The 40,529-nt window shown below is 59.3% G+C and carries 34 protein-coding genes; 13 read left to right on the forward strand and 21 right to left on the reverse strand.

Annotated elements, in window-relative coordinates; genetic code table 11:
* Both CE491_RS28410 and CE491_RS28415 read left to right on the forward strand, forming a co-directional pair.
* A partial coding sequence (locus tag CE491_RS28410; RefSeq protein ID WP_199885284.1) for a cytochrome d ubiquinol oxidase subunit II occupies positions 1-542 on the forward strand: 542 nt, incomplete at its 5' end.
* Positions 543-601: 59 nt separating this feature from the next.
* The gene (locus tag CE491_RS28415) at positions 602-784 is read left to right on the forward strand and encodes a DUF2474 domain-containing protein (protein ID WP_110951641.1); all 183 of its coding nucleotides are present in this window, start codon (positions 602-604) and stop codon (positions 782-784) included.
* Between the two features lie 153 nt (positions 785-937).
* On the opposite strand, the gene CE491_RS28420 is transcribed toward CE491_RS28415, so the two are convergent.
* Positions 938-2,062, reverse strand: coding sequence for a methyltransferase (locus CE491_RS28420; RefSeq protein ID WP_110951642.1), 1,125 nt, complete (start codon positions 2,060-2,062; stop codon positions 938-940).
* A 154-nt stretch (positions 2,063-2,216) separates the two neighbouring features.
* Positions 2,217-2,450, reverse strand: a complete 234-nt coding sequence (locus CE491_RS28425) for a helix-turn-helix domain-containing protein (protein ID WP_234407709.1) — start codon at positions 2,448-2,450, stop codon at positions 2,217-2,219.
* A 368-nt stretch (positions 2,451-2,818) separates the two neighbouring features.
* Here CE491_RS28425 and CE491_RS28430 point away from each other — a divergent pair, with 368 nt between their 5' ends.
* Positions 2,819-3,595 (forward strand): ferredoxin--NADP reductase, encoded by a 777-nt coding sequence (locus tag CE491_RS28430; protein ID WP_110951644.1) that lies wholly within the window; start codon positions 2,819-2,821, stop codon positions 3,593-3,595.
* Positions 3,596-3,764: 169 nt separating this feature from the next.
* On the opposite strand, the gene mscL is transcribed toward CE491_RS28430, so the two are convergent.
* Positions 3,765-4,214: a large-conductance mechanosensitive channel protein MscL gene (mscL, locus tag CE491_RS28435; RefSeq protein WP_110951645.1), complete on the reverse strand. Its 450-nt coding sequence runs from the start codon at positions 4,212-4,214 to the stop codon at positions 3,765-3,767.
* Positions 4,215-4,411: 197 nt separating this feature from the next.
* Between mscL and radA the strand changes: the two genes are divergently transcribed.
* Positions 4,412-5,782 carry a DNA repair protein RadA gene (gene radA / locus CE491_RS28440; protein ID WP_110951646.1) on the forward strand — a complete coding sequence of 457 codons (1,371 nt, stop codon included), beginning with the start codon at positions 4,412-4,414 and terminating at the stop codon, positions 5,780-5,782.
* Positions 5,783-5,945: 163 nt separating this feature from the next.
* Here radA and CE491_RS28445 read toward each other — a convergent pair whose 3' ends face one another.
* A complete protein-coding gene (locus tag CE491_RS28445) occupies positions 5,946-6,314 on the reverse strand; it encodes a PilZ domain-containing protein (protein WP_110951647.1) in 369 nt (122 codons plus the stop codon).
* A gap of 182 nt (positions 6,315-6,496) precedes the next feature.
* On the opposite strand from CE491_RS28445, the gene CE491_RS28450 reads away from it, so the two are divergent.
* The 3 genes from CE491_RS28450 (at position 6,497) to yjiA (ending at position 9,970) form a co-directional block, all read left to right on the forward strand.
* On the forward strand, positions 6,497-8,566 hold the full coding sequence (locus CE491_RS28450) for a carbon starvation CstA family protein (RefSeq protein WP_110951648.1): 2,070 nt from the start codon (positions 6,497-6,499) through the stop codon (positions 8,564-8,566).
* A 26-nt stretch (positions 8,567-8,592) separates the two neighbouring features.
* Positions 8,593-8,790 carry a YbdD/YjiX family protein gene (locus CE491_RS28455; RefSeq protein ID WP_110951649.1) on the forward strand — a complete coding sequence of 66 codons (198 nt, stop codon included), beginning with the start codon at positions 8,593-8,595 and terminating at the stop codon, positions 8,788-8,790.
* 202 nt (positions 8,791-8,992) lie between these two features.
* The gene (gene yjiA, locus CE491_RS28460; RefSeq protein ID WP_110951650.1) at positions 8,993-9,970 is read left to right on the forward strand and encodes a GTPase; all 978 of its coding nucleotides are present in this window, start codon (positions 8,993-8,995) and stop codon (positions 9,968-9,970) included.
* 203 nt (positions 9,971-10,173) lie between these two features.
* Here the strand turns inward: yjiA and glyA are convergent, their stop codons facing one another.
* Positions 10,174-11,427 (reverse strand): serine hydroxymethyltransferase, encoded by a 1,254-nt coding sequence (glyA, locus tag CE491_RS28465; protein ID WP_110951651.1) that lies wholly within the window; start codon positions 11,425-11,427, stop codon positions 10,174-10,176.
* 239 nt (positions 11,428-11,666) lie between these two features.
* Complete coding sequence (locus CE491_RS28470; protein ID WP_110951652.1) at positions 11,667-15,488, reverse strand: EAL domain-containing protein; 3,822 nt, start codon at positions 15,486-15,488, stop codon at positions 11,667-11,669.
* 558 nt (positions 15,489-16,046) lie between these two features.
* Here CE491_RS28470 and ettA point away from each other — a divergent pair.
* Positions 16,047-17,711, forward strand: a complete 1,665-nt coding sequence (ettA, locus tag CE491_RS28475) for an energy-dependent translational throttle protein EttA (RefSeq protein WP_110951653.1) — start codon at positions 16,047-16,049, stop codon at positions 17,709-17,711.
* A 65-nt stretch (positions 17,712-17,776) separates the two neighbouring features.
* On the opposite strand, the gene CE491_RS28480 is transcribed toward ettA, so the two are convergent.
* A complete protein-coding gene (locus CE491_RS28480) occupies positions 17,777-18,274 on the reverse strand; it encodes a GreA/GreB family elongation factor (RefSeq protein ID WP_110951654.1) in 498 nt (165 codons plus the stop codon).
* Between the two features lie 85 nt (positions 18,275-18,359).
* On the reverse strand, positions 18,360-18,719 hold the full coding sequence (locus CE491_RS28485; protein WP_110951655.1) for a hypothetical protein: 360 nt from the start codon (positions 18,717-18,719) through the stop codon (positions 18,360-18,362).
* A 247-nt stretch (positions 18,720-18,966) separates the two neighbouring features.
* Between CE491_RS28485 and CE491_RS28490 the strand changes: the two genes are divergently transcribed.
* Both CE491_RS28490 and CE491_RS28495 read left to right on the forward strand, forming a co-directional pair.
* Positions 18,967-20,175 carry a multidrug effflux MFS transporter gene (locus tag CE491_RS28490; RefSeq protein ID WP_110951656.1) on the forward strand — a complete coding sequence of 403 codons (1,209 nt, stop codon included), beginning with the start codon at positions 18,967-18,969 and terminating at the stop codon, positions 20,173-20,175.
* 671 nt (positions 20,176-20,846) lie between these two features.
* Positions 20,847-21,539 carry an ArsR/SmtB family transcription factor gene (locus CE491_RS28495; RefSeq protein ID WP_110951657.1) on the forward strand — a complete coding sequence of 231 codons (693 nt, stop codon included), beginning with the start codon at positions 20,847-20,849 and terminating at the stop codon, positions 21,537-21,539.
* Between the two features lie 183 nt (positions 21,540-21,722).
* On the opposite strand, the gene CE491_RS28500 is transcribed toward CE491_RS28495, so the two are convergent.
* The 3 genes from CE491_RS28500 to CE491_RS28510 all read right to left on the reverse strand — a co-directional run bounded on the left by CE491_RS28500 (position 21,723) and on the right by CE491_RS28510 (position 24,957).
* Positions 21,723-22,676, reverse strand: a complete 954-nt coding sequence (locus CE491_RS28500) for an adenosine deaminase (RefSeq protein WP_110951658.1) — start codon at positions 22,674-22,676, stop codon at positions 21,723-21,725.
* Positions 22,677-22,755: 79 nt separating this feature from the next.
* Positions 22,756-23,724: a 2-oxoglutarate and iron-dependent oxygenase domain-containing protein gene (locus CE491_RS28505; RefSeq protein ID WP_110951659.1), complete on the reverse strand. Its 969-nt coding sequence runs from the start codon at positions 23,722-23,724 to the stop codon at positions 22,756-22,758.
* A gap of 135 nt (positions 23,725-23,859) precedes the next feature.
* The gene (locus tag CE491_RS28510; protein ID WP_110951660.1) at positions 23,860-24,957 is read right to left on the reverse strand and encodes a BMP family ABC transporter substrate-binding protein; all 1,098 of its coding nucleotides are present in this window, start codon (positions 24,955-24,957) and stop codon (positions 23,860-23,862) included.
* 348 nt (positions 24,958-25,305) lie between these two features.
* Between CE491_RS28510 and CE491_RS28515 the strand changes: the two genes are divergently transcribed.
* Entirely contained in the window at positions 25,306-26,397 is a 1,092-nt protein-coding gene (locus CE491_RS28515) for a calcium:proton antiporter (RefSeq protein ID WP_110951661.1), read from the forward strand.
* A gap of 105 nt (positions 26,398-26,502) precedes the next feature.
* Here CE491_RS28515 and CE491_RS28520 read toward each other — a convergent pair whose 3' ends face one another.
* From CE491_RS28520 to CE491_RS28560, 9 genes are all read right to left on the reverse strand, one after another.
* Entirely contained in the window at positions 26,503-27,858 is a 1,356-nt protein-coding gene (locus CE491_RS28520; RefSeq protein ID WP_110951662.1) for an 8-oxoguanine deaminase, read from the reverse strand.
* A gap of 277 nt (positions 27,859-28,135) precedes the next feature.
* Complete coding sequence (locus CE491_RS28525) at positions 28,136-28,822, reverse strand: SDR family oxidoreductase (RefSeq protein ID WP_110951663.1); 687 nt, start codon at positions 28,820-28,822, stop codon at positions 28,136-28,138.
* Between the two features lie 105 nt (positions 28,823-28,927).
* Entirely contained in the window at positions 28,928-29,854 is a 927-nt protein-coding gene (locus tag CE491_RS28530) for an ABC transporter permease (RefSeq protein ID WP_110951664.1), read from the reverse strand.
* On the reverse strand, positions 29,854-30,954 hold the full coding sequence (locus CE491_RS28535; RefSeq protein WP_110951665.1) for an ABC transporter permease: 1,101 nt from the start codon (positions 30,952-30,954) through the stop codon (positions 29,854-29,856). Before CE491_RS28535 ends, CE491_RS28530 begins: the two co-directional genes overlap by 1 nt.
* Positions 30,955-30,989: 35 nt before the next feature.
* Positions 30,990-32,549: an ABC transporter ATP-binding protein gene (locus CE491_RS28540; RefSeq protein ID WP_110951666.1), complete on the reverse strand. Its 1,560-nt coding sequence runs from the start codon at positions 32,547-32,549 to the stop codon at positions 30,990-30,992.
* A gap of 583 nt (positions 32,550-33,132) precedes the next feature.
* On the reverse strand, positions 33,133-33,723 hold the full coding sequence (locus CE491_RS28545; RefSeq protein ID WP_110951667.1) for an IMPACT family protein: 591 nt from the start codon (positions 33,721-33,723) through the stop codon (positions 33,133-33,135).
* A gap of 29 nt (positions 33,724-33,752) precedes the next feature.
* Positions 33,753-34,418, reverse strand: coding sequence for a TetR/AcrR family transcriptional regulator (locus CE491_RS28550; protein ID WP_110951945.1), 666 nt, complete (start codon positions 34,416-34,418; stop codon positions 33,753-33,755).
* Between the two features lie 84 nt (positions 34,419-34,502).
* A complete protein-coding gene (locus CE491_RS28555; RefSeq protein ID WP_110951668.1) occupies positions 34,503-35,888 on the reverse strand; it encodes a uracil-xanthine permease family protein in 1,386 nt (461 codons plus the stop codon).
* A gap of 293 nt (positions 35,889-36,181) precedes the next feature.
* Complete coding sequence (locus CE491_RS28560; RefSeq protein WP_110951669.1) at positions 36,182-37,102, reverse strand: LysR family transcriptional regulator; 921 nt, start codon at positions 37,100-37,102, stop codon at positions 36,182-36,184.
* A gap of 147 nt (positions 37,103-37,249) precedes the next feature.
* Here CE491_RS28560 and CE491_RS28565 point away from each other — a divergent pair, with 147 nt between their 5' ends.
* Complete coding sequence (locus tag CE491_RS28565; RefSeq protein ID WP_110951670.1) at positions 37,250-38,596, forward strand: aspartate aminotransferase family protein; 1,347 nt, start codon at positions 37,250-37,252, stop codon at positions 38,594-38,596.
* Between the two features lie 67 nt (positions 38,597-38,663).
* Positions 38,664-40,157: a CoA-acylating methylmalonate-semialdehyde dehydrogenase gene (locus CE491_RS28570; RefSeq protein ID WP_110951671.1), complete on the forward strand. Its 1,494-nt coding sequence runs from the start codon at positions 38,664-38,666 to the stop codon at positions 40,155-40,157.
* Between the two features lie 88 nt (positions 40,158-40,245).
* Here the strand turns inward: CE491_RS28570 and CE491_RS30925 are convergent.
* Positions 40,246-40,529: hypothetical protein (locus CE491_RS30925; protein WP_234407702.1), on the reverse strand; the 284-nt coding region annotated here is incomplete at its 5' end.

Below are 40,529 nucleotides of genomic sequence, written 5' to 3' on the forward strand. Positions count from 1 at the left end.
TGACGCCGTTTTCGCTGTTCTGCGGTCTGGCACTGATCGTGGCCTATGCGCTGCTCGGCTGCACTTGGCTGATCATGAAAACCGAAGGTGATTTGCAGAAAGCCATGCACAACCTGGCGCGGCCCCTGGCGCTCGCCATCCTGGTGGTGATGGGCATCGTCAGCCTGTGGACACCGCTGGCGCATCAGGACATCGCCGACCGCTGGTTCAGCATGCCGAACCTGTTCTGGTTCATGCCAGTGCCGGCGCTGGTGCTGCTGACCCTGTACGGACTGTTCAAGGCCGTTGAACGCAACGCGCATTACACGCCGTTCCTGCTGACGCTGGTGCTGATCTTCCTTGGCTACAGCGGCCTGGGCATCAGCCTGTGGCCGAACATCGTGCCACCGTCGATCTCGATCTGGGATGCCGCATCGCCGCCACAGAGCCAGGGCTTCATTCTGGTTGGCACGCTGTTCATCATTCCGCTCATCCTCGGGTACACCTTCTGGAGCTACTACGTGTTCCGCGGCAAGGTCACCCACGAGGACGGTTACCACTAGTGAGGGTGGTCCCGGTGCCACCTGGCGACGGGACTGATAGTCCAGAGGAGGGTTTGGCGATGTCCGGCAAAGAGTCTTTTCCCGAACGACCTGCGCGCGAGCAGGACCCGGCGCAGAACAAGCCGCTATGGCAGCGTCTGGGCTGGCTGGTGATCATATGGACGGGCAGCGTGTTGGCGCTGTGTGTCGTTGCCACCTTGCTGAGGATGTTCATGACCGCGGCGGGGATGAAGACACATTGAGTAGCATCCCGCACGACTTCGGCTGCATCACATCATCCGGCGGGAGTGAGCTTGCTCCCGAAGACTGACTTCCAGACTTCACATCTACTCAGGATGCGCTGGCCCCTTCGTAAGCACGCTCATTCCCACAGATGACATCTCGCGCCGGAGGATCTACTTTCTGGCCTTGAGAATGACGAACTTCGGCGTCGCCGCCACTTGCTCAACTCCGCGAAACAGCCGCGCCAGTTTGCTGTGATACCCCAGGTGGCGATTACCCACGATGTACAGCGCTCCACCGGTCACCAACGCCGAGCGCGCCTGCTGGAACATACGCCAGGCCAGAAAATCCCCCACCACTTGCTGCTGATGAAACGGCGGGTTGCACAGCACTACGTCCAGCGAATCAGCCTCTTGACCGGCCAAGCCGTCACCGGCGCGAATCTCCACTTCGCGATCGCCTAACGCCAGCTGCCAGTTCTGCTGCGCAGACTGCACGGCCATAAACGACTCATCCACCAGTGTGTACTGGGCCTGTGGGTTGTCCAGCGCGCTGGCGATCGCCAACACGCCGTTACCGCAGCCCAGGTCCGCGACCCGCGCCAAGCCGAGGTTTTTCGGCAGGTAGGGCAGAAATGCCCGGGTGCCGATGTCCAGGCCGTCGCGGCAAAACACGTTGGCGTGGTTGACCAGCTCGATCTTCGGTTCGTCCAGGGTGTAGCGCGTCGGGAAGGGCGAGGGCCGAAAGTCTTTGGTTTCGGGCGTGCAGAACAGCAACCGGGCCTTCTTGACCGCCAGCGAAGCCTGCACTGGCCCGATGTATTCCTCCATCAGTTCGCCTGCCGAACGCGGCAAATGCTTGATCATGCCTGCAGCAACCACCCGCGCTCCCGGCGCCAGTTGACCTTGTAAGCGGATCAACTGCTCTTCCAGCAACGCCAGGGTTTTCGGGACGCGGATCAACACCCAGTCGAAAGGCCCGTTGAGCGGTTCACTGGCCGGGATTACCGTCACGGCGTCATAGGTCTGCCGGTTGCGCACCAGATTCTTTTCCAGCGCCTGAACGCCGAGGAACGAATCGGTACTGCTGAACACCGCCGCGTGGGGCGCCAGGCTGGTGGCCAGTGCGCCGAAACTGTCGTTGAGGATCAGCACCCGTGTGTGCAGGGCCAGGCCGTGCTCGGCGACGTGATTGAGCAGGTACTGGTCAGCGGCATCGAACGCCTGCAACGGTTCATCCGACTGCTCCGGCTGGCGAATCAGGTCGAGCTGGGCGAAAGGCGTGATAAACAGGGGCATGAGCTGGGATATTCCATTCGTTGGCGACGCGATCCGTGGTTCGGCGCCTGTAAAGACAGCACCCTCGCGACCGGACCGCGAAACCGGCGATTTTACGTGTTTTTTTGATCGCTTCGCACCCAGGGTTTTCGTCGGCATTTGCCAGACTTCGGATTTAAAGCGCGTATGGCTGAAACACGCCATGCAGGGCCGCCTGTACTACTGCCGATGTTTTGTTGCTGACGCCCATCTTGCGAATCGCATTGCTGATGTGGAAATTCACCGTGCGTATTTTAACGTTCAGAATCATCGCCACCTCCCCGGCGGTCTTGCCCTCGGCCGACCATTTGAGGACTTCTATCTCCCTGAATGTCAGGCCACTGTGGACCAGGGAAACGGCTCTGCTCATCTGTAGCAAGTCCAGTCTCAAGTGTTCCATTGCAAGCCTCCATGGCTAATCCAGATTCAGTACCGTTTTGATTGAAGTCTAGGAAAGGAATTCTCTGGCGTTTTGCCGGACCATGGCGGCTACCGACGAGCGGACCGGCGCATGGCTGGAAGGCGAATTGCCAAGGTGCCTGTAATCAATCGGTTAGGGCTGCGTCACCTGCGTGGCCTTAACCGGTCGCGATAACCCCAATCGCGAAATGCTCTAAAAAAGATTGCATCTCGCTTAACCACGCCGGTGGGATATCACTACAAACCCGCGGTGTTTATCGGCGTCGGTTTGCGGGAAACTGTATGCACTTCAATGAGTGACAGGAGCCAGGAGCGCCCATGACCGCCAGTGCAGAGAAATTCACCCGGCAAACGCTGCTCGATGTGACGCCGTTGACCCCGAGCCTGTTCACCTTGCGCACTACGCGCGACCCGGGGTTTCGCTTCACGGCGGGGCAGTTCGCCCGGCTGGGAGTGACCAAGGCTGATGGCAGCACGGTGTGGCGCGCGTATTCGGTGGTGTCATCGCCGTTCGATGAGTTTCTCGAGTTTTTTTCCATTGTGGTGCCGGGCGGGGAGTTCACCAGCGAGCTGAGCCGTTTGCGCGTGGGCGACACGCTGATGATCGAGAAACAGGCAGTCGGCTACCTGACCCTCGACCGTTTTACCGACGGCCGCGACCTGTGGATGCTGTCGACGGGCACCGGTGTGGCGCCGTTTCTGTCGATCCTGCAGAACTTCGAAGTGTGGGAAAAATTCGAGCGCATCATCCTGGTGTACAGCGTGCGTGAGGCGAAGGAGCTGGCCTATCAGGAACTGATCGCTGAACTGACGCAACGCGACTATCTGGCCGAGTACGCCCACAAATTCCAGTTCATCGCCACCGTGACCCGTGAAGAGCACCCGGGGGCATTGCATGGCCGGATCACCACGCTGATCGAGAACGGCGAGCTGGAGAAGGCCGCGGGGGTCGAGCTGTCGCCCGAGCATTCGCGAGTGATGCTCTGTGGTAATCCCGAGATGATCGACGACACCCGCGCACTGCTGAAAACCCGCGACATGCGCCTGGCCCTGGCCCGCAAGCCGGGACAGGTGGCGGTGGAGAATTATTGGTAGGGATTACCAGAGGGCACTGCGCATTTGCAGGGTGATTACAAAACCTGTGGGAGTGAGCGTGCTCACGAAGGCTTTGTTTCATCCGTTGGAGATCTATTGAATGTACCGGTCCCTTCGTGAGCACGCTCACTCCCACAGGGTTCAGCATCAGATGAAAGATCGTGCGGTATCAAACCAACCGATCAGGATTCACAGGCAACGGCGCGGCCGGTTTGCTGTTCTGCTCTTTCAACAGATCACGAATCTCGGTCAGCAGGGTTTCCTGCGGGCTGGGTGCGGGTGGAGCGGAAGGCGCCTTGGCTTCTTCGCGCTTCAGACGGTTGATCGCCTTGACGCCCATGAAGATCGCGAATGCCACAATGATGAAGTCGACAACGGTCTGGATGAACTTGCCGTAGGCCAGCACCACTGCCGGAGCATCTCCCACTGGCCCGCGCAAGGTGACCGCCAGGTCACTGAAATCCACGCCGCCAATCAGCAGGCCCAGGGGCGGCATGATTACATCGCCGACGAACGACGAAACGATCTTGCCGAATGCCGCGCCAATGATGATACCGACGGCCATGTCGACCACGTTTCCTTTGACGGCAAAGGCTTTGAACTCGCTTAGTACGCTCATGGTGTATTCCTTTGTTACAGATGAGGGTGGTGAATGCAGTGTATGCCAGCTACACGCATCCCGCGCAATCCATGCAATCGACCGGCTTTAGCCCGGTTAGTTTTATGAAATCATTCACAAACGTGTCTGCGCCGGCCATCCCGCGCCAGCGTTTCAGGCATGGGGTATGATTGCCCCTTTTTTGCGGCGGGGGTTCCATGGCCAAGGCCAAACGCATGTATGGCTGCACCGAGTGCGGCGCGACCTTTCCCAAATGGGCCGGGCAATGCGGCGAATGCGGCGCATGGAACACTCTGGTCGAGACGGTCATCGAAAGCGGCGGTGCAGCGGCGCCCAGTGGCCGTGCGGGCTGGACCGGGCAGCAGGCGCAGATCAAGACCCTGGCCGAAGTCAGCGTCGAAGAAATCCCGCGCTTCTCCACCAATTCCGCCGAGTTGGACCGCGTGCTCGGTGGTGGTCTGGTGGACGGCTCCGTGGTGTTGATCGGCGGCGATCCGGGTATCGGCAAATCGACCATTCTCTTGCAGACCCTGTGCGCCATCGCCGAGCGCATGCCGGCCCTGTACGTGACCGGCGAGGAATCGCAGCAACAGGTCGCCATGCGCGCGCGCCGTCTGGGGCTGCCCCAGGACAAACTGCGAGTGATGACCGAAACGTGCATCGAAAGCATCATCGCCACGGCTCGGGCCGAACAGCCGAAAGTCATGGTGATCGACTCGATTCAAACGATTTTCACCGAGCAACTGCAATCGGCTCCTGGCGGCGTGTCTCAGGTGCGCGAGAGTGCGGCGCTGCTGGTGCGCTACGCCAAACAGAGCGGCACGGCGATTTTTCTGGTCGGCCACGTGACCAAGGAGGGCGCGCTGGCCGGCCCACGCGTCCTCGAACACATGGTCGATACCGTGTTGTATTTCGAGGGCGAGTCGGATGGCCGCCTACGTTTGCTACGCGCGGTGAAGAACCGTTTCGGCGCGGTCAATGAACTGGGCGTGTTCGGCATGACCGACAAAGGTCTGAAAGAAGTCTCCAACCCTTCGGCGATCTTTCTGACACGCGCGCAGGAAGCTGTCGCAGGCAGCGTGGTCATGGCCACGTGGGAAGGCACCCGGCCAATGCTGGTCGAAGTGCAAGCGCTGGTGGACGACAGCCATCTGTCCAACCCGCGCCGCGTGACCTTGGGCCTGGATCAAAATCGGCTGGCGATGCTGCTGGCGGTCCTGCACCGTCATGGCGGAATTCCGACCCATGATCAGGATGTGTTCCTCAACGTGGTCGGCGGGGTCAAGGTGCTGGAAACCGCATCGGACCTGGCATTGATGGCGGCTGTCATGTCGAGCCTGCGCAATCGGGCGTTGCCGGGAGATTTGCTGGTGTTCGGGGAAGTGGGGTTGTCCGGCGAAGTGCGCCCTGTGCCGAGCGGCCAGGAGCGCTTGAAGGAAGCGGCCAAACACGGCTTCAAGCGCGCCATCGTGCCCAAGGGCAACGCGCCGAAAGAGTCGCCCGCGGGGTTGACGGTGATCGCCGTGACTCGACTGGATCAGGCGCTGGATGCGTTGTTTGAGGAATAGGCGAGGGAATTGACGCTCATTTCTTGGCTGGCCCGGAACCTGTGGGAGCGAGCTTGCTCGCGAAGAGGTCAGTACATCCGACACATCTCCAAGTGTGGAACGATAGTCTTCGTGAGCAGACTCGCTCCCACAGGTCCGGGCCGTATGAGGGGCGCATTTGATCTCAAACCTCAATCAACGCCGCCAATTCCCGCTCCAGCTCATCATGGTCGGCCAGGTTCAGCTCGACCAGCCGCCGCAGGTGGGTCACTGAATCCAGGCCAATGTGTTCACAGACGAAACCCAGATGATTGTGAGCGTCATGGGTCAGCCTCACCTCCATGCGCACATCGATATCGACATTCAAATGAATGTCGACGATGAAAGACTCATCAGGGTCGCCCTGCCACGGGTCGGGCCGCTCGATCAGCAACCCTTTCAACGACACATCGATCAACTGCACCGGCCAGCTCTTGGCGCCCTGGGTCAGTTCGGTCCTGGCATCGAACGAGATACGTTTAAAACGACGACGGTCTTCGTGGGAATCTGTCATGACGCGACTTCTCCTTGGCTCCGGCAGCCAGGGCCTGGTCAACCAGGACCCCGAGTGAGCTACAGCTGCTGTGACTATAGGCCAAATCCCGGGCTAGACCATTGTGGGGGGTGGCCTTTCGCTCCAGCAGCGCTAAACTCTGTCAGCTGCTCAATACACGTCCACTCTGCTGGAAATAAAAAATGAAAAACAATAATAGTCTGCTGCGCCATGTGCCCTGGCTGATAGTTGCGATTCTTGGGGCCTGGGCCCTGGGAGTGGTTGCATTGCGTCGGGGAGAAGCAATCAACGCACTCTGGATTGTGGTTGCCGCGGTCGCCATCTATCTGGTCGCTTATCGCTACTACAGTCTGTTCATCGCCAGTCGCGTCATGCAACTGGACCCGACCCGGGCAACGCCTGCGGTGTTGAACAACGATGGTCTGGACTACGTGCCGACCAACAAACACATTCTTTTCGGCCACCATTTCGCGGCCATCGCAGGCGCAGGCCCTCTGGTCGGTCCGGTACTGGCCGCGCAAATGGGCTACCTGCCCGGCACTCTTTGGCTGATCGCCGGGGTCGTGCTGGCAGGCGCGGTGCAGGACTTCATGATCCTGTTCCTCTCCACCCGCCGTAACGGCCGGTCGTTGGGCGACATGGTCCGTGAGGAAATGGGCCGCATCCCTGGCACCATTGCCTTGTTCGGCTGCTTCCTGATCATGATTATCATCCTCGCGGTGCTGGCGCTGATCGTGGTCAAGGCCCTGGCTGAAAGCCCATGGGGCATGTTCACGGTCATGGCGACGATCCCGATCGCGATGTTCATGGGCATCTACATGCGCTTCATTCGTCCGGGCCGCATCGGCGAGATCTCGGTGGTGGGCGTGGTGCTGTTGCTGCTGTCGATCTGGCTCGGTGGCCAAGTGGCAGCCAGCGCTGAATGGGCGCCATTGTTCACCTTCACCGGCGTGCAGATCAGCTGGATGCTGGTGGGCTACGGCTTCGTCGCGGCCATGCTGCCGGTGTGGCTGGTGCTCGCACCGCGTGACTACCTGTCGACCTTTCTGAAAATCGGCACCATCGTCGCCTTGGCGATCGGCATTCTGATTCTGGCGCCTGAGCTGAAAATGCCGGCCCTGACCCAGTTCACCGACGGCACCGGCCCGGTCTGGAAAGGCACATTGTTCCCGTTCCTGTTCATCACCATCGCCTGTGGCGCGGTGTCCGGCTTCCATGCGCTGATCTCTTCAGGCACCACGCCCAAGCTGTTGGACAACGAAGTCAACGCCCGTTACATCGGTTACGGCGGCATGCTGATGGAGTCCTTCGTGGCGATCATGGCGATGGTTGCCGCTTCGGTCATTGATCCAGGCGTGTATTTCGCCATGAACAGCCCGGCGGCGATCGTCGGCGCTGATGTCAACTCAGTCGCGCAGATGGTCAGCAGTTGGGGCTTCGTGATCACTCCGGATCAACTGACCGCCGTGGCCAAGGATATCGGCGAAAACACCGTACTGGCTCGCGCCGGTGGTGCGCCGACGTTGGCGGTGGGTATCGCGCAGATCCTGCATCAGGCCTTCCCCGGCCAAAACACGATGACGTTCTGGTACCACTTCGCGATCCTGTTCGAAGCGCTGTTCATCCTGACAGCGGTTGATGCCGGTACCCGTGCCGGACGCTTCATGCTGCAGGACCTGCTCGGCAGTTTCGTGCCTTCGCTCAGACGCACCGAGTCCTGGACGGCCAACGCCATCGGCACTGGCGGTTGCGTGGCGTTGTGGGGTTATCTGCTGTATCAAGGCGTGATCGATCCGCTGGGCGGCATCAACACCCTGTGGCCGCTGTTCGGGATCTCCAACCAGATGCTGGCGGGTATCGCGCTGATGCTGGCGACAGTGGTGCTGATCAAAATGAAACGCCAACAATACGCCTGGGTCACGATTCTCCCGGCGTCATGGCTGTTGATCTGCACCGTGACTGCTGGCTTCATCAAGTTGTTCGACCCAAGCCCTGCGGTTGGCTTCCTGGCCCTGGCCAAGAAATACAGCGCTGCGGCAGATGCCGGTCAGGTGCTGGCCCCGGCCAAGACGATGGATCAAATGCAGCACGTGATCTTCAACGCGTACACCAATGCGGCGCTGACCGCGCTGTTCCTGTTCGTGGTGCTGAGCATCCTGTTCTACGCGATCAAGGTCGGTCGCGCGGCGTGGGTCAAGAAAGAGCGTACCGACAAGGAAGCGCCATTCCAGGCCTTCCCGAAAACCCATTGAGTGCGCTGTGAGGCGAGGAGCTGCATATGTTCAATGACCTGAGTCGTCTGGGTAAGTATTTGGGTCAGGCTGCGCGTCTGATGGTGGGCATGCCGGACTACGACAACTATGTCGAGCATATGCAGAACACCCACCCGGACAAGCCAGTGATGTCGTATGAGGCGTTCTTTCGAGAACGCCAGGATGCGCGTTACGGCGGCAAGAGTGGGCCCAAGTGCTGTTGATGGCTTAGGCTGTCGCCTTCGTTTGACCTGACGCGCCACGCTTGTCGTGGCGCGTTTTTATTTGCGAGGGCCGTTGTAGGAGTGCGCTTGCCCGCGATTGCGATCTGTCTGTGACTCGTTTGTTGCAGATCTATCGCAATCGCGGGCAAGCGCACTCCTTGAGCGGTACATCGTCAGCAAAAATATTAAAGCAGGAGTAGGCATGACCGTATCGCAACCCATTCCCGTCACCGTCCTGAGTGGTTTTCTCGGCGCGGGCAAGACCACGTTGCTGCGTCATCTGCTCAAGGCAGAGCACGGCTTGAAAATCGCTGTGATCGAAAACGAATTCAGTGACGCCGGGGTCGACACGCAGTTACTTGGCGATGAGCCGGTGCAGGTGATGACACTGTCCAACGGCTGCGTGTGCTGCACTATCCACACCGACCTGACCAAGGCACTGGTCCTGCTGCTGGAGCGATTGGACAGCGGCGAGATCGCCTTTGATCGTCTGGTGATCGAGTGCACCGGCCTTGCCGATCCTGCGCCGGTGGCTCAAACCTTTTTCATCGACGAGGAACTGCGCGAACGCTACATCCTCGACGGCATCATTACCCTGGTCGACGCCGCGCACGCCGATGCGCACCTGGAACAGACCATCGCCCAGGCCCAGATCGGGTTTGCCGACCGCTTGCTGGTGAGCAAGACCGATTTGGTGGACGAAGTCACGTTCCGGGCCTTGAGCGAGCGCCTGACCCGCATCAACCGTCGCGCGCCGATTCGTGTGGTGGAGCACGGCAAGATCGATCTGGCCCAATTGCTGGACGTGCGAGGCTTCAATCTCAATGCGGATGTCGGCGGCATGACCCTGCGCCCTGCGGCGCCTGCCGGGCGCTCCATCGACCGCATCAGCAGCCTGGTTCTGCGCACCGATAAGGCGCTGGATATCGATAGGCTCAGCACCTTCATGAACGACCTGCTCGAAGACCACGGCAAGCAGTTGCTGCGCTACAAGGGCGTGCTCAACATCGCTGGCGAAGACCGCAAGCTGGTATTCCAGGGCGTATTGAAGTTGTATGGCTTTGATTTCGACGTGGAGTGGGACGCGGATGAAAAGCGTGAAAGCGTGATCGTGTTCATTGCCGATGACTTGCCGCAGGAGAAGATTCGCGAAGGGTTTGCCGAAGTGGAGGCGGATTGAATTTCAGACCCACCGCGCGCAACTGTGGGAACGAAACCTCTGTGGGAGCGAGCTTGCTTGCGAAAGCGGAGGATCAGGCGATGCTGATGCGACTGACCTGACGCCTTCGCGAGCAAGCTCGCTCCCACAGGCCTGGTCATCGTTCACCAGATAAAAAGAAACCCGGCTCAAGAGCCGGGCTTTTTCACATCACTGAACCGCTATCAAGCGCCGTAAACCGGCAGCTTGGCGCAGATGGCTTTGACTTTCTCGCGAACGGCGTCGATCACCGCTTCATTATTCAGGTCAGCCAGGATGTCGCAGATCCAGCCAGCCAGTTCCTTGCATTCTGCTTCCTTGAAGCCGCGAGTGGTCACAGCCGGAGTACCGAAGCGCAGGCCGGAGGTGACGAACGGGGAGCGCGGGTCGTTCGGCACGGAGTTCTTGTTCACGGTGATGAAGGCGCGACCCAGAGCGGCGTCGGCGTCTTTACCGGAGATGTCCTGTTTGATCAGGGACAGCAGGAACAGGTGGTTTTCGGTTCCGCCGGACACCACGTCGAAACCGCGCTCGATAAACACACCGGCCATGGCCTTGGCGTTCTTCACCACTTGTTGCTGGTAGGTCTTGAACTCAGGTTGCAGCGCTTCCTTGAAGCAGATCGCCTTGGCCGCGATAACGTGCTCCAGCGGGCCGCCCTGGCCACCTGGGAACACAGCGGAGTTCAGCTTCTTCTCGATGTCGGCGTTGGCGCGAGCCAGGATCAGGCCGCCACGTGGACCGCGCAGCGTCTTGTGGGTGGTGGTGGTCACGACGTCGGCGAATGGCACCGGATTCGGGTAGACGCCAGCGGCGACCAGACCGGCCACGTGAGCCATGTCGACGAACAGGTAAGCGCCGACTTTGTCAGCGATGGCGCGGAAGCGTGGGAAGTCGAGGATTTGCGAGTAAGCCGAGAAACCGGCCACGATCATTTTTGGCTTGTGCTCGACGGCCAGACGCTCGACTTCGTCGTAGTCGATCAGGCCATTGCCGTCGATGCCGTATTGAACAGCGTTGTACAGCTTGCCGGAGGAGGAAACGCTGGCACCGTGGGTCAGGTGGCCGCCGTGGGCCAGGCTCATGCCCAGAATGGTGTCGCCGGCGTTCAGCAGGGCCAGGTAAACAGCGCTGTTGGCCTGGGAGCCGGCGTGTGGCTGGACGTTGGCGTAGTCGGCACCGAACAGCTGTTTGGCGCGGTCGATGGCCAGTTGCTCGACGATATCGACGTATTCGCAGCCGCCGTAGTAACGCTTGCCCGGGTAGCCTTCAGCGTACTTGTTGGTCAGCACCGAGCCCTGGGCTTCCATGACTGCGGGGCTGGTGTAGTTTTCCGAGGCGATCAGCTCGATGTGCTCTTCCTGACGCTTGGCCTCTTGCTCCATAGCGGCATACAGGTCGGAGTCGTACTTGGCGATAGTCAAATTACGGCTGAACATGGCGGTCCTCGGGGATCGGGCAGTAGAAAAGGGGGGCATTCTACAACATCGGCTTTTATCTGGCATATGAAAGGCAGTCATGTGCTGGACAAGCGGTTTTCATTCAGTTCGAGACCGACGCATGGCCCCGTTGGAGCTGGCTTGCCCGATTGCGGTAGACCTTGTAACGCATGCATCGCCTGACACGACGCAATCGCGGGCAGGCGCGCTCCTGCAGGTTTTGTGTCTGAAGTGAGGCGTTAATCAAGCATGAACAGCGCGTCATTACTGAACTGCGCTTCGAACCGCGAAGGCGTCATCGGGCGGCCGAAAAGGTAGCCCTGGACTTCGTCGCAGCCATGTTCGCGCAGGAACTCCAGTTGGTCGTAGGTTTCTACGCCCTCCGCGATCACCGCCAGGTTCAGACTGTGGGCCATGGCGATGATGGCGCGGGCAATCTGCGCGTCCTGCTCGCCCGAAGGCAGGCCATCGACGAAGGTGCGGTCGATCTTCAGTACGTCGATGGGGAACTGCTTGAGATAGTTCAGTGACGAGTAACCGGTGCCGAAGTCGTCTACCGCGATGCTCAGGCCCAGACGCTTGAGGCCATCGAGGATCTGCATCGCTTCGCTGACTTCACGCATCAGGATACTTTCGGTCAGCTCCAGCTCCAGACACGCAGGCGGCAGCCCGGTTTCCTGCAGGATGTTGGCGATGCGCATGCCCAACTGACCATCGGAGAACTGCCGCGCCGAGATGTTGACCGAAACCTTCGGCACCCGAACCCTTGCCTTGTGCCATTCGCGCAGCTGGCGACAGGCTTGCTTGATTACCCATTCGCCGACTTCGACCACCAGCCCCAACTCTTCGAGTACCGGGATGAAATCCCCTGGCGGCACCAACCCGCGACGCGGATGACGCCAGCGCAACAGGGCTTCGGCGCCAGTCAGGCGCTTGCCGTCGCCGCTGAATTGCGGCTGGTAATACAGCGTGAATTCTTCCTGCTCCAGCGCGTGGCGCAGGTCGCTCTCCAGTTCCAGGCGCTCAAGGGCGCTGGCGTTCATGTCCGCCTGATAGAACTGGAAGTTGTTCTTGCCGCGCTCCTTGGCGTGATACATCGCCGTGTCGGCGTTCTTCATCAACTGGCTCAGCTCGTTACCGTCTTGAGGGCTCAGCGCGATACCGATACTGGCCGTGACGAAAAACTCCCGGCCTTCGAGCACGAAGGGCTTCACCAGACTGGCGAGAATCTGCTCGGCGACATGAATGGCGCGGGTCAGCGCTGCCTGCTGCGTAGCGCGCGGCTGCAGCAGCAGGGTGAATTCGTCGCCGCCCATGCGTGCCACGGTGTCGCCTTCGGCAACGCATTCCAGCAGCCGCGCGGCCATGTCCTGGAGCATGCGGTCGCCTGCGGCATGGCCCAGGGAGTCGTTGATCGGTTTGAAGCGGTCCAGGTCGAGGAACATCAGCACCACCCAGGCCTGCTGGCGCTCGGCATGCTGCAAAGCGCTGTGCAGACGGTCCTGGAACAGCGTGCGATTGGGCAGATGGGTCAGCGCGTCGTAATACGCCAGCCGGTGAATGCGCTGTTCACTGGCCTTGCGCTCGCTGATGTCACTGAAGAAGCACACGTAGCTGGCCAGATCGCCTTCATCATCGAACACCGCCGTGATGCCGACCCACGCCGGGTAATGTTCGCCATCGCGGCGTTTGAACCACAGCTCACCTTCCCAGCTGCCGCGCTGGTGCAATTGCTTGAGGATGTAGCCCATCTGGGCTTCCTGCTGATCCTCGACGGTGAGCATCATCGGCAACTGATCCACCACTTGCGACACGGCATAACCGCTGACCCGGGTGAACGCATTGTTGGCCTGCACGATGTACCCGGCGGGGTCGGTAATCAGGATGGCCGAGGTCGAATGTTCGAATACTGTCGCCGCCATGCGCAGGTCTTTTTCTGCACGACGCTGCTGACTGACGTCACGACCGACACCGAGAATGCCTTCGAATGCGCCGGAATCGTCACACACCAACACCAGACGCAGCTCGACGGGAATCTTGCGGCCGTCGGCGCGCAGGCAGTCGAACAGGTACAGCTTCGTCGTGACCTCGCTGCGCAGCGCTGCCAGGGTTTCCGGCTTGTTCAGCGCCTTGCCGACGCGATGCAGCAGACGTTGCAGGTTCGCCAGTTGCTGCGGGTTGGCGATGATCGAATTCCAGCCGTTTTGCAGAATCGACTCAGCGGTGTAACCCAGCACGCTGGTGACCGAGGGGCTGACGTAATTGGGACAAAATTTCTGGTCGGCGGAAAAGATCACGTCGCTGATGCTTTCGGCCAGCATGCGATAGCGATGCTCGCTGTCGCGCAGGGACTGGCTGGCCTCGACCTGCTCGGTAATGTCCTTGGCCACGCCAATAATGCGCGTCACCCGCCCGTTCTTGTCGGACGCCAGTGCCTGCTCGCGTATGTCGAAGCGTCGCCAGCGAGCCTGTCTGTTCCGAAAGCGCAACTGGCATTGCGTGAGGTCGCTGCGGCCCTCTTCGGTGCGAGTGCGGCGCAATTGTTCGTAAGGCTCGGTGTCATCCGGGTGCAGCAGGATTTCCCAGAAATGATCGCCCATCTGCAGCAGCTCTTGCTTGCTGTAACCCAGGGTCCGGCCCAGATGATGGTTGCTGTAGATCATGCGTCGGTTGATGACGTCCTGCACGTACAGATGATCGGGCACGGTACGCACCACGTCCGACCAGAAACTTTCTCGTTCCTGCAACGCAAGTTCAGCCTGCTTGCGGTTGGTGATGTCGTTGATGCTGAGGATCACGGCGTTGAAGTCTTGCGGCTGCTCGGGCAGCCGTACCACCAACCAAAGGTGCTGATCATGGCCATCGGCATTTGGCAGCAGTATTTCGAGCTCCAGCTGCGGCTGGCAATCGAGCACGGCACTGATCAGTTGTACGCCGATGCCCTGGCGGGAAAGTGGGCAACCTTCGATCAACTGCTGCCATACCTGGGCGGCGGACTCGACGCGAAGCAGATGGGCCGCGACCTGATTGACCTCGGTAATGCGTAGCTGATGCAGCAAGCCATTGAGCTGGTCCGGATGGTTGACCAGACACTGGTGCAGTGCCTCACTGTTGTTTAGCTGGAGCTTCTGCAGGTACTCGGGTAAATCGGACAGATCCAGTACGCACAATGCCACCCCCGTGCCTTCGAAGATGTCCTTGTAACGACGACGGCTCTCATGCAACTGCAGCTGCCGACGACGCAGGCTACGCAACGCGAGCAGCGGCACGATAGAGCAGAGCAGGGCGGTCAGGCATTTCCCGACCAACGGCGCGATCAGCGCCTGGCGCACTTTGCTGGCATCGAACAGACCACGCAGTTGCCAATCACTGTTGGTCAATGGTTCGAGCAGAATGGTCTGTACGTTGCCGTCGTCGGCACGGTTTTTGTCCGCATTCCCCTGATAGATCGGGCGCTGCGTGACACGGTTTTCCAGCTGCCATGCCGCCTTGAAGTCCTGATTGCTTTGTCGCGTCAGCGATTTCAACGTCTGCGCTTCCAGACGAATGGCCCAATAGCGCTCACCGTCGTTGCCGGGTTGGCGGACGAAGAGATAGAAAAGCGAGCCGTCCGCCGCAGCGGCGTAATAGTACGTGCGACCTGCGATGCGTTCACGCTGCTGAGTCAAAAAGCTGGCGTCTGTGCTGGCCTGGCCGCTGTCGGCGACGATATTGCCGTCATCGTCGAGCCAGGCGACGCTGCGCAGCCCTGGCATTGCCTGGCGCAGGCGTTCGAGGGGTGCGGCATACAGATCGGCGGTCAGCAGCTTACCCTTGGCGTCGTCCAGGATATTCAGCGCCACTTGCGCATTGAGCGCCATGTTCAGGCTTATCCGGTCGGCAAGCTGAATGCTGTAATCGATGCTGCGCTGGCGCTGCCGTTCCTGCGTCTGCTGAAACTGGTCGAACAGCTGCCACAACAAAAGCACGAGCATCAGCAGCACCAGGACCGCCAGCGCGCCTTTCAGTGAGCCTCGCAAAGGCACGACGTTCCCGCTTTTCGGAGCGCGCAAGGGAGACATGGGAGTTGGTGTGGACAAACTGTGATCCTGACTACTGGACTGAATCAGCGTGTGCGAAATGCACTATATGCTTGACGCCCGAATGGCGGCTAGCATGCCTTGACTTGTGGCTAAGTGCCAGCCTAAAAGGCCTGGACGGTTTGCCCTGTCGACCGCATTCGGGTAGCTTTGCGCCACGCGCGATGTGCCCGATTTCTGCAGGATTGCCGCAACGCTTGCAAACATTGCTCCAGCTTCATGACCGATACTCGGAAGCTTTGTCGCGGCTATTCTGGTTCTCGCCTTAATCCATTCAAGGCCCGGATGCGCCAGGCGGCAAGTTGCGACGATAAATAAAAAAGCAATGTTTGCGATGCAGCACCGGCTTTGCACGAAAAGTCGGCGAGTGAAGTCAGGCAAGGCAAAAGCAGGCGATGGGCGGCCGGGGTCGCGTTCGACTGTAGGCTCCTGAATGAGCCTCCCGAGCCTGTTTTTAACGCAGCCTGGCTGAGCGCAGCCACCTTTCGTACCAGCCCAGCTCGCGCCCTTATTCATAGTCCCAAAACAGGTTTTCAATTCATGGCCCAATACGTCTTCACTATGCATCGGCTGAGCAAAGTTGTTCCGCCGAAGCGGGAAATCCTGAAAAACATCTCCCTTTCCTTTTTCCCGGGCGCCAAGATCGGTGTTCTCGGCCTCAATGGTTCGGGTAAGTCCACACTGCTGAAAATCATGGCCGGCGTCGACACCGAGTTCGACGGCGAAGCGCGGCCGATGCCGGAACTGAACATCGGCTACCTGCCTCAGGAGCCACAGCTGGACCCGACCAAGACCGTGCGTGAAGTGGTGGAGGAAGCGGTCAGCGTGATCAAGGATGCCCAGGCGCGTCTGGACGAGGTCTACGCCGCCTACGCTGAGCCCGACGCCGATTTCGACAAGCTCGCCGCCGAACAGGCCAAGCTCGAAGCCATCCTGCAGGCCAGCGACGGCCACAACCTCGAGCGCCAACTGGAAGTCGCCGCTGATGCGCTGCGCCTGCCAGCCTGGGACGCCAGGGTCGAACACCTGTCTGGTGGTGAAAAGCGTCGCGTGGCGCTGTGCCGTTTGCTGCTGTCCGCGCCGGACATGCTGCTGCTCGACGAACCGACCAACCACCTGGACGCCGACTCGGTAGCCTGGCTCGAGCACTTCCTGCACGACTTCCCAGGCACCGTGGTTGCGATCACGCACGACCGTTATTTCCTGGACAACGTCGCCGGATGGATTCTGGAACTCGACCGCGGCGCTGGTATTCCTTACGAGGGCAACTACTCTGGCTGGCTCGAAGCCAAGTCCGATCGTCTGGCCCAGGAATCCAAGCAACAGTCGGCTCACGAAAAGGCCATGAAGGAAGAACTGGAGTGGGTGCGCAAAGGCGCAAAGGCTCGCCAGTCCAAATCCAAGGCTCGCCTGCAACGCTTTGAAGAAATGCAGTCGCAGGAATTCCAGAAGCGCAGCGAAACCAACGAGATCTACATCCCGGCCGGCCCGCGCCTGGGTGACAAGGTCATCGAGTTCAAGAACGTCACCAAGGGTTACGGCGATCGCGTGCTGATCGACAACCTGTCGTTCGCCATGCCCAAGGGCGCCATCGTCGGCGTGATTGGCGGTAACGGTGCCGGTAAGTCGACCTTGTTCCGCATGCTGATGGGCAAGGAACAACCGGACTCGGGCTCCATCGAGATCGGTGAAACCGTGCAACTGGCGTGCGTCGATCAGAGCCGTGACGACCTGGACGGCAGCAAGACCGTGTTCGCGCAGATCTCCGACGGTTCCGACCAGATCAAGATCGGCAACTACGAGATTCCGTCGCGTACCTACGTCGGCCGTTTCAACTTCAAGGGCGGCGATCAGCAGAAGTTCGTCAAGGATCTGTCCGGTGGTGAGCGCGGTCGTCTGCACCTGGCGCTGACCCTGAAGGAGGGCGGCAATGTCCTGCTGCTCGACGAACCGTCCAACGACCTCGACGTTGAAACCCTGCGTTCCCTGGAAGAAGCCCTGCTGGACTTCCCGGGCGCCGCCATTGTGATCTCTCACGATCGGTGGTTCCTGGACCGCGTGGCGACTCACATCCTGGCGTACGAAGACGATTCACAGGCTGTGTTCTTCGAAGGCAACTACACCGAGTACGAAGCCGACCGCAAGAAACGCCTCGGCGACGCCGCTGCCCAGCCGCACCGCGTGCGTCACAAGAAACTGGCCTGATTCGGGTCGTTGTCACGAAAACGGAGCCTTCGGGCTCCGTTTTTTTGAGCGGCTACATCACGCGCTCACACATCCGCTTCGATGCGCAACACCTCAATCACCTGATCCCCCGCCGGCCGCTGCCAGGTCACCTCATCGCCCACCTGACTACCCAACAATGCCTTGCCCAACGGCGATGCCCAGTTGATCAGCTGACTGGGAGCATCGGCCTGATCTTCACCCACCAACTGCACACGCTGCTGGCGATCTTCTTCATCGGCAAAGGTCACCCAACTGCCGATCTGCACCTTGTCGGTAGAAATAGCCGGCGTCACCACTTGAGCGCTGTGCAGGCGGTGATTGAAATAACGCAGGTCGCGCTCGATATCGGCCAGGCGCTGTTTATCGGCGCCTTCGCCCAGGGCCGACTGCTCGCTATGCTGCGATTGCAGCGCCGCGACATGCGCCTGCAATTGGGCGAGTCCACTGGCGGTGACGTAATTGGGTTGTGCGCTGATCTGCCGTTCCACCGGTTGACTGGCCTGGGCGGCGGCATGTTCTTCATTGACGAAGGCCCGACTCATGGCGTGCTCCTGTTCATGGCGTATAAAAGTTGGGCCATGCTGGCATTCCATAAGTTTCCGCGAATGTCTGACAGCGACTCAGGTGTCAGTGGGAGCGATAGGCCTTTGCCGCGTCCTGGGTCTTCTGTTGCTCCCACGCTCGGTCACGATCGTTCCAGATGCTGTCTCTGCCCTGATCCTGGACGTTGCTGTTTGCCAACTGCCCCTGGCACTGCCGGAACCCGTCGCTCCAGCCCTGTGCGTAAAGGGTGTCGCGCAGATAACGCTGCACATCCTTCTTGTATTGCCCTTTCATAGGGTCGATGGACTGTCGCCCACTGCCGCAACCGTCCTGAAATCCATCCGCGAATGCCGGTGGGTAACCCTCGGCCATTAGCTGGTCGTGGGTAGACTGACAACCGGCGACGACTAAACAGCACCACAGCACAGCCCAGCGCGTATTCATTTACGTTTCCCTCGACTTATGTAAAAAGTCTAGAAGCGGATCCGTGAGTTATTTGTAAAAGCGCTGTGAGAAATCCATTAACCGATGCCCGGTCGCGCGCATTTAGTTCCAGATATCCGCTTGACGGCAGATTTTCTGAAAAAACTTTTAGTAATTTTCCTCTCGACGGCCTGAGAAGATTCAACGTTGTTAAACTGCCGGGGTGCGCGAATATAGCCGCGCTGCGCTAAACCGCTTAGGAAGATTAATGAACCTCAGAACGATCCTGATTCTCGGCGCGCTCAGCGCATTTGGCCCAATGGCCATCGACTTTTATCTACCGGGCTTTCCGGCAATAGCACTGGCATTCGGCACCGACGAAAAACATGTCCAGATGACCCTGGCCTCGTATTTTCTGGGACTGAGCATCGGCCAGTTGGCCTATGGCCCGATTGCCGACCGTTTTGGCCGCCGCGTGCCGCTGTTGTTCGGTGTAGGACTTTTCACCCTCGCATCCCTGGCCTGTGCATTTGCGCCGAGCCTTGAATGGCTGATCGTCGCGCGCTTCGTTCAGGCGTTGGGTGGTTGTGCAGGCATGGTTCTGTCGCGGGCGATCGTCAGCGACAAGTGCTCTCCCATGGATTCGGCGAAAGTGTTTTCGCAACTGATGCTGGTCATGGGGCTGGCGCCGATCCTGGCGCCGATGCTCGGCGGTCTGCTGGTGAATGTGTACGGCTGGCAGGCGATATTCCTGACGCTGACCGTGTTCAGCGCACTCACCGCCCTGGCGGTCGCACTCGGCTTGCCCGAAAGCATGCCCGCCAGCCATCCGCGGCTGCCGCTGTCCGGCGCATTGGGCTCTTACTGGAAATTGCTCGGCGACCGGCTTTTCCTCGGCCACGCGTTGACCGGCGGGATCGCCATTGCCGGGATGTTTTCCTACATCGCAGGCTCGCCTTTCGTATTTATCAAGCTGTACGGCGTGCCTGCCGAGCACTATGGCTGGCTGTTCGGCATCAACGCTGCTGGCTTCATCCTGGTGGCGCAGATCAACGCCCGGCTGGTTGGACGCTTTGGGCCGGCCTGGCTGCTGTCGCGCACGGTCTGGCTGTATCTGGGCGCAGCCGTCGTGCTGCTCACGATTGCCTCGCTGCACACTGAAAAGTTGTGGCCTCTATTGATTCCGCTGTTCGTTTACATCGCAAGCCTGGGTTGCATCATCCCCAATGCATCGGCCTGTGCGATGGCGGGGCAGGGCAAACGCGCCGGCAGTGCGTCGGCGCTGCTGGGTTGCCTGCAATTCAGCGTGGCTGCGGGTGCGGCGGCGCTGGTCGGCGTGCTTCACGATGGTACGGCGGTGCCCATGGCGATGGTTATTACACTCTGTGGCGTACTCACAGCAGGGCTGGCGACGATGACCCGGCGTGCGCAGATGAAGCGCGATGCGTTGATCCCGCACATGGACGTGCGCATCTGATGGGAACTGCGGCGTAGCCCTACGTCGCAGCACTTTCCCGCCCCGGAGTGATGAGCGGCTGTGCTCAAGCCTGTCCAGGCTTGTTCGCGGTGCGGAAGAATCAAACTACGGCGTTGTTATTTACTCCTGAAAATACAGAAATTTCTTACAGTCAGTTTTTTCAGTGCGTAAACCTGGATTTCTTTTCCGGCCATACATCCCTCGTCAGGGCTATTGCAAGGATGTTTTTCTTGAGAGTTTTTGGAGTATTTGCTGTAGGCATTTACCTCGGTGCTCTCGCGCGGTTGCCTTGATCAACCCTTGTGAGGCCTTGTTATTCGCGTGTTCTGGACAATCATCAAATGTTGTCTAACAAAGAACTCGGGGGATCCTTTGCTCAAAGTATTGCCGGCGAGCCTGACAAACTTGCGCCTCCGATACTGTGCGGCCAATTCTCGAGAGTGGTGCAGCGCTTATACTATGCGCCACTAAGGATCCGATTTAATGACAAGACATTGAAACTGTCGTGCCGCGAAAGCGAATCTGTATTGCCCAACGACTTGCGTAGCGCAGAGTTTCCAGGGAGTGATCCAGATCAAGGCCATCATTCGCTCATGGCAACAATGTTGGCTGCATACCGTATGTGGCGACCTGCTCATCGTCAGACGAATGTTTCAACAGGGAGTGAAAACATGGAACACGCACCTTGCATCAGTCAGATTGCCGCACTGCTGGCGGATCCTAAACGCAGCGCGATGATGTGGGCACTGATGGATGGAGCCTCTCGGGCTGCGGATGAACTGGCATTGTTGGTGGGGTTGTCCACCTCGTCGGCAGGCTCGCATCTGGCGCGGCTGGCTGCCGGCGGATTGCTCAGGCTTGAAACCCGCGGCAAGAAGCGTTTTTTCAGACTGGCGGCACCGGAGGTGGGAACAGCGGTGCAGGCCCTGGCCAGTGCCTCGATGATCAGTGCGGAGGTCGTCAGTCGCAGTGTGGCGCAGCCATTGCCGCCGCTGCCGTTACGCCGTGCAAGCGTCTGTTCCGATCACCTTGGCGGTGAGCTGGCGACCGAGCTTTATCAGCGGATGCTGGGCGCCGGCTGGATCGAACAATGCGATCAGCGTCTTGAGGTCACCAGCGTCGGTATCTCCCGGTTCGCCGAGCGAGGCATCTTCGTTCCGGCGCTGGCCCACCGGCAGCGTGAAACCGTCTGCGCCTGTGTCGACTGCAGCGACGTCAACCCGCATCTGGGCGGAGCACTGGGGGCGGGGCTGCTGCAGTTGTTCATGCAGTTGGGGTGGCTGCGCGCCACGGAAGAGGCCAGCACGTTGCAGGTGTCTTCCAACGGGCAGCGCGAGATCAACAAGATCGCTTCGGCTGCGTGAGGCTGATCGGAGAGTGCAGCGCGGCGGGATTATCTGATGATCCAGGGCATGAGCCCGACCTGTGGCAGCGTGCTTGCTCGCGAAGACGCTCGTGCATCCGCAACACAGTTGTCGGTTGCAACTCAGCCTTGGCGAGCAAGCTCGCTACCACAGGGGATCATCTCAAAAACCGGAATCCCGGATTTATGGCTTCACCAACCGCGAATCCAGGCTGTTCTGGGCCAAACGCTTCGCCTGATCCTGTGTCATGCCCAGATGCTCATGCAACGCATGGAAGTTCTCCGTTACATAACCGCCGAAATACGCCGGGTCATCGGAGTTCACGGTGACTTTCACGCCACGCTCGAGCATGTCGAGAATGTTGTGCTGGCCCATGTGATCGAACACGCAGAGCTTGGTATTGGACAGCGGGCAAACGGTTAGCGGAATCTGCTCGTCGATGATGCGCTGCATCAGTCGCTCGTCTTCGATGGCACGCACACCGTGATCGATGCGCTCAATCTTCAGCAGGTCCAGCGCTTCCCAGATGTACTCGGGCGGGCCTTCTTCGCCAGCATGGGCCACCGTGAGGAAGCCTTCGCTGCGGGCACGATCGAACACACGCTGAAACTTGCTCGGCGGGTGACCCATTTCCGAACTGTCCAGACCCACTGCGACGAAGGTGTCGCGATACGGCAGGGCCATCTCCAGTGTCTTTTGCGCTTCTTCTTCGCTCAGGTGGCGCAGGAAGCTGAGGATCAGGCCGCTGCCGATGCCCAACTGCTGCTTGCCGTCTTGCAAGGCTTTGGAAATGCCATTGAGCACGACTTCGAACGGAATGCCGCGATCGGTGTGGGTCTGTGGGTCGAAGAATGGCTCGGTATGAATGACGTTTTGCGCCTTGCACCGTTGCAGGTAGGCCCAGGTCAGGTCGTAGAAGTCCTGCTCGGTCCGCAGCACGTCCGCGCCCTGGTAATAGAGGTCGAGAAATTCCTGGAGATTGTTGAAGGCGTAGGCCTTGCGCAGGGTTTCGACGTCGTTCCAGGGCAGGGCGATCTTGTTGCGTTCGGCCAGGGCGAACAGCAACTCAGGCTCCAGCGAGCCCTCCAGATGCAGGTGCAGTTCGGCCTTGGGCAGGGCGTTCAACCAGTCGTACATGTGCTTTTCTCATCAGGTGCAATGGCGGGCATTCTACAGAGTCATGCGCACCGGCTGGTTAAAAACCTGACCGAAAGGTTCAGACCTCGGTTTCCTGCTCTCTTCTGTAAGCGTAGGTATCGGCAAAACGCGACAGCAGAAATTCAGCGCAGGTGGTCGGCGGATACAAAGGTGGATGCTGGTCGTCAGTGCAGCCGGGCAGGCATTCGATAGGGGTATCCGGGTGCGGCTCGGCGAAGAACGGCATCGAATATCGGTCCACCCCCAGCGGGCTGATGACCCGATGTGGCGTCGAGACATAACGATCGTTGCTCCAGCGCGCCATCATGTCGCCCAGATTGACCACGAACGTCCCCTCGATCGGCGGCGCATCGACCCAGTGGCCGCGTACATCGCGCACCTGCAGACCACCGGCGACGTCCTGATAGAGCAGGGTGACGCAGCCGTAATCGGTATGTGCGCCCGCACCTTCCTGTTGCGCGCTGGTGGCAGCGTGGCGGGGCGGGTAGTGAATCATCCGCAGCACGCTCACGGGTTGCTCGAAACGTTGATCGAAGAAGTTGCGCGCGATGCCCAGCGCCGGGGTCATGGCGCGCAGCAATGTCAACGCCAGGTTTTGCATGTCCCGGTAATGCTGTTCCATCAGGCTTTGCCAGCCGGGCAGATCAGGATGGCGATTGGGCCCTCGCAGCGGCTTGCCGGCCAAGACATCGGGGTGATCGGCAGGCAGATCCAGGCCCATGTCGAAGGTCTCTTTCAGATCGCTCGGCAGATTCGGGTCAAGTTGCTCGGTGGCGATGGCGCCGTAGCCGCGATGATGCCGGCTTTGGGTGATGTCGATCTTGAGCTTGTCGGCCTGGGGTTGGGCGAAGAACAGTTGCGCTGCGGTGATCACCTGTTCGATACGCGAAGCAGCGATCGGATGACCCTTGATGTAGAAAAATCCCCACTCGCGGCACGCCCCATCGATCTGCCGGGCGACGTCGTGCCAGGCCAGATCATCGTTGGCGTAGAGCGGGGAGATATCGATGACGGGGAGCGGGTTCATGCGGACTCCGATTACACATCTTTTACTGTAGGAGCGCTTACCCGCGATTGCATTCTGTCAGTCAACACGTCCGAACCTGACACACCACATCGCGGGCAAGCGCGCTCCTGCACGTTCAAAAAAACAGGTCTCGCCTTACTTGGGCAAATCGGCCTTCACACCCTCGACGTAATAGTTCATCGAGGCCAGTTCCGCGTTGGTCGCTACGCTGCCAGCCGGAATCTTCACAGCGCCAGTCTGGTCCTTGATTGGGCCGGTGAACGGGTGGAACGCGCCGCTTTCGATGTCTGCGATGATCTTCTGTGCCTCAGTTTTCACGTCCGCTGGCACCAGATCGCTGATCGGCAACTCGACTGTGCCCTCTTTCAAGCCGCCCCAGTAATCCTGGGACTTCCAGGTGCCGTCGATAACAGACTGAGTCGCCTGAATGTAATGCGGCCCCCAATTGTTGACGATGGAAGTCAGCACCGCCTTGGGACCGAAATGCGCCATGTCCGAGGCGTAACCCACTGCATAGACGCCGCGACGTTCAGCTGCCTGAATCGGCGCGGGGCTGTCGGTGTGTTGGAAAATTACGTCGACACCCTGATCGATCAACGCGTTGGCGGCGTCCGCTTCCTTGCCCGGATCGAACCAGGAGTTGACCCACACCACCTTGATCTCGGTGCCGGGGTTGTATTTGTTCAGGGCCAGCTGAATGGCGTTGATATCACGCAACACTTCCGGAATCGGGAACGAAGCGACGTAACCGATCTTCTTGGTTTTGGTCATCTTCGCCGCGAGGAAGCCACCGACGTAGCGCCCTTCGTAGGTACGGGCCAGGTACGTGCCCATGTTCTTGTCCTGCTTGTAGCCGGTCGCGTGTTCGAAAGTCACTTTGGGAAATTGCTTGGCCACTTTCAGCGTCGGGTTCATGTAGCCGAACGAGGTGGTGAACACCAGGTCGTAACCACTCTTTGCCATGTTGCGGATGACGCGCTCGGCGTCCGCGCCTTCCGGTACGTTTTCGACAAAACTGGTGGTCACTTTGTCGCCCAGTGCCTTGGCCATGGCTTGACGGCCCTGCTCGTGCTGGTAGGTCCATCCATGATCGCCAATCGGCCCAATATAGACGAAGCCGACTTTCAGCGGATCAGCCGCAACGGCCATCAGACTTGAACTCAGGCCAACGACAGCGGCCATGGCGCACAGCATTTTTTTCAGCGAATGACGTGAGTGAAGGGTGGAAAGCATGCAGGTCGAGCTCCTTTGGTCTTGTGGGCCGGGCCGTCTGGGCGGGGCGTTCTACTCAATGCAAAAAGCTGACCAATAAGACAGGTCTCGCGTATTGCGCGGTTTGTCTCGCTGCTCCGGATTCAGCGGTCCGCAGGCATGTTCCTGTTCGGTGCGCTGGGGGTTGAGCACGCTGCCAACCGGTGCAGAAAACCTGATTGCTGTTGCAAGCCGGGCTGCAGCGGGATGACGTTCATGGGTTTGATCGTTCTTGTCTTGAAACCTTTAATTACAACAAGCACTCTCAACGCCTTGAGCAGTTATCACTTCATGGACGTGCGGCATCGGTCGCAAGGATAAAAGGCAGCGATGGGCACGATTCTCAAGCAAGAAAAATTTCTCCTGTTGGCGGTGATCGCGACCTGTTTCGCCTACCCGTTCGAGCACCAGTTGCTCAGTCACGGCCATACCGTCGCCCTGATCGCCGGCGTTGTCCTGGTGGCGTTCATCGTCTGCGCGTCGATGCGCGTTGCCCATCACGCCGAACTGCTCGCCGAAAAGGTCGGCGATCCCTACGGCACCATGATCCTGACCCTGTCCGCGGTGCTGGTCGAAGTCGTGATCCTGGCGATCATGATGAGCAACGAGCCGTCACCCACGCTAGTGCGCGACACCATTTATTCGGCGGTCATGCTGGATATCAATGGCATCCTCGGTCTGGCCGCGTTGATGGGCGGACTCAAGCATGGCGAGCAGTCCTACAACGATGATTCGGCGCGGTCCTACAGTGTGATGATCCTGACCGCGATGGCGGTGTCGATGGTGGTGCCGGAGTTCATCCCCGAATCGAACTGGAAGCTGTACTCGGCCTTCACCATTGGCGCGATGATCTTGCTGTACGGGCTGTTCTTGCGCATGCAGGTGGGGCCGCACAGTTACTTCTTCAGCTACAGCTACCCTGACAAGAAGCGGCGCAAGGAGCAGGCCCAGCACACAGAGCCAGAGGTGAACCTGTCGCTGTCCATCGGCATTCTGGTATTTGGCGTGGTGATCATCGGCGCGCTGGCGGAAGTCATGTCCAAAACCGTGGACCTGGGCCTCGAAGGCAGCGGCGCGCCGCCGGTGATGACAGCAATCCTGGTGGCGGCGATTTCTGCTGCGCCTGAAATCCTGACGGCATTACGCGCTGCGCTGGCCAACCGCATGCAGTCGGTGGTGAACATTGCGCTGGGTGCTTCGCTGTCCACGGTGATTCTGACCGTCCCGGTGATGGAAGCGATGGCGCTGTATACCGGCCAGCCGTTTCAGATGGCGATGACGCCGGTGCAAACGGTGATGATCTTCGTCACCCTGCTGATCAGCGCCATCAACCTTAACGATGGCGAGACCAACGCCATCGAAGGCATGACCCACTTCGTGCTGTTCGCGACGTTCGTGATGTTGTCGTTGATGGGTTTATAAGGCGAATCGACGGTCGCCACGCTCCTGTAGCAGTCCGGCTTGCCGGGGGTGACGGCCGTTATGTCGCCTCCGCCGGCAAGCCGGATTGTCAGAAGGGGACTGACATTAACCCCTGATCAATTCTTCCGCCGCCTGCCTGTGATCGGCAATCAACCCCTTCAAATCCAGCCCCTCCACCTGACCGTCAACCACCCGCCATTTGCCGCCAATCATGACTCGATCCGCCCGATCGGCTCCACATAGCAGCAATGCCGACAAAGGATCATGACTGCCGGAAAAACGCAGCTCATCCAGTTTGAACAGCGCCAGGTCCGCCTGCTTGCCCAGTGCCAGCTCGCCGATATCGCTTCTGCCCAACAACTTCGCCGAACCTCGCGTCGCCCAGCCCAGGGCCAGTTCCGGGGTGATCTTCTCGGCGCCATAACGCAGCCGTTGCAGATACAGCGCCTGCTTGGCCTCCAGCATCATGTTCGATGCATCGTTGGAGGCCGAGCCGTCCACGCCCAGTCCAACCGGCGCACCGGCTGCGATCAGCTCCAGCGTCGGGCAGATGCCGGATGCCAGTCGCATGTTCGAACTCGGGCAATGACAAATGCCCGTTCCTGCTTCGCCCAGGCGCGCGATTTCTTGTTCATTGAAATGAATGCCGTGAGCCAGCCAGGTGCGCGGGCCGAGCCAGCCGACACTGTCCAGATAATCCACCGTGCGCAGCCCGAATCGCTGCAGGCAGAAATCTTCTTCATCCAGGGTTTCAGCCAGGTGCGTATGCAGGCGCACATCGAGCGTTTCCGCCAGTGCCGCGCTTTCGGCCATGATCTCGGTGGTCACCGAAAACGGCGAGCAGGGTGCCAGCGCAATCTGGATCTGCGCGCCATCGCCCCGCTCATGGTAACGGTCGATCAGACGCTGGCTGTCCTCCAGAATCACCTGCCCCTGCTGGACGGTCTGCTGCGGCGGGAGCCCGCCATCAGCCTCACCCAGACTCATCGAACCGCGCGTCAACATCGCACGCATGCCTAGCTCGCGCACACTGTCGACCTGAACATCGATGGCGTTTTCCAGCCCTTCCGGAAACAGGTAATGATGGTCGGCCGCCGTGGTGCAGCCAGATAACAGCAACTCGGTCAGCGCGACCTTGCTCGCCAGTGCCAGCTTCGCCGGAGTCAACCGCGCCCATACCGGATACAGCGTCTTCAGCCAGGGGAACAGCGGCTGATTGACCACCGGCGCCCAGGCTCGGGTAAGAGTTTGGTAGAAGTGGTGATGAGTGTTGATCAGCCCCGGCAGCAGCACATGCTCGCGCGCATCGAAGACTTGATCACAGGGCAGCGCGGGCGACTGGCCCGCGGCGAGCAGTTCGACGATCACGTCGTTCTCGACCACCAGACCGCCCCGGGCATCGAGAGCGTTGGCAGTGAACACAGCAAGGGGATTTTTCAACCAGATACGGATCGCAGGCATTGGCCGGCTCCTCTGAAAGTGGGTTCAGGTAGCCAGCTCAGTTTTGCCCTGTCTGCTGATCCAGGGTCGCCGCGAAGTGGAACGTGTCGCGAAGCGAGGGTGGGGAGTTTAGGGTCACCTTGGGAGCGATGCAAGGTTGTCAGTCGGCCGCTGTGGCAGCGTGGCTTGCCGGTGGTGAGAGGTTCGAAACCACCATCGCCGGCAAGCCGTGCTGCTACAGGATCGGCACGCCGGCCCCCCGTTTTCCCGATTCACCGCATTTACGAATGGCGAAGTATCACCAAGGAATCGTCTCACCCTTGTAGTTCACGAAATGATGGCCACCTTCCCCGGCAAATCGCTCGAGTTGCTCGACCATGCCGCGCACGCTGGTCTCGACGTCGATATCCGCACCTTCCCCGCCCATGGCTGTGCGAACCCAGCCGGGGTGCATCGAGAGCACGGTGGGTTTGTTATCGCCCAGTTGACTGACGAAGGTGTTGGTCATCGAATTAAGGGCCGCTTTGCTGGCCTTGTACAGGGCCATTTCCGGGGCGTCGGGCATGGTGATGCTGCCGAGCACCGAGCTCATGAAGGCGATGATGCCGGTGCCGGGACGGATCTGACCGACGAAACGTTTGGCGAGACGAATGGGCGCAACGGCGTTGGTCAGGAACAGTTGGCCCAGTTCGCCCGCCGTGGCATCGGTCGGGTTGTCGTGCAGGGGCCCCATGACCCCCGCATTGACGAAGAGCAGGTCGTACACCTTATCCCTGAGGTTAAGCGCGAGGACTTCCAGCGACGATTGCTCGTCCATGTCCAGGGTTTGAATGTGAACACCGGGAATGGCTTTCAATTCATCAGCCTTGTGCGTGTCGCGAACGGTGGCGGTGACTTCCCAACCCAGTTCGGTCAGACGTTTTACCAGTCCGAGCCCCAGGCCGCGGGAAGCGCCGATGATCAGCGCGGTTTTGTTGGCAGGCATGAATGTCACTCCTTGAAGAACGAAACGAAGCAGCGTTAGCAGGGTGGACCGCGGCTGGCCTCAGGAATTTGTTTTTCCGGCGCAACGGTCATCCACTGCCAAGCCTCAGTGCCCCGACTGCCAGGGTTGTCCGAGCGACACTGGCGCATACAGTCGAGTGCGCAATGCGTTGCGCGACAGTAGCACCAGCACCACGATCGTCGCGACGTACGGCAACATCGCCAACAGGTTGGAGGGGATAGCCAGACCGACGCCCTGAGCGACCAGGTACAGGATGCTGGCGAAGCCGAAAAGATAAGCGCCCAGCAGCAATCGCCATACCCGCCAGCTGGCGAAGACCACAAGGGCCAGAGCGATCCAGCCCCTGCCGGCGCTCATGTTTTCTGCCCACATCGGTGTATACGCCAGCGACAGATAAGCGCCGGCGAGCCCGGCCATTGCGCCACCGAAGAGCACCGCCAGGGTGCGCACGAACAACACCGGAAGTCCCATCGCGCTCGCAGCGTTGGGGTTTTCTCCTACAGCCTGAATGATCAGTCCCACACGACTTTTCAGAAGAGTCCACGCCACCACGGCGAACAGAGCGAAGGAGAGATACACCAGGATGTCTTGGGCGAAGAGCATCCGCCCGATCAATGGGATGTCGCTCAGCCAGGGAATCACGATGGGTTCGAAACCGGTCAATGGTTTGCCGACCCAGGCGGCGCCGACGAAGCTCGACAGGCCGACGCCGAAAATCGTCAGAGCCAGCCCTGTGGCCACCTGATTGGCGTTGAATACCAGGGCCACCAGGGCGAACAGCGACGACAGCAGCATGCCCGCCAGTATCGCAAGCACAACGCCGAGCCACAGACTACCGGTGCTGAGGGCGACGATGAAACCGATCACCGCGCCGAACAGCATCATGCCTTCCTGCCCGAGGTTCAGCACGCCGCTCTTTTCACAGACCAACTCGCCCATCGCCACCAGCAGCAGCGGAGTGCCGCAACGGACGGTGGCGAAGAAAATGTTACTCAACAGATCGATGTCCATCACACGGCTCCCGGCACAGCGGCCATCTGGCGGCGGGCCCAGCGCAATTTGAGGCGCGGGCGGTAAAGAATCAGCACATCGCAGGCCAGCAGGAAGAACAGCATCATCCCCTGAAACAGTTGCGTGATGGCTTGAGGTAAATTGAGGGTCATCTGTGCGCTTTCCCCGCCGAGATACAGCAGCGCCATCAGCAGGCTCGAGAACAGAATGCCCAGTGGATTCAGGCGTCCAAGGAATGCCACGGTGATCGCTGCATAGCCGTAGCCGGGCGAAACCTGCGGCACCAGTTGCCCGATTGGCCCCGTCACTTCACAGACCCCTGCCAAACCGGCCAGCCCACCACTGATCAAAAGCGCCAGCCAAATCAGACCTTTCTCACGAAACCCGACGAAGCCGGCTGCACGTTTGTCCAGCCCGAGCACCTTGATCTGAAAGCCGACGAAGCTGCGTTGCAACAAAACCCAGACCGCGACCAGCGCCAGCAACGCGAAATACACCCCGGCATGCACGCGACCGTCTTCGGTCAGCAGGGGCAGTCGGCTGGCATCGCCGAACATGGCGGACTCGGGGAAGTTCATGCCTGCAGGATCTTTCAGCGGCCCATGTACGAAATACAGCAACAGGTTAAGGGCGATGTAGTTGAGCATGATGCTGGTGAGAATTTCATTGGCATTGAAATGGGTGCGCAGCCAGGCGGTCAGCCCTGCCCACGCCGCCCCGGCCGCTACGCCGACCAGCAGGATCAGCGCCAGTATCCAGCGGCTTTCGATGTCGATGACATTGACCGCCACCGCACTGCCCGCCAGCGCACCGATCAGCAATTGGCCTTCGGCCCCGATGTTCCAGATACGCGCCTGATAGGCCACCGCCAGACCCAGCGCGCAAAGCAGAATCGGCAGCGTCTTGACCATCAATTCGGACACGCCATACATATCGCTGACCGGGGCGATAAGGAGCGTGTGCAAGGTCAGCAGCGGGTCGAGCCCCAGTGCGATAAACAGCAGCGATCCTGATACCAGGGTCAGAACGGCTGCGAGCAGCGGGGAAAACCACAACATGGCGCGCGATTCCTGCCCGCGCGGTTCCAGTGAAAGCAACATCGCCATCTCCGTTATATAGGTCGTTAAGACAGCCGTTAGATCTGCGGGGCCGCGTCGGGTTGAGAGGGGGAGGCATCGAATTGACCAGCCATCCAGCCGCCGACCTGCACCTGGCTGGTCTGCGCGGTTGGCGCCAGCGCCGATAAGCGACCGGATGACAGGGCCGCCACCCGATCACTGATCTGAAACAGCTCATCGAGGTCTTCGGAAATCACTAGAATCGCAGCGCCTGCATCGCGCAGGGCGATCAGCGCCCGATGAATCGCGGCTGCAGCTCCGACATCCACGCCCCAGGTCGGGTGGGCGGCGACCAACAGCCTGGGGCTCTGCAGGATTTCGCGACCGAGAATGAATTTCTGCAGATTACCGCCCGACAGGCTGCGGGCCGCGGTATGTGCGTTCGGTGTTTTCACGGCGAAACGCTGGATGATGGTTTCGGCCAGCGCTTGAACCTTGCTGCGCTGGATCAACCCTTTGCTCACCAGTCCTTGCTGAAAGGCGGTTAACAGCGCGTTGTCCGTCAGGCTCATTTCCGGCACTGCGCCATGACCCAGGCGCTCGGCGGGTACGAAGGCAAGACCCTGTCTGCGCCTGGCGTCCGGGCGTAAATGCGCGACGGCTTGATTGGCAAAACGAATCCGCTGCGCGTCGGATCGGCTCAGCGTCTGCTCGCCACTGAGCAGCGCCAGCAATTCGTCCTGGCCGTTGCCCGCGACCCCGGCGACGCCGACTATCTCGCCGCTGCGCACCTCGAGCTGCACATCTGTCAGCGAGCAGCCGAATGGGTCGGGGTTGTGCCACGACAGCTTATCGACTTGCAGAAAAGACGCGGTGCCCGACGCTTTGGGGTATTGCGCGACCAGCCCCTCGGCGTCACCGACCATCAGACGCGCCAGTTGCAAATCGCTGCATTCGGCCGGCTTGCAATGCCCTGAAACCTTGCCGCCGCGAAGCACTGTCGCGCTGTGACAAAGCGCGCGCACCTCTCCCAGTTTGTGGCTGATGAATAGAATGCTGCAGCCTTCATCGGCCAGTCGACGTAGGGTGACGAACAGATCCTCGGCCTCTTGGGGCGTGAGTACGGAGGTTGGCTCATCGAGAATCAGCAGGCGAATTTCCTGCATCAGGCAGCGAATGATCTCTACCTTCTGCCGTTCGCCAATAGACAGACTGTGCACCAGGCGCTGGGGTTCGAGCGCCATGCCATAGCGCTGGGAGACTTCGCGGATCTTTGGCTCCAACTGCTTCGGTGTACCCGCCGCAGCGCCCATGGCCAAGGCAATGTTTTGCGCCACGCTCAGCGTTTCGAACAGCGAGAAGTGCTGGAACACCATGCCGATGCCCAGCTCCCGTGCCTGGGCTGGGTTGCGCATGTTCAGCGGCTGACCCTGCCAGATGATCTGCCCCGCATCGGGCTGCACCACGCCATAAATGATCTTCATAAGCGTGCTCTTGCCCGCGCCGTTCTCGCCGAGCAAGGCGTGGATTTCGCCCGGCTGGATACTCAAATCGATAGCGTCGTTGGCGAGACACCCGGGGTATCGCTTGGTGATGTGGCGCAGTTGCAGGCGCGCTTGATTCATTGACTGGGGCATGAAGGGCTCGGTGAAAAATGGATCGCACTTGCATGTAGCAATTTCCTGGCCAGCTGGTCAGGTTTTTGCTGCGTATGGGAGGTGGATGTCATGGAGCCCGTTGGCAGCGAGGGTCGCTGGCAGTGGGGTGGTTGAAATCGTTAGCGCCAACGAGCCGTGCTGCTACAGAAGAGGATGATCATCGACAGTCGTGAGCACTTTCTGAGGGCATCGAATTTCCCCACGTTTCAATTTGGTTCAATTTTCTGGATGAAAAATGACCAAATGACGGCAGGCGCGAGCTCCCCGGCACTCTGGACAGCCGTGCACTTGTTATCCACTGGTTGCTCCACAGTTAATGTGCGCAAGTCCAAATCCTCGATATAAGTGCGCGCAAGAACAGGAAGGACTCGCGTCAGGGCCGCCTAACATTCTGTTTTTCAGCGGATTAGTGCGATGGATAAGTCGATTGATCAAAAAATGTGCAGAACCCTAATGCCCATATGCTTCAAGGGCTACGCGTGAATATGCTCAGCTTGTCCACAGGCAAGTGCACAGTAGATGTGGGCAATCCGCGTTCCCGCATGTGTCTGCAGGGTGCGCGTCAAACGTCTTTATGATGCAACACAATACGTCCGCGGCTGATATCGGAGAGCTGACGCTGAAAGGTTTCGACTTGCTCAAGCCCGAGGGCGATCAATAGTTCCACGCCGATGGCAGTGAAGGTCTCGCTCTGCACCAGACCGTGCAACTCGCCAAGCCTCAGCTTCACCAACGCCAATTCGCTGAAGCTGCAATCGAAACTCAGCGTGACGCGGTTGATCAGCGGCAAACGTTCGGCCTGTTGCAGGCATTTGTTTGCACCACCGCCATAGGCCCGCGCCAGGCCGCCCGTGCCCAACTGAATGCCGCCATACCAGCGAATCACCAGCACCACGACCTGATCGAAGTCTTGCGCTTCGATGGCCGCGAGAATTGGCCGACCTGCGGTGCCGCCTGGCTCGCCGTCATCGGTGCTGCGGTATTGCGCGCCCAGCTTCCAGGCCCAGCAATTGTGCGTGGCACTGAGATCGCTGTTCTGCTCGATGAACGCCTGCGCATCCGCGGGGCTGGTGATGGGGGAAGCGAGGGTGATGAAGCGGCTCTTGCGAATCTCTTCACGAAACTCACAAGGGCCGACGAGGGTAGAAGGCATGAAGATTCCAGCTGAAAATCAGATTGATCTTACGTTCGGATCGGAGGCGTCAGCCCGCAACCTTTGAGAATAATGCGAATCAGGTTATCGCCCGCTTCTTCCATATCCTGCTTGGTCAGCCGTGTGCGGCCGGTGACCTGGCAGATTTGCGTGGCGAAGTCGGCGTAATGCTGAGTGCTGCCCCATAGCAGGAAGATCAGGTGTACCGGGTCGACCGAGTCCATCTTGCCGGCGTCGATCCATGCCTGAAACACCGATGCACGTCCCTGAAACCAGGCTCTGTAATCCTGGCTGAAATACTCGTTCAGGCATTCTCCACCGCCGATGATCTCCATCGCGAAGATGCGCGAGGCCTGCGGCTGGCGCCGGGAAAACTCCATTTTTGCGCGGATGTAGTGGGCCAGCGCCTGGGCCGGATCGTCCTCGACCTTCAGGTTGTTAAAGGTGCTGTCCCACAACTGGATGATGTTACTCAAGACCGCGATGTACAGCCCGAGTTTATTGGTGAAGTAGTAGTGCAGGTTGGCTTTGGGCAGTCCGGCATTCTGCGCAATGGTGTTCATGCTGGTGCCTTTGAACCCGTGACGAGCGAACTCGTCCTCGGCAGCCTTCATGATCGTTTCTTCATTCTTCTGACGAATACGGCTCGCCGGTTTGGTGGCGCTGACGCTGTGAGCAGGGACTTCGAGGGTCATGTGCAATTCCAGACGGATCATTGGGTGCGACGGGGTGAACAGATAACGCACCCGCGACGATCCGACAAGCATTGGCAGTGCAAATTAATGCTCAAGGGCCTGCGGTTCATGCTTTTTTTCAGCGACGGCCTCTTTGCCTTCCGGCAACAGCAGGCTCATCACGAGCGCGGTCAAGCCACCGCTGGTGATCGCCGAGTCGAACAGGTTCTGCACCAGTTGCGGCAAGTGGTGCAACAGGGTGGGCTGTGCAGCGATACCCAATCCCACGCCGAACGATGTTGCGATAATCAACATGCTACGACGATCCAACGGCGACTGAGACAGGATGCGAACCCCAGCGGCAGCGACACTGCCGAACATGACCAGGGTCGCGCCGCCGAGGACAGGTTTGGGAATCTGCTGAAGAATCGCACCGATCACAGGGAAAAGTCCGAGCAAAAACAGGATCGCTCCGATGTAGAGGCCGACGTACCGACTGGCTACTCCGGTCAATTGGATCACGCCGTTGTTCTGCGCGAATGTCGTGTTGGGAAAGGCGCAGAACGTCGCGGCAATCATGCAGCTGACGCCATCGCCCAGCACGCCGCCCTTGAGACGCGCAATGTAGCTTGGGCCTTTGATCGGCTCGCGAGACAACATGCAATTGGCGGTCAAATCGCCTACGGTTTCGATGCTGCTGATCAGATAAATCAGTGCGACAGGCAGGAAAGCGGCCCAATCGAAGCTGAAACCGAAGCGGAAGGGCGTGGGAATGCTGATCAAAGCCACATCGCTGATTGAATGAGGAACCAACTTGCCGCTGAACCATGCTGCGATACTGCCGACCGCCAGGCCGATGATAATGGCCGACAGACGCACCCAGGGAGTGTTCGAGCGGTTCAGCAGAATGATCACCAACAGCACGAAGACGCCAAGCACCAGATTGATCGGCTCGCCGAAGTCGGGGGCATTGAAGCCGCCACCCAGGTCGGTTACGCCTACCTTGATCAGGCTGACACCAATCAGGGTGATGACGATGCCGGTCACCAGCGGCGTGATCACGCGGCGCAACTGGCCTATGAAACGGCTGAGAACGATCTGCACGATAGCGCCGAAAAAGCACACACCAAACACCATCGCCATGATCTCCTCCGGGCTGCCACCGCGCTGTTTGACCGTGAAGCCGGCTGCGAGCACGGCGCCCAGAAATGCGAAGCTGGTGCCTTGAAGGCAGATCATTCCTGCGCCGATGCCAAACGGACGACGAGCCTGGATGAAAGTACCTACGCCCGAAACCATCAACGCCATGCTGATCAGGTACGGTAGGTAGACACCCAGTCCCAGGGCCGAACCGATGATCAACGGTGGGGTAATAATTCCTACGAACGCGGCGAGCACATGCTGAACCGCCGCGAGAATCGCTGGCGCGGGTTTGGGGCGGTCGTTGAGGCCGTAGATCAGGTCGTTGGTGTCTGGCGCTTCAGGATGCATGCTGGACTCTCGGTTTTGTGTTTGGCCAAGTCGGTGAGCCTGCCCACACCCGAAAACGCCCCAGATGCTGTAGGAGCGAGCTTATTCGGGAGGTTCTTCAGACGCTGGAGATACCTTGAACGTACGCCGCCCCTGGGATATCTCACCGACATCCGCTGTTACTGCAAAAACCTGTCCAACTGATCAGATAGTTTCGTGATAATGTGTTTTATATCTATATAAATCATATAGTTAATAAGTTTATTCGAGTTTTAGAAGTGACATTGCTCACTGCGTATTCATACTCGAAAGCCTCACCGTGTAGCAGCCAGACTCTCCAGGAAGCTCTCCAGCACCAAATGAGGGCGCCGGCCTTTACAGGTGACGGTGACCAGGCTCAGGTCATAAAAACGTGCTTGAGGTTTCAAGGCGCGCAGGCGACCTTGTTGTACCCAGAACGTCGCGTAATGGTCAGGCAGATAGCCGATGTAGCGTCCCGTCAGAATCAGGAACGCCATCCCTTCTCGGTCCGACGCGCTGGCGGTGCATTTAAGCGCTTGATAATGAGCTTGAATTTCGGCAGGCAGCCGGAAGGTGGGCGCTATCGCCTCCTGCTCTGCCAGTCGTTCGTCGCCCAATTGAGCGTCATCCACGTAAAAAAGCGGATGGCCAACCGCGCAGTAAAGCAGCGAGCGTTCGCTGTAGAGGGCTTGATATTCAAGGCCCGACAAGGCACTGGCATGCGGCACGACGCCGACATGCAGGCTGCCATCGAGCACGCCTTGCTCGACCTCGTTGGGTGCGATCATGCGGATATTGATGTGCACATCCGGGCCACGTTCTTTCAAATGCGACAGCGCGTGAGTAATTCGCATATGGGGGAGGGTGACCAGGTTGTCGGTCAGGCCAATATTCAGCTCGCCGCGTAAATGTCGGTGGAGGCCGTTGACCTCTGTACGAAAACTTTCCAGAGCGCTCAATAGCTGTAGCGATGACTGGTAAACCTCTCGCCCCTCTTCTGTCAGTGAAAAGCCCGCGCGGCCACGCTGGCAAAGGCGTAATCCCAGACGTTGCTCCAGATCGCTCATCTGCTGGCTGATGGCCGAGCGGCCGATGCCCAGCGCGCTTTCGGCCGCGGAGAACCCTCCCGATTCGACTACGCTTCGAAAGATACGCAAAAGCCGGATATCAAAGTCGCTGACCTGCGCCAAGGGATCGGAACGGCGTGTGCTCATTGTTTAGTGGTCCGCTAACTAAAGATTGGAAAAGTAGGATTTTAGCGACTTTATGCCCGTGGCAACGTAGCTGCAACACGGCCCTGTCTCCTGACCTGCTCTGGGGTTTAAAGACAGGCCACCCACGTCCTTGTGAGGTTAATTCCAATGAACATGCCCGAATCGTCCGATATGTCTCTGGCCAGTCAGCTCAAGCTCGATGCGCACTGGATGCCCTACACCGCGAACCGCAATTTCCAGCGCGATCCGCGACTGATCGTGGCGGCGGAGGGCAGTTATCTGACAGACGACAAGGGCCGCAAGATCTACGATGGCCTTTCCGGTCTGTGGACCTGTGGCGCCGGGCATACGCGCAAGGAAATTCAGGAAGCAGTCGCCAAGCAACTGGGTACTCTGGACTATTCGCCCGCCTTTCAGTTTGGCCATCCGCTGTCCTTTCAGTTGGCGGAGAAAATTACCGATCTGACCCCTGGCAGCCTGAACCATGTGTTCTACACCGACTCAGGCTCCGAATGCGCCGATACGGCGGTGAAGATGGTGCGTGCGTACTGGCGCCTCAAAGGTCAGGCGACCAAGACGAAAATGATCGGTCGTGCGCGCGGGTATCACGGGGTGAACATCGCGGGGACCAGCCTGGGTGGGGTAAACGGTAACCGCAAGATGTTTGGCCAGTTGATGGATGTCGATCATCTGCCTCACACCTTACTGGCGAGCAATGCCTATTCCCGTGGCATGCCAGAGCAGGGTGGCATTGCGCTGGCCGATGAAATGCTCAAGCTGATCGAATTGCACGATGCGTCGAACATTGCCGCAGTGATTGTCGAACCGATGGCGGGTTCTGCAGGTGTGATCGTTCCGCCGCAGGGTTACCTCAAGCGTCTTCGCGAAATCTGCGATCAGCACAACATCCTGCTGATTTTCGACGAAGTGATCACCGGGTTTGGCCGCACCGGCTCGATGTTCGGCGCCGACAGCTTCGGTGTGACGCCGGACCTGATGTGTATTGCCAAACAAGTCACCAATGGCGCGATCCCGATGGGCGCGGTGATTGCCAGCAGCGAGATTTACCAGACATTCATGAATCAGCCGACCCCTGAGTACGCCGTGGAATTCCCCCATGGTTACACCTATTCGGCGCACCCGGTGGCCTGCGCGGCGGGTCTGGCGGTGCTGGATCTCCTCAAGCGCGAGAACCTTGTGCAGCAAGTGGCGGAAACCGCGCCGCATTTCGAGAATTCGCTTCACGGGCTTAAAGGTAGCAAGAACGTCATCGACATCCGTAACTACGGTCTGGCTGGCGCCATCCAGATCGCTGCTCGTGATGGCGACGCAATCGTTCGCCCGTTCGAAGCGGCGATGAAATTGTGGAAGGCAGGTTTCTACGTTCGCTTCGGCGGTGACACCCTGCAGTTCGGGCCGACCTTCAACAGCAAGCCACAGGATCTGGATCGCATGTTCGATGCTGTAGGCGAAGCGCTCAATCAGATCGACTGACTCCCTTCTTATCTATAAACAGGCGCACTGGGGTGCGCCTGCGGGCAATCTTTTTTCGGAGTTACGCATGAGCACCATTCAACACCTTATCCATGGCGAGCTGGTCAGCGACAACGGCCGCACAGCTGACGTTTTCAACCCGTCCACCGGTCAGGCGATTCACAAGGTTCCCTTGGCCAGCCGCGAAACCGTACAGCAGGCCATCGATTCGGCCAAAGCTGCATTCCCGGCCTGGCGCAACACACCGCCGGCCAAGCGCGCGCAAGTGATGTTTCGCTTCAAGCAATTGCTCGAGCAAAACGAGGCACGCATCGCGCAGTTGATCAGCGAAGAACACGGCAAGACTCTGGAAGACGCTGCCGGTGAATTGAAGCGAGGTATCGAGAACGTCGAGTACGCCTGCGCCGCGCCGGAAATCCTCAAGGGCGAGTACAGCCGTAACGTGGGGCCGAACATCGACGCTTGGTCTGATTTTCAGCCACTGGGTGTAGTAGCGGGTATCACCCCGTTCAACTTCCCGGCGATGGTACCGCTGTGGATGTATCCGCTGGCGATTGCTTGCGGTAATTGCTTCATCCTCAAGCCGTCCGAGCGTAATCCGAGCTCGACCCTGCTGATCGCGCAACTGCTGCATGACGCCGGGCTGCCGAAGGGCGTGCTGAACGTGGTGCATGGCGATAAGGGGGCAGTCGATGCGCTAATCGGAGCGCCGGAGGTGAAGGCGTTGAGTTTCGTTGGGTCAACGCCGATCGCCGAGTACATCTATAAGGAGGCGACTGCTCGCGGCAAGCGCGTTCAGGCGCTGGGTGGCGCGAAGAATCACGCCGTATTGATGCCGGATGCGGATCTGGATAACGCGGTGAGTGCACTCATGGGCGCTGCCTACGGTTCGTGCGGCGAGCGTTGTATGGCGATTTCGGTGGCGGTGTGCGTGGGTGATCAGGTTGCCGATGCGCTGATCGCCAAGCTGGTTCCGCAGATAAAGGCGCTGAAAATCGGTGCGGGAACATCCTGCGGTCTGGATATGGGGCCTTTGGTTACCGGTCAGCATCGGGACAAGGTCAGCGGCTATATAGAAGACGGTGTTGCGGCAGGCGCCAGGCTGGTTGTCGATGGGCGCGGGCTGACGGTTTCGGGGCATGAGGACGGTTTCTTCCTGGGTGGTTGCCTGTTTGATCAGGTCACCGCTGAGATGCGCATCTATAAAGAGGAGATCTTCGGGCCGGTGCTGTGCATCGTTCGCGTGAACAGCCTCGAACAGGCCATGCAACTTATCAACGAACACGAATATGGCAACGGCACCTGCATCTTTACCCGTGACGGTGAAGCTACGCGGTTATTCTGCGACGAGATTGAAGTAGGTATGGTGGGGGTCAACGTCCCGCTGCCCGTACCGGTTGCCTATCACAGCTTCGGTGGCTGGAAGCGCTCGCTGTTTGGCGATCTGCATGCCTATGGTCCCGATGGCGTGCGTTTCTATACCCGTCGCAAGGCAATCACTCAGCGTTGGCCGCAGCGTGCGAGCCATGAGGCGTCGCAGTTCGCGTTCCCCAGCCTCTAAACAGTGAAAACCTCGAGCCCTAAGCTGCAAGAAGGGGGCTATGCCCCTTTTCTTGCGGCTGCAGCTAGAAACTTTCAGCTTTTTCAAATCAAGGCTTGACGCCCCTCTGAATCTCTCTATAATTCGCCCCACTTCCGGCGCAGACGAAACGGAAAACTCCTTGATAATCAAAGAGTTGGACGAAGTAAGCAGCGAGGAAGCGCTTCGGTTCAGCAGCTTGAATCGACAGCGGTGAGGAAGGGGTTGACAGCAGGTTGTAATGCTGTAGAATTCGCCTCCCGCTGACGTGAGGCGGCAAGTCGAACGAGGCGCAAGTGGTTGAAGTTGCAAAGGAAACTTTGAAAGCTTCTGAAAATAACCGCTTGACAGATA

Source organism: Pseudomonas bohemica, assembly GCF_002934685.1.
Lineage (GTDB): Bacteria > Pseudomonadota > Gammaproteobacteria > Pseudomonadales > Pseudomonadaceae > Aquipseudomonas > Aquipseudomonas bohemica.

Excerpts from the sequence above, each read along its gene's own strand:
- CE491_RS28505 (WP_110951659.1), bottom strand. The coding sequence starts at position 23,724 with ATGAACCCGCTCCCCGTCATCGATATCTCCCCGCTCTACGCCAACGAT.
- CE491_RS28420 (WP_110951642.1), bottom strand. The coding sequence starts at position 2,062 with ATGCCCCTGTTTATCACGCCTTTCGCCCAGCTCGACCTGATTCGCCAG.
- CE491_RS28560 (WP_110951669.1), bottom strand. The coding sequence starts at position 37,102 with ATGAGCACACGCCGTTCCGATCCCTTGGCGCAGGTCAGCGACTTTGAT.
- CE491_RS28425 (WP_234407709.1), bottom strand. The coding sequence starts at position 2,450 with ATGAGCAGAGCCGTTTCCCTGGTCCACAGTGGCCTGACATTCAGGGAG.
- CE491_RS28495 (WP_110951657.1), top strand. The coding sequence starts at position 20,847 with ATGGAACACGCACCTTGCATCAGTCAGATTGCCGCACTGCTGGCGGAT.
- CE491_RS28415 (WP_110951641.1), top strand. The coding sequence starts at position 602 with ATGTCCGGCAAAGAGTCTTTTCCCGAACGACCTGCGCGCGAGCAGGAC.
- CE491_RS28535 (WP_110951665.1), bottom strand. The coding sequence starts at position 30,954 with ATGTTGCTTTCACTGGAACCGCGCGGGCAGGAATCGCGCGCCATGTTG.
- glyA (WP_110951651.1), bottom strand. The coding sequence starts at position 11,427 with ATGTTCAGCCGTAATTTGACTATCGCCAAGTACGACTCCGACCTGTAT.
- CE491_RS28550 (WP_110951945.1), bottom strand. The coding sequence starts at position 34,418 with ATGACCCTCGAAGTCCCTGCTCACAGCGTCAGCGCCACCAAACCGGCG.
- CE491_RS28540 (WP_110951666.1), bottom strand. The coding sequence starts at position 32,549 with ATGCCCCAGTCAATGAATCAAGCGCGCCTGCAACTGCGCCACATCACC.
- mscL (WP_110951645.1), bottom strand. The coding sequence starts at position 4,214 with ATGAGCGTACTAAGCGAGTTCAAAGCCTTTGCCGTCAAAGGAAACGTG.
- CE491_RS28545 (WP_110951667.1), bottom strand. The coding sequence starts at position 33,723 with ATGCCTTCTACCCTCGTCGGCCCTTGTGAGTTTCGTGAAGAGATTCGC.
- CE491_RS28430 (WP_110951644.1), top strand. The coding sequence starts at position 2,819 with ATGACCGCCAGTGCAGAGAAATTCACCCGGCAAACGCTGCTCGATGTG.
- CE491_RS28485 (WP_110951655.1), bottom strand. The coding sequence starts at position 18,719 with ATGAATACGCGCTGGGCTGTGCTGTGGTGCTGTTTAGTCGTCGCCGGT.
- yjiA (WP_110951650.1), top strand. The coding sequence starts at position 8,993 with ATGACCGTATCGCAACCCATTCCCGTCACCGTCCTGAGTGGTTTTCTC.
- CE491_RS28445 (WP_110951647.1), bottom strand. The coding sequence starts at position 6,314 with ATGACAGATTCCCACGAAGACCGTCGTCGTTTTAAACGTATCTCGTTC.
- CE491_RS28490 (WP_110951656.1), top strand. The coding sequence starts at position 18,967 with ATGAACCTCAGAACGATCCTGATTCTCGGCGCGCTCAGCGCATTTGGC.
- CE491_RS28525 (WP_110951663.1), bottom strand. The coding sequence starts at position 28,822 with ATGCCTGCCAACAAAACCGCGCTGATCATCGGCGCTTCCCGCGGCCTG.
- CE491_RS28480 (WP_110951654.1), bottom strand. The coding sequence starts at position 18,274 with ATGAGTCGGGCCTTCGTCAATGAAGAACATGCCGCCGCCCAGGCCAGT.
- CE491_RS28555 (WP_110951668.1), bottom strand. The coding sequence starts at position 35,888 with ATGCATCCTGAAGCGCCAGACACCAACGACCTGATCTACGGCCTCAAC.
- CE491_RS28565 (WP_110951670.1), top strand. The coding sequence starts at position 37,250 with ATGAACATGCCCGAATCGTCCGATATGTCTCTGGCCAGTCAGCTCAAG.
- CE491_RS28515 (WP_110951661.1), top strand. The coding sequence starts at position 25,306 with ATGGGCACGATTCTCAAGCAAGAAAAATTTCTCCTGTTGGCGGTGATC.
- CE491_RS28455 (WP_110951649.1), top strand. The coding sequence starts at position 8,593 with ATGTTCAATGACCTGAGTCGTCTGGGTAAGTATTTGGGTCAGGCTGCG.
- CE491_RS28500 (WP_110951658.1), bottom strand. The coding sequence starts at position 22,676 with ATGTACGACTGGTTGAACGCCCTGCCCAAGGCCGAACTGCACCTGCAT.
- ettA (WP_110951653.1), top strand. The coding sequence starts at position 16,047 with ATGGCCCAATACGTCTTCACTATGCATCGGCTGAGCAAAGTTGTTCCG.
- CE491_RS28510 (WP_110951660.1), bottom strand. The coding sequence starts at position 24,957 with ATGCTTTCCACCCTTCACTCACGTCATTCGCTGAAAAAAATGCTGTGC.
- CE491_RS28450 (WP_110951648.1), top strand. The coding sequence starts at position 6,497 with ATGAAAAACAATAATAGTCTGCTGCGCCATGTGCCCTGGCTGATAGTT.
- CE491_RS28470 (WP_110951652.1), bottom strand. The coding sequence starts at position 15,488 with ATGTCTCCCTTGCGCGCTCCGAAAAGCGGGAACGTCGTGCCTTTGCGA.
- CE491_RS28530 (WP_110951664.1), bottom strand. The coding sequence starts at position 29,854 with ATGGACATCGATCTGTTGAGTAACATTTTCTTCGCCACCGTCCGTTGC.
- CE491_RS28520 (WP_110951662.1), bottom strand. The coding sequence starts at position 27,858 with ATGCCTGCGATCCGTATCTGGTTGAAAAATCCCCTTGCTGTGTTCACT.
- CE491_RS28570 (WP_110951671.1), top strand. The coding sequence starts at position 38,664 with ATGAGCACCATTCAACACCTTATCCATGGCGAGCTGGTCAGCGACAAC.
- radA (WP_110951646.1), top strand. The coding sequence starts at position 4,412 with ATGGCCAAGGCCAAACGCATGTATGGCTGCACCGAGTGCGGCGCGACC.